Source organism: Methylocystis sp. MJC1, assembly GCF_026427715.1.
In the GTDB taxonomy this organism is placed as follows: Bacteria; Pseudomonadota; Alphaproteobacteria; order Rhizobiales; family Beijerinckiaceae; genus Methylocystis.
Map to the genome: position 1 here is coordinate 2,885,687 of NZ_CP107558.1, position 54,314 is coordinate 2,940,000.

54 protein-coding genes, 4 tRNA genes, 2 rRNA genes and 1 pseudogene (2 of these 61 running past the window's edge) are annotated in these 54,314 nt (G+C 63.8%); 24 read left to right on the plus strand and 37 right to left on the minus strand.

Annotation, left to right across the window (positions count from 1 at the left end):
• The 3 genes in view from OGR47_RS13895 to OGR47_RS13905 are tightly spaced (at most 17 nt apart) and all read left to right on the plus strand, a layout consistent with a single transcriptional unit that may run on beyond the window.
• Positions 1-734, plus strand: the 3' portion of a protein-coding gene (locus OGR47_RS13895) for an ABC transporter substrate-binding protein (protein WP_165053454.1). Its footprint begins 604 nt before the window's first position; 734 of the gene's 1,338 nt are visible here — the last part of the coding sequence; the start codon falls outside the window, past its left edge; the stop codon is at positions 732-734.
• Positions 731-2,032 (plus strand): di-heme oxidoredictase family protein, encoded by a 1,302-nt coding sequence (locus OGR47_RS13900; protein ID WP_165053451.1) that lies wholly within the window; start codon positions 731-733, stop codon positions 2,030-2,032. The genes OGR47_RS13895 and OGR47_RS13900 overlap by 4 nt, the downstream gene beginning before the upstream one ends.
• A gap of 17 nt (positions 2,033-2,049) precedes the next feature.
• A complete protein-coding gene (locus OGR47_RS13905; RefSeq protein ID WP_165053448.1) occupies positions 2,050-4,263 on the plus strand; it encodes a TonB-dependent receptor plug domain-containing protein in 2,214 nt (737 codons plus the stop codon).
• Positions 4,264-4,468: 205 nt separating this feature from the next.
• Here OGR47_RS13905 and hypE read toward each other — a convergent pair whose 3' ends face one another.
• From hypE to OGR47_RS13990, 17 genes are all read right to left on the minus strand, one after another.
• Positions 4,469-5,548, minus strand: a complete 1,080-nt coding sequence (gene hypE / locus OGR47_RS13910; protein WP_165053445.1) for a hydrogenase expression/formation protein HypE — start codon at positions 5,546-5,548, stop codon at positions 4,469-4,471.
• Positions 5,506-6,630: a hydrogenase formation protein HypD gene (gene hypD, locus OGR47_RS13915; RefSeq protein WP_165053442.1), complete on the minus strand. Its 1,125-nt coding sequence runs from the start codon at positions 6,628-6,630 to the stop codon at positions 5,506-5,508. The genes hypE and hypD overlap by 43 nt, the downstream gene beginning before the upstream one ends.
• Positions 6,627-6,851: a HypC/HybG/HupF family hydrogenase formation chaperone gene (locus OGR47_RS13920; RefSeq protein WP_165053439.1), complete on the minus strand. Its 225-nt coding sequence runs from the start codon at positions 6,849-6,851 to the stop codon at positions 6,627-6,629. The genes hypD and OGR47_RS13920 overlap by 4 nt, the downstream gene beginning before the upstream one ends.
• On the minus strand, positions 6,842-9,133 hold the full coding sequence (hypF, locus tag OGR47_RS13925; RefSeq protein ID WP_165053436.1) for a carbamoyltransferase HypF: 2,292 nt from the start codon (positions 9,131-9,133) through the stop codon (positions 6,842-6,844). The genes OGR47_RS13920 and hypF overlap by 10 nt, the downstream gene beginning before the upstream one ends.
• A 5-nt stretch (positions 9,134-9,138) precedes the next feature.
• The gene (gene hypB / locus OGR47_RS13930; protein WP_165053433.1) at positions 9,139-10,071 is read right to left on the minus strand and encodes a hydrogenase nickel incorporation protein HypB; all 933 of its coding nucleotides are present in this window, start codon (positions 10,069-10,071) and stop codon (positions 9,139-9,141) included.
• Positions 10,071-10,412: a hydrogenase maturation nickel metallochaperone HypA gene (hypA, locus tag OGR47_RS13935; RefSeq protein ID WP_165053430.1), complete on the minus strand. Its 342-nt coding sequence runs from the start codon at positions 10,410-10,412 to the stop codon at positions 10,071-10,073. The genes hypB and hypA overlap by 1 nt, the downstream gene beginning before the upstream one ends.
• Entirely contained in the window at positions 10,405-11,532 is a 1,128-nt protein-coding gene (locus OGR47_RS13940) for a nickel-dependent hydrogenase large subunit (protein WP_165053426.1), read from the minus strand. The genes hypA and OGR47_RS13940 overlap by 8 nt, the downstream gene beginning before the upstream one ends.
• Complete coding sequence (hybE, locus tag OGR47_RS13945; protein ID WP_165053422.1) at positions 11,529-12,011, minus strand: [NiFe]-hydrogenase assembly chaperone HybE; 483 nt, start codon at positions 12,009-12,011, stop codon at positions 11,529-11,531. Before hybE ends, OGR47_RS13940 begins: the two co-directional genes overlap by 4 nt.
• A 101-nt stretch (positions 12,012-12,112) precedes the next feature.
• Entirely contained in the window at positions 12,113-12,316 is a 204-nt protein-coding gene (locus OGR47_RS13950; protein WP_165053419.1) for a rubredoxin, read from the minus strand.
• Entirely contained in the window at positions 12,313-13,164 is an 852-nt protein-coding gene (locus tag OGR47_RS13955; protein ID WP_165053416.1) for a hydrogenase expression/formation protein, read from the minus strand. Before OGR47_RS13955 ends, OGR47_RS13950 begins: the two co-directional genes overlap by 4 nt.
• Positions 13,161-13,598 (minus strand): hydrogenase accessory protein, encoded by a 438-nt coding sequence (locus OGR47_RS13960; protein WP_165053413.1) that lies wholly within the window; start codon positions 13,596-13,598, stop codon positions 13,161-13,163. Before OGR47_RS13960 ends, OGR47_RS13955 begins: the two co-directional genes overlap by 4 nt.
• A 9-nt stretch (positions 13,599-13,607) precedes the next feature.
• On the minus strand, positions 13,608-13,907 hold the full coding sequence (hypC, locus tag OGR47_RS13965; RefSeq protein ID WP_165053410.1) for a HypC/HybG/HupF family hydrogenase formation chaperone: 300 nt from the start codon (positions 13,905-13,907) through the stop codon (positions 13,608-13,610).
• Between the two features lie 8 nt (positions 13,908-13,915).
• A complete protein-coding gene (locus OGR47_RS13970; RefSeq protein WP_165053407.1) occupies positions 13,916-14,146 on the minus strand; it encodes a hypothetical protein in 231 nt (76 codons plus the stop codon).
• Positions 14,147-14,179: 33 nt separating this feature from the next.
• Complete coding sequence (locus OGR47_RS13975) at positions 14,180-14,743, minus strand: HyaD/HybD family hydrogenase maturation endopeptidase (RefSeq protein WP_165053404.1); 564 nt, start codon at positions 14,741-14,743, stop codon at positions 14,180-14,182.
• Positions 14,743-15,471: a Ni/Fe-hydrogenase, b-type cytochrome subunit gene (gene cybH, locus OGR47_RS13980; RefSeq protein ID WP_165053401.1), complete on the minus strand. Its 729-nt coding sequence runs from the start codon at positions 15,469-15,471 to the stop codon at positions 14,743-14,745. Before cybH ends, OGR47_RS13975 begins: the two co-directional genes overlap by 1 nt.
• Before the next feature lie 11 nt (positions 15,472-15,482).
• On the minus strand, positions 15,483-17,273 hold the full coding sequence (locus OGR47_RS13985) for a nickel-dependent hydrogenase large subunit (protein ID WP_165053398.1): 1,791 nt from the start codon (positions 17,271-17,273) through the stop codon (positions 15,483-15,485).
• 57 nt (positions 17,274-17,330) lie between these two features.
• On the minus strand, positions 17,331-18,413 hold the full coding sequence (locus tag OGR47_RS13990) for a hydrogenase small subunit (protein ID WP_165053395.1): 1,083 nt from the start codon (positions 18,411-18,413) through the stop codon (positions 17,331-17,333).
• A 397-nt stretch (positions 18,414-18,810) separates the two neighbouring features.
• On the opposite strand from OGR47_RS13990, the gene OGR47_RS13995 reads away from it, so the two are divergent.
• Together OGR47_RS13995 and OGR47_RS14000 are read left to right on the plus strand one after the other, a co-directional pair.
• The gene (locus OGR47_RS13995; RefSeq protein ID WP_165053391.1) at positions 18,811-19,341 is read left to right on the plus strand and encodes a flavin reductase family protein; all 531 of its coding nucleotides are present in this window, start codon (positions 18,811-18,813) and stop codon (positions 19,339-19,341) included.
• Between the two features lie 39 nt (positions 19,342-19,380).
• Positions 19,381-20,433: an alkene reductase gene (locus OGR47_RS14000; RefSeq protein ID WP_165053388.1), complete on the plus strand. Its 1,053-nt coding sequence runs from the start codon at positions 19,381-19,383 to the stop codon at positions 20,431-20,433.
• 104 nt (positions 20,434-20,537) lie between these two features.
• Here the strand turns inward: OGR47_RS14000 and OGR47_RS14005 are convergent, their stop codons facing one another.
• Together OGR47_RS14005 and OGR47_RS14010 are read right to left on the minus strand one after the other, a co-directional pair.
• A complete protein-coding gene (locus OGR47_RS14005; RefSeq protein ID WP_165053385.1) occupies positions 20,538-21,110 on the minus strand; it encodes a flavodoxin family protein in 573 nt (190 codons plus the stop codon).
• Between the two features lie 14 nt (positions 21,111-21,124).
• Positions 21,125-21,553, minus strand: coding sequence for a DoxX family protein (locus OGR47_RS14010; protein ID WP_165053382.1), 429 nt, complete (start codon positions 21,551-21,553; stop codon positions 21,125-21,127).
• A gap of 118 nt (positions 21,554-21,671) precedes the next feature.
• Between OGR47_RS14010 and OGR47_RS14015 the strand changes: the two genes are divergently transcribed.
• Positions 21,672-22,589, plus strand: coding sequence for a LysR family transcriptional regulator (locus OGR47_RS14015; RefSeq protein WP_165053379.1), 918 nt, complete (start codon positions 21,672-21,674; stop codon positions 22,587-22,589).
• 99 nt (positions 22,590-22,688) lie between these two features.
• Here the strand turns inward: OGR47_RS14015 and OGR47_RS14020 are convergent, their stop codons facing one another.
• The 3 genes from OGR47_RS14020 to OGR47_RS14030 form a co-directional block, all read right to left on the minus strand.
• Positions 22,689-23,468, minus strand: a complete 780-nt coding sequence (locus OGR47_RS14020; protein WP_165053376.1) for an SDR family NAD(P)-dependent oxidoreductase — start codon at positions 23,466-23,468, stop codon at positions 22,689-22,691.
• 263 nt (positions 23,469-23,731) lie between these two features.
• Positions 23,732-24,166 carry a hypothetical protein gene (locus tag OGR47_RS14025; RefSeq protein ID WP_165053373.1) on the minus strand — a complete coding sequence of 145 codons (435 nt, stop codon included), beginning with the start codon at positions 24,164-24,166 and terminating at the stop codon, positions 23,732-23,734.
• 489 nt (positions 24,167-24,655) lie between these two features.
• Positions 24,656-24,732 (minus strand) — tRNA-Arg (locus OGR47_RS14030).
• A 161-nt stretch (positions 24,733-24,893) separates the two neighbouring features.
• On the opposite strand from OGR47_RS14030, the gene OGR47_RS14035 reads away from it, so the two are divergent.
• The 3 genes from OGR47_RS14035 (at position 24,894) to OGR47_RS14045 (ending at position 27,332) form a co-directional block, all read left to right on the plus strand.
• A complete protein-coding gene (locus tag OGR47_RS14035) occupies positions 24,894-25,661 on the plus strand; it encodes an alpha/beta fold hydrolase (protein WP_165053370.1) in 768 nt (255 codons plus the stop codon).
• Between the two features lie 227 nt (positions 25,662-25,888).
• A complete protein-coding gene (gene cysE / locus OGR47_RS14040) occupies positions 25,889-26,737 on the plus strand; it encodes a serine O-acetyltransferase (protein ID WP_165053367.1) in 849 nt (282 codons plus the stop codon).
• A gap of 1 nt (position 26,738) precedes the next feature.
• The gene (locus tag OGR47_RS14045) at positions 26,739-27,332 is read left to right on the plus strand and encodes a hypothetical protein (RefSeq protein WP_246729725.1); all 594 of its coding nucleotides are present in this window, start codon (positions 26,739-26,741) and stop codon (positions 27,330-27,332) included.
• A 101-nt stretch (positions 27,333-27,433) separates the two neighbouring features.
• Here OGR47_RS14045 and OGR47_RS21920 read toward each other — a convergent pair.
• A pseudogene (locus OGR47_RS21920) lies at positions 27,434-27,642 on the minus strand (hypothetical protein); the annotation flags it as partial.
• Between the two features lie 150 nt (positions 27,643-27,792).
• Here OGR47_RS21920 and OGR47_RS14055 point away from each other — a divergent pair.
• On the plus strand, positions 27,793-28,293 hold the full coding sequence (locus tag OGR47_RS14055; protein WP_165053361.1) for a hypothetical protein: 501 nt from the start codon (positions 27,793-27,795) through the stop codon (positions 28,291-28,293).
• Entirely contained in the window at positions 28,293-30,923 is a 2,631-nt protein-coding gene (locus OGR47_RS14060; protein ID WP_165053358.1) for a CHAT domain-containing protein, read from the plus strand. Before OGR47_RS14055 ends, OGR47_RS14060 begins: the two co-directional genes overlap by 1 nt.
• 159 nt (positions 30,924-31,082) lie before the next feature.
• On the opposite strand, the gene parC is transcribed toward OGR47_RS14060, so the two are convergent.
• The gene (gene parC, locus OGR47_RS14065) at positions 31,083-33,344 is read right to left on the minus strand and encodes a DNA topoisomerase IV subunit A (protein ID WP_165053646.1); all 2,262 of its coding nucleotides are present in this window, start codon (positions 33,342-33,344) and stop codon (positions 31,083-31,085) included.
• A gap of 270 nt (positions 33,345-33,614) precedes the next feature.
• On the opposite strand from parC, the gene OGR47_RS14070 reads away from it, so the two are divergent.
• A complete protein-coding gene (locus tag OGR47_RS14070; protein WP_165053310.1) occupies positions 33,615-33,833 on the plus strand; it encodes a hypothetical protein in 219 nt (72 codons plus the stop codon).
• A 4-nt stretch (positions 33,834-33,837) separates the two neighbouring features.
• Here OGR47_RS14070 and recO read toward each other — a convergent pair whose 3' ends face one another.
• From recO to lepB, 5 genes are all read right to left on the minus strand, one after another.
• Positions 33,838-34,551, minus strand: coding sequence for a DNA repair protein RecO (gene recO, locus OGR47_RS14075; protein ID WP_165053355.1), 714 nt, complete (start codon positions 34,549-34,551; stop codon positions 33,838-33,840).
• A 176-nt stretch (positions 34,552-34,727) separates the two neighbouring features.
• Complete coding sequence (locus tag OGR47_RS14080; RefSeq protein WP_371824428.1) at positions 34,728-34,982, minus strand: DUF1737 domain-containing protein; 255 nt, start codon at positions 34,980-34,982, stop codon at positions 34,728-34,730.
• A 1-nt stretch (position 34,983) separates the two neighbouring features.
• Positions 34,984-35,925 (minus strand): GTPase Era, encoded by a 942-nt coding sequence (gene era / locus OGR47_RS14085; RefSeq protein WP_165053352.1) that lies wholly within the window; start codon positions 35,923-35,925, stop codon positions 34,984-34,986.
• 190 nt (positions 35,926-36,115) lie between these two features.
• The gene (gene rnc / locus OGR47_RS14090; protein ID WP_165053349.1) at positions 36,116-36,805 is read right to left on the minus strand and encodes a ribonuclease III; all 690 of its coding nucleotides are present in this window, start codon (positions 36,803-36,805) and stop codon (positions 36,116-36,118) included.
• A gap of 10 nt (positions 36,806-36,815) precedes the next feature.
• Positions 36,816-37,586, minus strand: a complete 771-nt coding sequence (lepB, locus tag OGR47_RS14095) for a signal peptidase I (protein ID WP_165053346.1) — start codon at positions 37,584-37,586, stop codon at positions 36,816-36,818.
• A 242-nt stretch (positions 37,587-37,828) separates the two neighbouring features.
• Here lepB and OGR47_RS14100 point away from each other — a divergent pair, with 242 nt between their 5' ends.
• From OGR47_RS14100 to fba, 4 genes are all read left to right on the plus strand, one after another.
• Positions 37,829-38,704, plus strand: a complete 876-nt coding sequence (locus tag OGR47_RS14100; RefSeq protein ID WP_165053343.1) for a phosphoribulokinase — start codon at positions 37,829-37,831, stop codon at positions 38,702-38,704.
• 11 nt (positions 38,705-38,715) lie between these two features.
• Entirely contained in the window at positions 38,716-40,707 is a 1,992-nt protein-coding gene (gene tkt, locus OGR47_RS14105) for a transketolase (protein WP_165053340.1), read from the plus strand.
• 103 nt (positions 40,708-40,810) lie between these two features.
• A complete protein-coding gene (locus OGR47_RS14110) occupies positions 40,811-41,119 on the plus strand; it encodes a hypothetical protein (protein ID WP_165053337.1) in 309 nt (102 codons plus the stop codon).
• Positions 41,120-41,394: 275 nt separating this feature from the next.
• Entirely contained in the window at positions 41,395-42,477 is a 1,083-nt protein-coding gene (gene fba, locus OGR47_RS14115) for a class II fructose-bisphosphate aldolase (protein WP_165053334.1), read from the plus strand.
• 108 nt (positions 42,478-42,585) lie between these two features.
• Here the strand turns inward: fba and OGR47_RS14120 are convergent, their stop codons facing one another.
• Both OGR47_RS14120 and OGR47_RS14125 read right to left on the minus strand, forming a co-directional pair.
• Positions 42,586-42,834, minus strand: coding sequence for a DUF2442 domain-containing protein (locus tag OGR47_RS14120; RefSeq protein WP_165053332.1), 249 nt, complete (start codon positions 42,832-42,834; stop codon positions 42,586-42,588).
• Positions 42,818-43,057 (minus strand): DUF4160 domain-containing protein, encoded by a 240-nt coding sequence (locus OGR47_RS14125; protein WP_165053330.1) that lies wholly within the window; start codon positions 43,055-43,057, stop codon positions 42,818-42,820. The genes OGR47_RS14120 and OGR47_RS14125 overlap by 17 nt, the downstream gene beginning before the upstream one ends.
• Positions 43,058-43,123: 66 nt before the next feature.
• On the opposite strand from OGR47_RS14125, the gene rpe reads away from it, so the two are divergent.
• From rpe to OGR47_RS14150, 5 genes are all read left to right on the plus strand, one after another.
• On the plus strand, positions 43,124-43,804 hold the full coding sequence (gene rpe, locus OGR47_RS14130; RefSeq protein ID WP_165053328.1) for a ribulose-phosphate 3-epimerase: 681 nt from the start codon (positions 43,124-43,126) through the stop codon (positions 43,802-43,804).
• A gap of 167 nt (positions 43,805-43,971) precedes the next feature.
• The gene (locus tag OGR47_RS14135) at positions 43,972-45,567 is read left to right on the plus strand and encodes a cation:proton antiporter (protein ID WP_165053326.1); all 1,596 of its coding nucleotides are present in this window, start codon (positions 43,972-43,974) and stop codon (positions 45,565-45,567) included.
• A gap of 245 nt (positions 45,568-45,812) precedes the next feature.
• Positions 45,813-47,249: a pyruvate kinase gene (locus tag OGR47_RS14140; RefSeq protein WP_165053324.1), complete on the plus strand. Its 1,437-nt coding sequence runs from the start codon at positions 45,813-45,815 to the stop codon at positions 47,247-47,249.
• 61 nt (positions 47,250-47,310) lie between these two features.
• A tRNA-Gln gene (locus OGR47_RS14145) sits at positions 47,311-47,385 on the plus strand.
• A gap of 207 nt (positions 47,386-47,592) precedes the next feature.
• Positions 47,593-47,760 carry a hypothetical protein gene (locus OGR47_RS14150; protein WP_165053322.1) on the plus strand — a complete coding sequence of 56 codons (168 nt, stop codon included), beginning with the start codon at positions 47,593-47,595 and terminating at the stop codon, positions 47,758-47,760.
• A 243-nt stretch (positions 47,761-48,003) separates the two neighbouring features.
• On the opposite strand, the gene OGR47_RS14155 is transcribed toward OGR47_RS14150, so the two are convergent.
• Positions 48,004-48,456, minus strand: coding sequence for a winged helix-turn-helix transcriptional regulator (locus tag OGR47_RS14155; RefSeq protein WP_165053320.1), 453 nt, complete (start codon positions 48,454-48,456; stop codon positions 48,004-48,006).
• Between the two features lie 107 nt (positions 48,457-48,563).
• On the opposite strand from OGR47_RS14155, the gene OGR47_RS14160 reads away from it, so the two are divergent.
• Positions 48,564-49,781, plus strand: a complete 1,218-nt coding sequence (locus OGR47_RS14160; RefSeq protein WP_165053318.1) for an MFS transporter — start codon at positions 48,564-48,566, stop codon at positions 49,779-49,781.
• 57 nt (positions 49,782-49,838) lie between these two features.
• On the opposite strand, the gene OGR47_RS14165 is transcribed toward OGR47_RS14160, so the two are convergent.
• Positions 49,839-50,741: a LysR family transcriptional regulator gene (locus OGR47_RS14165; protein ID WP_165053316.1), complete on the minus strand. Its 903-nt coding sequence runs from the start codon at positions 50,739-50,741 to the stop codon at positions 49,839-49,841.
• Positions 50,742-50,842: 101 nt separating this feature from the next.
• On the opposite strand from OGR47_RS14165, the gene gstA reads away from it, so the two are divergent.
• Positions 50,843-51,460 (plus strand): glutathione transferase GstA, encoded by a 618-nt coding sequence (gene gstA, locus OGR47_RS14170; protein ID WP_165053314.1) that lies wholly within the window; start codon positions 50,843-50,845, stop codon positions 51,458-51,460.
• Positions 51,461-51,586: 126 nt separating this feature from the next.
• On the opposite strand, the gene OGR47_RS14175 is transcribed toward gstA, so the two are convergent.
• A tRNA-Met gene (locus OGR47_RS14175) sits at positions 51,587-51,663 on the minus strand.
• A gap of 126 nt (positions 51,664-51,789) precedes the next feature.
• On the opposite strand from OGR47_RS14175, the gene OGR47_RS14180 reads away from it, so the two are divergent.
• The gene (locus tag OGR47_RS14180) at positions 51,790-52,131 is read left to right on the plus strand and encodes a zinc ribbon domain-containing protein YjdM (RefSeq protein WP_165053312.1); all 342 of its coding nucleotides are present in this window, start codon (positions 51,790-51,792) and stop codon (positions 52,129-52,131) included.
• Positions 52,132-52,383: 252 nt separating this feature from the next.
• Here OGR47_RS14180 and OGR47_RS14185 read toward each other — a convergent pair.
• The 3 genes from OGR47_RS14185 to OGR47_RS14195 form a co-directional block, all read right to left on the minus strand.
• Positions 52,384-52,460 (minus strand) — tRNA-Met (locus OGR47_RS14185).
• Between the two features lie 79 nt (positions 52,461-52,539).
• Positions 52,540-52,655, minus strand: a 5S ribosomal RNA gene (rrf, locus tag OGR47_RS14190).
• 138 nt (positions 52,656-52,793) lie between these two features.
• Positions 52,794-54,314 (minus strand): 23S ribosomal RNA (locus tag OGR47_RS14195) (it continues 1,420 nt past the right edge of the window).

A 54,314-nucleotide genomic window follows, 5' to 3' on the forward strand; every position in this document is an offset into this window, starting at 1 on the left:
GGGAAAACGGCTGGGCGCAGTTGAGCGAGATGGCGGGAGAAGCAGCGCTCCTCGCCCAGGGCGCCCTGCCCACCGCACAAGTGCGCGACGGCGCGGCGGTTTTCGCCCTGACGATCGATTTCTTCGCGGTGAGCGCCAAGGCCAATGGCGCGCCGGTGGAGATGATCTATCCCGAGCGCAGCGCCTTCCTGCCCGCGCATATCGCCGTCACGGCCGCGACGAAACATTCGGCGGAAGCAAAATCCTTCGTCGATTTCGCCCTGTCCGCGGATGGCCAGAAGCTGATGATCGAGCGCGACAGCATGCGCCATCCGGCAAGGCCCGACGCCTATAACGGCGCGCCGGCGGCGCTCGTCGATCCTTTCAAACTGCCGGCCGACTCGATCCTCGATTACGATATGGACAAAGGGCGGCGGCGGCCGCCGTTGATCACGCTGCTCTTCGACCTCGCGATCGTCGAAGGCCACGACGAGCGCGCGGCGCTGTGGCGCGCCATCCACGAGGCTGAGCGCAAGGACAGCGGGGCGAAAGCCAAAGAGACGCTGAGCGAGGCGCGCCGGCTCTTGAGCTCCGTGCCGGTCTCGGAGCGTGAGGCGAAAGACCCCGCCTTCCTCGACGCCTTCAGCAATCGCGACGCCGTCGATCCCCAACGCATCGCCAAATGGCGCGAGGAGCTTGCGACGGCGCGCCGGCAGGCGAAAGAAAAGCTCGCGAGCCTCGGTACGACGCCGTGAAGCGTGCCGGCCTTTTTCTCTGCGCGCTGCTGCTCATGGGCGCGGCGCGCTATGAGACCTCCGCGCCGTCGACCGAGGCTTTCACCCAGCCGATCGACGGCCTGACGGCCGCGCAGACGCCGACTTTCCGGCGCGGCTCGGGGCTGTTTCGGCAGGCCTGGCTGATCGGCCCCTCCGACGATCATCCCGATCTGATCGGGCTCGGCCCGCTGTATAATCGTCTTTCCTGTATCGCCTGCCATGTCAAAAACGGACGCGGCGCCGCTCCTGATCCCGAGAACGGCGTGACGCGACATATGGTGGCGAGGCTGAGCGTCGAGGGAATGGATGCGCATGGCGGACCGCGCGCCCATCCCATTTACGGCGCTCAGCTCAATCCCGAGGGCGTTCCGGGAGTCCCGGGAGAAGGTCAGGCGACCGCCGCCTTCGACGAGACAACCGTCGCTCTCGCCGACGGCGAACGCGTGGCTCTGCGCCGCCCCAAGCTCGCTTTCCGCCGTCTTGCCTATGGCGAACTGGGGAAGGACACGAAGATCTCGCTGCGCAACGCGCCGCCGATCTTTGGCCTGGGATTGCTGGAGGCCGTGCCGGAGGCGGAAATTCTTGCCGGCAAAGGCAGGCCCAATTTCGTCTGGAGCATCGAGGCCAACGCCAGGACGCTCGGCCGTTTCGGATTGAAGGCCAATCAACCGAATCTGCGCCAGCAGATCGCCAACGCCTTCGCCGAAGACATTGGCGTCACCTCCTCTATGTTTCCAACCGAGACTTGCACGCCCGCACAGGAAGCCTGCCGCGCCGCCGGCTCGCTAAAGCCCGATCTGACGAACGCCCAGCTCGACGCGGTCACGGATTACATCCGCTGGCTTGCGGTTCCCGCGCGCCGCGCGGCCGACGAGCCGCAGGTTGCCGCCGGCGAAAAGCAGTTCCACACGCTCGGCTGCGCGAGCTGTCATCGCGAGACGCTGCGGCTCGGGGCGTTTCCTGCGCTCCCCGCGCTGAGCGGCGCCGAGATTCACCCCTACACGGACCTGCTGCTGCACGATATGGGCGAGGCCCTCGCCGACGAGCGCCCGGATTATGACGCCGGCCCGCGCGACTGGCGCACGCCGCCGCTCTGGGGCCTCGGCCTCGCCGGCAGGGGCGGCGACGGCGCGAACTATCTGCACGACGCACGCGCACGCACGCTCTCGGAAGCGATCCTTTGGCATGGCGGCGACGCCCAATCCGCCGCCGACGCCTTTCGCCAACTTCAAAAGCGGGAGCGCGACGCCCTGCTCGCTTTTCTCAACTCTCTCTAGCGGCCGGGGGGACGCACGTGACCAAATATCTTACTTCCACTTCGCTTTCGGGCAGCTTGTTGCTGTCGCTCTGCGCGCCGGCGCTGGCGCAGACCGCCCTGCCGCCGATTGAAATTCGCACGCCAAAGGCTTTCGAGCTCGGCCAGATCAAGGTCGGCGAACGAAGACTGGCGACGCCGACCGGCCCCACGAGCCAAGGCAATGGCGCTGGCGCCGGCGGCGCCTCGTCGTCTCCTGCGCCCGCCAATGCGGATAACGCGCCGACGCCCAAACAGCATACCGACGCTTTCGGCGGCTACACGATCACCAACCGACAGATCGAAACCTTCGCGCGCGACACGCTCGACCGCGCCGTCAATATTGCCCCGGGCGTCAACGCCAACACCACGGGCGGGCCGCGCAACGAGCAAAACATTTACGTGCGCGGCTTCGATCGCTGGCAGGTTCCGCTCACCGTCGACGGCGTGCGCGTCATGCTCCCTGTCGATAACAGGCTCGATTTCGCCCGCTTCATGACCCCCGACATCGCCGAGGCGCAAATCGCCAAGGGCTATGCCTCGGTGCTCGACGGGCCCGGCGGCATGGGCGGGCAGATCAATCTGGTTTCGCGCAAACCCTCGCGCGAGATCGAAAGCGAATTCAGAAGCCGCGTCGAGTTCGGGCGCGACGGGACCTATCAGGGCGTCCAAAACTACGGTTTCGTCGGCACGAAAAAGGATCTCTATTACGCGCAGCTCAGCGGCGCCTGGCAAAAATTCGATGGCTGGTTGCTGCCTGCGAGCTTTGTCTCGACGCCCATTCAAGGCTGGGGCTTCCGCAACCAATCCTACACGCAGGATTACAGCGTCAACGCCAAGGTCGGCGTGACGCCCAACGCCACGGATGAATATTCGCTGACCTTTTCGCGGCAAGACGGCGACAAGGGCGCGCCGTTTCATGTCTCTCAGCCGATCAACACGCAAAACAACTGGAAATGGCCGTACTGGCGCGTCCAGAACCTCTACTTCCTCTCGAAGACGAAGCTTGGCGACGCGTCCTATGTCAAAACGCGCGGCTATTGGAGCAAATATGAGAACTCCATCCTCGCCTTTGACAATTTCGGCTTGTTCAACCAGGCGACGCCCAAATCCTTCGACAGCCACTACTCCGATTATGCCCTCGGTGGCGAAGTCGAGGCCGGAACGCAGTTCGAAGACATCGACACGCTCAAGGGCTTGTTCTACTACCGGTTAGACACCCACACCGAGTGGCAGAACAACTACGGCACGAATTATCAGGGCAAGCCCAAAGGCTGCGTGGCGAATGTGCCTTGCTCCTTCCAGCCGGTGATTGCGAGCCTGGAAGATACTTATTCCGTCGCGGTCGAGAACACATTCCATCCGCGCAAAGACATCGATGTCGTCGGCGGCTTCAGCTACGATTGGCGTCACCTGCGTCAGGCGCAAGGTTTTGCTTTGCCTCAAGGCACGATCACCTATACGCCAAAAGACATGAGCGCGCCGAACTACCAGGGCGCGGTCATCTGGCGCTATAACGGAACCGACGCCGACCGCGTCTATTTCAATGTCTCCGACCGCGTGCGCTACCCCACGCTGTTCGAGCGCTTCAGCACGCGTTTTGGCGGCGCGACATCCAACCCCACGCTTCAGCCTGAGCGCGCGGTCAATTATGATCTCGGCTGGTCGACGGAATTTGTGCCCAATGCGCGCCTCACGGTCGACCTTTTCCATAGCTGGGTTCAAAATCTGATTCAGAACGTCCCGATGCCCATCTATGGGCCGAACGTCACCCAGTCTCAGAATGTCGGCGCTGGGCGCTTCACCGGCGCCGAGGTCTCGGTAGATTATCAGCCGCGGGAAGATTTCTCGCTCGGCGGCAATCTTACGGTCATGCGCCGGCGCGTCTACGCGCCTTATATTCCGACGTTCCAGCCGACCGGTGTGCCCGACATCAAACTCTTCCTTTATGCCGGCTACCGACCCATTCCGGAGATCACGCTCACGCCGAATATCGAAATCGCGAGCAGCCGCTGGACGGCTTATCAGACTACGCAGTCCTACTACCGCACGGGGGCCTATTTCCTGACCAACTTCAACGCGGATTATCAGGTGACCAACAATCTCAAAGTCACCGCTGGCGTGCGTAATCTCTTCGACCAGCTTTACGTCCTGACTGACGGCTTCCCAGAGCCGGGGCGCAGCATGTATCTGGCGGTGAAGGCGACGTTCTGACATCGGATTCCGACGCAGTTGGTTCGATGACATTCCCGACGCTCGCGAAGCGAGCGATCGGGAATCCAGAGCAAAACAAGCGCTCTTGCGGTCTGGATTCCCGGTCGGGCTTTCAGCCCGCCGGGAATGACAAATCCCAATGCGAGCTATTCAAGCGGAAACAGTATGAGGCGCCCAACACTTGAGCTGGTCACTCTTGTCAAGCTCAGCAAATGCGCGGCAACTGCTCGCCTGCAAGCCAATCCACAATGCGTGCGCCGCCGAAGGACGACGTCATCTGCACGAAGCGCCGCTCGTCCTCGACCGCGGCGCCGATGATCGCAGCGTCGCAACCGAGCGGATGGGCGCGCATCGCCTCCAGCAGCGCCGGCGCCGCCTCCGGCGCGACGACGGCGATCAGCTTGCCCTCATTGGCGACGTTGAGCGGATCGAGGCCCAGCAGCTCGCAGGCGGCGGCGACTTCCGGCTTCACCGGAATGGCGGCTTCCTCGATACGGAAACCAACCCGCGACTGCTGCGCGATCTCGTTCAACGTCGCGGCGAGGCCGCCGCGCGTCGGATCGCGCATCAGCCGCAGCGCGGCGCCGGCCGCCGCGACCATGTCGGCGACGAGCCCATGCAGCGCAGCGGAGTCCGAAAGGATCTCGCAGTCGAACTCCAGATTTTCGCGCTTCGACATGACGGCGACGCCGTGATCGCCGATCGAGCCGGAGACTAGCAGAACGTCCCCCGGCCGCGCCTTGTCGCCGGAGAGATCGAGCCCTTCGGGAACGACGCCGACGCCCGTCGTGGTGATGAACACGCCATCCGCCTTGCCGCGCTCGACGACCTTGGTGTCGCCGGTAATCACCGGCACACCGGCCGCGCGCGACGCCGCGCCCATGCTCTCGGCGATGCGCGCGAGATCGGCGAGCGGAAAACCTTCCTCGATGATGAAGCTCGCCGAGAGATAAAGCGGCCGCGAGCCCGACATTGCGATGTCGTTCACCGCGCCATGCACCGCGAGCGAGCCGATGTCGCCGCCGGGGAAAAACAGCGGCGAAACGACAAAGGCGTCGGTCGTCATCGCCATACGGCCCTTGGGCGCCTCGAAGACGGATTGGTCATTGCCCTGCCGCAGCCAGTCATTGTCGAGCGCGACGTGGAAAATATCGGCGATGAGCTGCGCCATCGCGCGCCCGCCGGCCCCATGCGAAAGATCGACCCGCCCGCTCATATCGAGCTTGCGACGATAAGTCTTGGTCACGACGCAACCCTCTGCGTGTCGAAGCGGCGATAGGTCCATTGCGCGGCGCAGGCGCCCTCGGACGAGACCATGCAGGAGCCCATCGGCGTTTCCGGCGTGCAAACGGTGCCGAACAGCTTGCAATCATGCGGCCGCTTGGCACCGCGCAGGATCGCGCCGCATTCGCAGGCGGGATTGTCCTTGGCGCAAGGCGTCGTGACGCCGAAGCGGCGCTCCGCGTCATAATCCGCATAAGCCTCGCGCAGGCGCAAGGCGCTCGCGGGAACTTCGCCAAGTCCGCGCCACTCGAAGGAGTCGCGAAGCTCGAAAATATCGGCGACTTCGGCCTGCGCTTTGACATTGCCTTCCGTCGTGACGGCCCGGCCATATTGGTTCTCGACCTCGCAGCGCCCCTCGTTCAATTGGCGCACCAGCATCAGAATGGACTGCATCACGTCGAGCGGCTCGAAACCGGCGATCACGATCGGCTTGTTGAAGTGCTCTGCGGCGAATTGATAGGGCCGCACGCCGATCACCGCGGAAACATGCGAGGGCCCCACAAAGCCGTCGATTTCCACGCCCTCGCCTTCGCCGGCGAGGATCGCGCGCATGGCGGCGGGCGTCAGCACATGGTTGCAAAAGACGCTGAAGTTCGAAAGCTGCTTCTGCGCGGCAAGCCTGATGGCCAGCGCGGTCGGCGGCGTGGTGGTCTCGAAGCCGATGGCGAAGAAGACGACTTCGCGAGACGGCTCCGCCTCGGCGATGCGAATGGCGTCGAGGGTGGAATAGACCATGCGGATGTCGGCGCCCGCCGCCTTCGCCTTGATGAGGCTCATGCCGCCCGAAGCCGGCACACGCATGAGATCGGCATAGGTGCAGAGCGTGACTTTCGGGTGGCGCGCAAGCGCGATCGCTGCGTCAATGCGTCCGACGGGAAGCACGCAGACGGGACATCCGGGCCCATGGATCATGCGTATATTGGGCGGCAGCAGATCTTCGAGCCCGTAACGCGAAATAGCGTGCGTATGGCCGCCGCAAAATTCCATGAAGCGGTACTCACGGTCGTCACGCGCCAAAGTCGCGAGGCTGCGCGCGAGGCCGCGCGCCAAGTGGCCGTCGCGAAACTCGTCCACATATTTCATTCGTTCATTCCGGCGAAGTCGCGGATCATGGCGAGCGTGCGTTCGGCTTCCTCGGCGTCGACCTTGGAGAGCGCGAAGCCGACATGCAGGATCACATAATCGCCGACAGAAACATCGTCGACCAGCGCGATCGATATGCTCTTGGAGACGCCGTCGAGCGACACTTTGGCCATCTGATCGGGCAGCAGCTCGGTAACGCGCACGGGAACGGCTAGGCACATGCCGCGCTCTCTTTCTCTCTCTCGCCGGCCGCGAAAGCGGCGCGCGCCATCGCGGCCTGTCCCAGCGACAGGCCGCCGTCATTGCATGGAACGGCCCGCGCCAGCAAAGGAAAAAGCCCGCGCGCGCGCAAGGCCTCGGCGAGGCCCTCGGCCAGAATCCGGTTCATCATGCAGCCACCCCCGAGCGTGACGCGCGAATGCCCCTGCGCTTGCGCCGCAGCGGCAATCCATTCGGCGCAACCTTCGATCAGCGCGCCGTGGAAAAATTCGGCGGCCTCGCGCGGGCTCGGGCGCTCTGTTGCCATGAAGGAGAGGATTGGCGAGAAATCGAGAATGCCGTGGCGAAGCGCGAAAGCGCCCGGCAATGTGCGCGGCGCTTCGACAAGCGCTTCGAATTCCATCGCCGCCTGTCCCTCGTAACGCTGTTCCAGACAGACGCCAGCGAGCGCCGCCGCCGCGTCGAAGAGACGCCCCATGCTGGTGGTTTTCACGGCCATGCCGCGACGCAGGCTCTCGGCAATCTTGGCCGAAAGAGGCGCGTCGGGAAACAACCGCTCGGCCAAATCCAGGCGCCCGATGGCGGCGAGCGCCGCCATCCCCATGCGCCAGGGCTCGCGCGCGGCGCGGTCGCCGCCCGGCAGCGCAAGCGGCGCGAGATGGCCGAGGCGCGTCCATGCCGACCCGTAGACGCGCATCAATTCGCCGCCCCAGGCGCCATGATCGTCGCCCATGCCATAGCCGTCGAGCGCCACGCCGAGCGCGGGCCCCGAAACCCCATGCTCCGCCGCAATCGCCGCGACATGCGCCGCATGATGCTGGGCGCGCAGAAGCGGCAGAGTCATCTCCTCCGCGACGCGCGTGGAATAGAAATCGGGATGAAGATCGCAGGCGACGACGTCCGGCGTGACGTCGAGAATGGAGAGGAGATGGCGCAGCGTTTCGTCGTAGAACCGCACGCTTTCGGCGTCATCCAGATCGCCGATATGTTGAGAGACGAAAGCCTCGCGCCCGCGCGTCACCGTCACTGCGGTCTTGAGATGCGCGCCCAAGGCGACGACGCATGGCCCGTTGGCGCCGAGATCGATCGGGTCGGGCGTATAGCCGCGCGCGCGTCGCAGAAAGGCGGCCGCGCCATCGACGACCGCTGCAACGGAATCATCGGCGCGCACCACAATGGCGCGGTCATGGCCGACAATCAGGTCGGCGATGGCGGACAGCCTGCGGCGCGCGTCTTCGTCATCGACCACGAGCGGCTCGCCGCCCGGATTGGCGCTCGTCGCCACGATGACAAAGTCATTCGCCGCCTCGCGCCAGGTGCTCCCGGAAGGAAAACCCGTCGCCGCGTGAAACAGCAAATGATGCAAAGGCGCATAAGGCAGCATGACGCCGATGCGCGTGAGACGCCGCGCAATTGCGGGGGCGAGCGTTCCTTTCGATTTGACCACGACGATCGGCCGCGCGCGATGCTGGATCAGATCGAGTTCCGCCCCAGTCGGCTCGGCGAAAAGCGCAAGTGACGCGACATTGGCCGCCATGACGGCGAAGGGCTTGGCGTCGCGTTCCTTGCGGCGGCGCAACTCGGCGACAGCCGCCTCGTTGCGCGCGTCGCACATCAGATGATAGCCGCCAATGCCCTTTACCGCGACGATGGCGCCCGCGCGTATCCTCTCGACGATAACGCCCGGCTCGACGTCGAGGCGCGGGCCGCATCTCGGGCAAGCGATCGTCTCGGCGTGGAAGCGCCGGCTGCGTGGATCGGCATAGTCGCGCGCGCAATCCGCGCACATAGCGAAGGGCGCCATAGAGGTCTGCGGGCGGTCGTATGGCAGCGAAGACGAAATGGTGAAGCGCGGCCCGCAATGCGTGCAGGTGATGAAGGGGTAGAGGTGAAAGCGGCTCGTCGCGTCGAAAAGTTCGTCGAGGCAAGCTTCACAAGTCGCCGCATCCGCGACAATGCGGGTAAGGCTTCGCCCGCCCGCGCTTTCACGAATCGAGAAATCGCTGTCGCCACATAAATCGATGCGCTCGACATCGATCGAGTCGATCGTCGCAAGCGGCGGCTTCTCCTTGCGCAGCGCCGACAAAAAATCCTCGTGCCGCGCGCCTTCGATTTCGAGCAGCAGGCCTTCGCCATCGTTCAGCGCGAAGCCGCTCAAGCCGTAACGCGCGGCGAGGCCATAAGCGAAAGGCCGGAAGCCCACGCCCTGCACCGCCCCACGCAGCCGGATACGCAGCCGCGCCCTCGGCTCGCGCGAAGCGTCCGTGGCGGCGACTATGCTCATGCCCCTCAGCCCGCTGTTACTGCGCCGGCGGCGGCGTGCGCGGCGCGGGCCTCGATCCAGGCGTAGAGCGCCGCCATTCCCTCGCCGGTCTGCGCGGAGACGACAAGCGTCTGCAGATGCGGATTGACCTTCAGCGCATTGGCGAGACATTTGCCGACATCGAAGGTGAGATGCGGCAGCAGATCGGACTTGTTCAGCAGCATGAGATCGGCGGCCGCGAACATATCCGGATATTTGAGCGGCTTGTCCTCGCCTTCCGTCACCGACAGCACGACGACCTTATGCGCCTCGCCGAGATCGAAAGCCGCCGGGCAAACGAGATTGCCGACATTCTCGATGAACAGAACGCCGCCCTTTTTCAGTTCGAGGCTCTCGAGCGCATGGCCGACCATATGCGCGTCGAGATGGCAGCCCTTGCCAGTGTTGATCTGGATGGCGGGCGCACCGGTGGCGCGAATGCGCTCGGCGTCATTCGACGTCTGCTGATCGCCCTCGATGACGGCGACGGCGGCTTTCTCCTTCAAATCGTTGATCGCGCGCACCAGCAGCGTCGTCTTGCCGGAGCCGGGGCTCGACACGAGATTGAGCGCCAGCACGCCCTTCTGCGCGAAGACCGTGCGATTGTCGCGCGCATAAGCGTCGTTCTTGGAGAGAATGTCGCGCTCGATGCGGACGATTCGCTCCTGGCTCAGGCCCGGGACATGCACGCCCGCGGCGCCGGCGCCGAAATCGATGGCCTCGCCATGCGCATGATCGTGATGGTGGTCATGCGCGTCGTCGTGATGATGATGGTCGTGATCATGGCCGTGGTGGTGATGACGCCCGTGGTCATGATCATGCGCATGGTCGTGATGATGGTGATGGTCGGCCGCGTGCTTCTCCGCGCCCGCCTTCTCGCCCTCGATCGTCGCCGTTCCGCAGCCGCACACTGTGCACATCAGTCGACCTCCAACTCCTCGATGCGCAACTCGTCGCCCGAGGTCATCTGCACATGCCGCCTGCCGCATTCGGGGCAGGCGCCGAAGCGCTCGTCGAGCGGCACCGTCTTGCCGCAGTCGAGACACCAACCTTCGCCCGGCGCGTGGATGATGTCCAGAGTCGCGCCGTCGGCCACCGTGCCGCGCGAAATGGCGTCGAAACAGAAGCGCAACGCCTCGGGCTCGACATGCGCCATGGCGCCGACCTTGAGCCGCACGACGCGCACTTTGCCGAAGCCCTGCTTGCGCGCCTCCTCGCAGACGATGTCGACGATGCTCTCTGTCAGCGCCATCTCATGCATGGAGCGGCTCGCGCAGCTCGACCTGAAAGGCGACGCAAGGGTCGAAGACGGCGGCAAGCCGCCGGATGCGCAGCCGCGCCTCAGGGCCAAAGCCAATAGGAGCGCCGAGCAGCGCCGCCGCGAAGGGGCCCGCCGGGTGGAAATTCCACTCGGTCGGCGCGAGCAGCGCATAGTCGCGCACGCGCATGACGTCGTCGAGGTGCACCCAGTGATAGAGGCGCCCGCGCGCGGTCTCGACGGCGGCGAAGCCTTCCTCCGCGCCAAGCGGGCAAAGGAAGGCGGCGCCGCTCATGTCGGCCCCGCCCCGCGACAGCGCGCGACGCAGAATGTCCAACGCCTCTCGAATCGCGATCAACCGCGCCGCGAGGCGCGCGGCGACGGCCGAGCCGCCGCTCTCGGTCTCCCGCCAATGCCGGGCGAAAGCCCCCGTCTCCACGATGCGATGCGGCAAGGTTGGAGAGGCGGCGAAATGATCGCGGCCCTTTCGCAAGGACTCGATGACAATGGCGTCGTCCGCCGCCTCCAAGGCGTCGGGGGCGTGCGGGCGCAGGAAGGCGTCGACCTGGGCTTGCGCCATGACCGCCGCCAGGAAACTCTCGCGCTCGGGCGCGTCCGGCTCGTCGCAACGCAGGCCCAAGGACCGCGCGGCGTCCTCGATGGCCTTTATCGGCGCGCCAAGCTCTGCGCGCTGCGTCCAGGCCTCCCCGCGCGCCGCAATGGCCATGACGAGACGCGCCGCGCTCATGGCCTCGCGCAGCGGTGCGGCGGCGGGCGCCATATCCATCGACTCGCCCGCCTGCGGCCAGCCGAGGGCCATGGAGCGAAGCGATTCCACGGCCTGTTCGGCGGCGAGGCCGACAACGACGGAAAACTGCGCGGCGTCGCACAACGCTTCGCCCCGTGCGGCGGCAATGGCGAGCTGCGCCGCCGCTCCATGCGAAAAACCACATAGGCTGAAGAGCTGGGCGGCGAGCTGGGGAACCTCTTGCGGGCCGCGCCCGCGAAAGATACGCGCGATTCCCGCCGGCCGGCTCGAATTCACGAACACCGAGACGACGCGCCCGTCCGTATCGACGTCCGCGCCGATGCGTATGGCGCCGGGGCCGGCGAGCGCGCTCATGACGCCGCCTCTTCGGCGGAGAGCCTCCCGCGCAGCAAGGCGCGGCGATCCAGCCCCGCCGGTTTTTGCGCCGGCTTTTCTTCGAGCAGACCAGGATCGAAAAGCGCCTTCATCGCCTCTCCCGCAGCTTCTCGCGCCGACGACATATCGGAAAACTCGAACATGGGCGAGAACAGCGAGCAGGCAAGGATCGCGCCGAAGCCGTCGAGCTGGGCGGGGACGCAGTCGACGTCGCCGGCCGGCAAGGCGACGCGGACCGAGGCGCCAGTGGCGATGGGCGGTTCTGGCACGACGATCAAATTCATGAACCAGGGCGTCACCACGACGCCGATAGCGCTCTCTCCGAAGGCACGAAAGCCGATCGCCGCCACGTCGAGCGCGTCGTTGCAGATCGGCACGTCGCGCATCGGCCCGGCGCGCACGCCTGCGTAGATCCCGGCGAGCGTCTCCCCGATCGTCCTGGCCGCGTCATCGTCCATCACGGTGTCTCACACCATTTCCGTTTGAACGGCTCGCACTGGGGCTTGTCGTTTCTGGCGGGCCGAAACCTCGACCGGGAATGACGCCGAACGGCCAAATCTCACTTGCCGAGCCGCATGAAACGCGCACGCGGCGCGTCGCAATTCGGACAACGCCAGTCCTCCGGCAGGGCGGAGAACGGCGTGCCCGGCGGTATCTGCCAGACGGGATCGCCCTCGGCCGGATCATAGACGCTCCAGCAGACCCCGCATTCCATGCGGTCGTCGTCGGACGTTTCCGTCTGGCCGAAATTCTCGAAGCTCATTTGAAATAAGCCTCGTCGATTTCGCGCAGCCGCTCGGCCGAGTCGCGGAAATCTTCATCGGCCGCACAGGCGGCGGCGGGAACGTCGCCGATCTCGAGCGTATCCAGGATAATCGTATCCATGGCGTTGAAGAATTGCACGGACCAGACATTGCGGGCGCCGGTGGCGAGCACCCGACAGGTTCCGTAGCCGCGCGAGACCAGCCGCACCGGCCCGTCGCCGAGCGTCTCCTGCAAAAAGCCCATATCCGCATCGTTCATTGGCAGAAGCGAGAAGTTGACGATGTGGCTGGTTGCGCCCGGCGTGTGCGCCGCCATCCGCTCGCGAATTTCCGCCAACACCGGCATGACGTTCATCGCGCCCTGGGGCGGCGCGCCGAAGCTGATGTCGGCGGCGGCGAGCTCTGCGGCCTTGCGCACCGCCTGCGGAATGGCGCCGATCTCGAGATAATCCGCGACCAGCGCGCCGCTCGCGTCAGTGAAGCGCACCCGCCACAGGCCCGCCATGACGGATTCCTGAATTTGCGCGACGACGCCATCGGTTAACACCGCAACCCCGGCGACCTCGCCCTCGCCAACCACTTGGGCCAAAAGCTCGCGGTCTTCCGCCGGCAAATCGGTGATGTCGAACAGTTTGTTTGGCTCTTGCGCAGCTTGCGCGGCGAGCGCGTCGGCAAGCTGCGGCAGCAGCTCGGCGACGGCGGGGCAGCGCGCGATGAGCTCCGCCGCAGACCGCGTCGCAAGAAAGTTCACTTCGCGGCGCGTATCCAGCGCCTCCTCGCCGCCGATCGGCAGCAGCGTTATGGCGTCGTCGGCGCCTTCGGGCGCCACCCAAAAGCCGGCCTTCACGCGGTGGCTCCTTTTTGCGAGAAAGTGATTTCGACGCGAGGGCCCGCCTTGGCGAGCGGCGCCGCGTCGGGGGCGAGGAAAGCCTCGATCTTTTCGAGATACTCGGACCAATCGCGGATGCGCGGAATGACGCCGATGGTCTTGCCGCCGCGAATCACGGCGAGGCTCGGCAGCACGTCTACCTGAAATCTTTGGCCGAGGCTCTTCTCCGCATTCGCGGCGACGAGCGCGCCAGAGAGACGGCCCTCAAACGCCTCCAGCAGTTCCGGAAAAATCACCGCGAGATCCGTGGCTTCCGGCCGCTGCGCGGGGTCCCCCGCAAAAAGCAGGAGGAAACGTCCGTCTTCGCCTTGCGCGCTCAAAAGGGCGTCCGCATTCGCTTCATCGATGAGCGAGGCGCCGATGCGGTCGATGATGGCCTGCGGCAGGGGCATGCCTACTCCTTACTTCTGATCCCGCAGGAAATCCGGCAATTGCGGCTCGCGGTCAATCAGATCGGCAAAATATTGCTCGAAGTCGCCGCCATTCAAGGCGGCCTCGAGCCCATCCAGCGCGTCGTCGATCGATCGCGCCTCTTCCTCGTCGAGAACGCGCATGGCGGTTCCGAGATGTACCAGCACTTTCGTTCCCGCGGTCTGCGCCCCGACGAGCAGCATCGAGACGGATTGCGTTTCGCCCTTGCGCTCGCAAAGCGCCCGCGCGTCATCGCCGGACAGCACCGTCATCGGGAAGCCGAGACACATCGGCGGCGCTAATTCGCCAGGGCGGCTAGGGGACGACGACGCGCCGCCGCGTAAGCTTCCGTCGCCCAGACGAGAGCCGCCCAGCACGCCACGACGAGGGCGAGCCCCAGCGCCGGGTGAACGTCGACCAATGGGGCATCGGCCAAATGCGGATGGATATGCAACCCGGGATTGGCTTGCGCCGCCCCGGCCGCGACCATGAGGGGGAGAGCGAAGGCGACTTTGGCGAAGGACTTCATGGCCAGCTCCTTGTGAACCTCCGACGCGCCGGATCAGACGCGCCTTTCATAGCTCTGATGATCGATGTCGTTTGCGAGCAGCGCAATCGCCGTATTGTCGTCACGGGGGGACAAGGCCACGCCCCACTCGGCGAGGAGCTGTGCGCCCGCCTCGACCGCGACGTCGATCGCCTCTTGAACCGGCGCCGTCAGCGCGCCGCCCCAATTTTCGAGATCGAGCGGCTGGCAGCCGATGAGCGCAAGCTTTTGCGGATAGCGGCCGAGCAAATCCGCGGCGCTCAGCACTTCCTGAAAGCCGGTCTGATGCAGGCTCATTTTCTTGGAGCCGGTGAATTTCGGCACCTCTTGGTCGCGGACGATCTTCAAGGCGCCGGGCTCGAGCCCGTAATCAATGGCGTCGAAGACGAGGAGATAATCCGCCTCTTCGACGAAATGCACGAGATAAAGCCCCTGCGTGCCGCCATCGAGCACTGTCACGGCCTCAGGCGTCTCGAAGCGCCGATGAAAGGCCTCGACCGCGCGAACGCCGAAACCCTCGTCGCCCCAGAGGATATTCCCTATGCCCAGGACCAGGATTTTCGGCGCGCCTTCGCTCATCACTCCGCCGCCTCGTCCTTGAAGATGCGCTCGCCGGAGATCATCGAGGAGATGATGCTTTGGCGGCTCACAATGTCCTCGCGGACCGCAGCGTAGATGTGAATGATCGTGAAGGTGACGAGCACCCACATGCCGAGGTGATGCAGCGTATGCACCTCCTGGCTGTTCGGCCAGATCAGGAACACCCAGCCGAAAGCCTTATACTGCCAGGAGTCGATCCCCTCGCCTTCCGAATAAAGCGCGAAGCCCGTCACGATCATGAAGATCAGCGGCACGGTGAACATGGAGAACATGATCAACTGCGCCAGCGGATTGTGCCCGACATATTTCTTCGGCGCCTTGGCGAGGAAGAGATACCAGGCGGCTTCATGCGCCACGCCCGCCCAATATTCGGCGCTCCAGAACGGCACGTAGAAGATCTGCCGGCCATGCGCATTGCCGGCGAAAATCCAGTAAATACGCAGCAGATAGAAGGCGGCCAGAACCTGCCCCGCCGCAAAATGGGCGAAGCGAATATAGCCCATCAGGAAGCTGCTGCTCGCGTCGCCGGTCACGCTCGGAAAGGGGCTGGCGATGAAATAGCCCGTGACGAACAGGACCGTGATGCAGAGCGCGTTCACCCAATGCCAGACGCGAACGGGCGCCTCATAGACATAAACGGTCTGACGCTCGACGGCGCGCGCGCCATGCGCGTCGCCGACGCCAGCAACTTGGATGCCGTCGACCATGGACGCCTCCTTTAGCGGACCTTCACCGACGCCATCTCCTGCCCGTCCGGACTCATGACGTGAGTCGAGCAGGCCAGACACGGATCGAAGGAGTGAATGGTGCGCAGGATTTCCAGCGGCTTCTCGGGATCGGCCATGGGCGTGTCCATGAGCGACGCCTCGAATGCGCCGATATTGCCCTTCGGGTCGCGCGGGCTGCCGTTCCAGGTTGTTGGCACGATGCACTGGTAATTGTCGATCTTGCCGTTCTTGATCTTGATCCAGTGTCCGAGCGCGCCGCGCGGCGCCTCGGTGAAGCCAAAACCCTTTGCTTCGGTCGGCCAGCTCTTGGGCTCCCACTTATCGACATTTGCGGTCGCCGTGTCGCCATTCTTGATATTGGCGACGAGCTTGTCCTGGAAGTGGCGCATCTTGCGCGCCGCCCACTGGCATTCGAGACCGCGCGCGGCGGTGCGGCCAAGCGTGGAGAACAGCGCCGTGACGGGAACGCCGAGCGTCTTGAGGAGACGATCCGCCGGCTCCTTGAACTCGGGATTGCCCTGCGCATAGCCGATGATGTAGCGCGCGAGCGGGCCGACCTCGACCGCATTGCCGCGCCAGCGCGGCGATTTGATCCAGGAATATTTGCCGCCTTCGTCGAGCGACTCGATATTGGTCGGCGTGCCCTTGGCGTTGGGGCCGAGCTTGTAGTTCGGCTCGGTGACGCCGTCGAAAGGATGCAGCCCCTTGGTCTCGTCCGGATATTTGTACCAGGAGTGCGTGACGAACTCCTGTATCTGCTCCGGATCGGCGTTGTCGATCGGCAGGACCTCCTTGAGATTGCCGTTCAAGATCACGCCGCGCGGCAACAGAAGATTGCCCGCCGAATAGTCGTTGGCGTGCTCGGGAATGTCGCCATAGCTCATGACGCTCTTGCCCGAAAGGCCGCCGCCATAGAGCCAATCCTTGTAGAAGCCGGCGATAGCCACAAGGTCCGGAATATAGACCTGTTCGACGAATTCTATGGAGCGGTCGATGATCTGCGAGACGAGATTGAGCCGCTCCATATTGATCGCGCCGACCGCTCCCGTTCCGTCGACATTGATCGCGCAGGGCGCGCCGCCGACGAGCCAGTTCGGATGCGGATTCTTGCCGCCATAGACCGTATGGATCTTGACGATATCCTTCTGGAAGTCGAGCGCTTCCAGATAATGCGCCACCGCCATCAGATTGGCTTCGGGCGGCAGCTTATAGGCCGGATGCCCCCAATAGCCGTTCTTGAACGGCCCGAGCTGGCCGGACTCGACGAATTTCTTCAGCCGCGTCTGCAGATCCTTGAAGTAGCCCGGCGAGGACAAAGGCCAGGGCGAGATCGACTGCGCCAGCGCCGAGGTCGCCTTCGGATCGGCCGAGAGCGCCGAGACGACGTCGACCCAATCCAGCGCATGCAGATGGTAGAAATGCACGAGATGATCGTGCACTTGCAGGCAGAGCTGCATGATGTTGCGGATCGAATTGGCGTTCTCGGGAATGTTGATGTTCAGCGCATTCTCGACCGCGCGCACGGAGGTGAGCGCATGGGTGCCGGTGCAGACGCCGCAAATCCGCTCGGTGAAGGCCCAGGCGTCGCGCGGGTCGCGATTCTTGAGGATGACCTCGATGCCGCGCCACATCGTGCCGGTGGAGACGGCGTTGCGAATGACGTTTTTGGAATCGACATTCACCTCGATGCGCAAATGGCCTTCGATGCGCGTGACCGGATCGACGACGACGCGCCTGCCGGAATTGTCGAGTTTGAAGCCGTTGGGAGTCTGGATGCCCATGACTTGAATTCCTGTAGCGGCGAGGCGCTCGCGCGCGCTCGCATCAGAATGGGATGATCAGAGCTTCTCGGTTTCGCGCTTGGTCACGACGCGCTTGACCGCCGTAACGGCCGCATGGGTCGCCACTGCCGCGCCGACAACGCCGACCGCCGCCAGGCCGATCTCGTCGGCGTTCTTCTCGATGCCGAATTGCCGGATGTTCGAGAGGCGCTCGTAGAACGGCCCCTTGTCCCAGAAGCCCTCTTCCGAGCAGCCGATGCAGCCGTGGCCGGATTGGATCGGGAAGGAGACGCCGCCGTTCCAGCGCACCGTCGAGCAGGCGTTGTAGGTCGTCGGCCCCTTGCAGCCCATCTTGTAGAGGCAATGCCCTTTGCGCGCGGCCTCGTCGTCCCATTCCTCGACGAATTGGCCGGCGTCGAAGTGCCCGCGGCGATAGCATTTGTCGTGGATGCGCTGGGAGTAGAACATCTTCGGCCGCCCCTGGCGGTCGAGCTCCGGCAGGCGGCCGAAGGTCGTGATATATGTGACGACGCCGGTCATCACTTCCGCGATCGGCGGGCAGCCGGGGACCTTGATGATCGGCTTGTCTTTGATGACCTTGTCGATCGGCGTCGCCTGCGTCGGATTGGGCGCCGCCGCCTGCACGCAGCCCCAGGAGGCGCAAGCGCCCCAGGCGATGATGGCAAAAGCGTCCTCGGCCATCCATTTCAGCTTTTCGACGAAAGGCTTGCCGCCGTCGATGCAGAACATGCCGCCTTCGTTGAGCGGCGGATTGCCCTCGACGGCGAGGATATATTTTCCCTTATATTTTTGCTTGGTCTCTTCGAGGATCGCCTCTGCCTGATGGCCGGCGGCCGCCATGATCGTGTCGTCATAGTCGAGCGAGATCATGGAGAGGACGACGTCCTTCACCAGAGGATGCGCCGAGCGGATGAAGCTCTCGGAACAGCAGGTGCATTCGAGGCCATGCATCCAGATGACCGGCACGCGCGGATTGGTCTCCAGCGCTTGCGCCATCTTGGAGGCGGCGATGGGCCCGAGCCCCAGACTCGCGGCGGTCAGAGAGCAAAATTTCGTGAAGCTGCGGCGCGTGATCCCCTGACGTCGGATCACATCGTAAAACGTCTCGATGGCGGGCATTCCTCTCCCCCACTGCGTTTCCTAAAAAGCGGCGGCTTCTCGCGTCGAGGACGGGAGCCGCTCTTCTTTCACAGAGATCGCAGCAAGGAACGAGCCAATCGCGATCTTGCGACGTGGTTTTCAAACCTGCAGAAAAACAAGCACTTCAGAACGGTCAGCGGCTGCTTCGCGCCCGGAAATACTGACAATTTCGTTTCTAACACGACAAGCTTGTCATGGTTTGCACAAAACTGTCTAGTTTGCGCGACGTAGAGTCGCAGGGCGTGAACCCGCCGAGAAAAATGCGGGTCCGCTATCCGCCGGAAGCCTTTGAAAGCGGCGGCGACAGAGGCCATCTCCACGATGACATCTAGAAACCGGAAGATCGACCACGAACGCCTATGGCGGAGGTCCGGCGATGAAAGATTTGCCTTTGCGCGACGTCTACCGACTCATCGAGCCCGGCCCGGTGGTTCTGCTGACGACCTCCCATAAAGGCCCGGCTAATGTCATGACGATGTCCTGGCACATGATGGTGGACTTCGAGCCGCCCCTCATCGCTTGCGTGGTCAGCGACCGGGATCATAGCTTTACGGCCTTGCGCGCGACGAAGGAATGCGTCGTCGCCATCCCGCCGGCGGAGATGGCGGAGACGGTTGTGGCGATCGGCAATTGCTCAGGGCGAGACGTCGATAAATTCGAAGCCTTCCACCTGACCAAGGGGGAAGCGGAGAAGGTGTCGGCGCCGCTTGTCGTCGACTGCTTCGCAAATATCGAGTGCAAGGTCGTCGATACGCGCCTCGTGAACCAGTATTGTCTCTTTGTGCTGCAGGGCGTGAAAGCCTGGATCGATCCCGCCCGGAGAGGGTCGAAGACCATCCACCACAAAGGGATGGGAAGTTTCATCGTCGATGGGGAGACAATCGAGCTCGATTCAAAAATGCCTTAAACCGAAACCAACATGTCTCGCCCACTGACCGGAGCTTCTATGCCTAATCTCTTCGATCCTTTGCGTGTTGGCGATCTGCAACTCCCGAACCGGATCGTCATGGCGCCGCTCACGCGCTGCCGCGCAAGCGAGGGCCGCACGCCGAATGCGCTCATGCGGGATCATTATGTCCAGCGCGCCTCGGCGGGGATGGTCCTCACTGAGGCCACCTCCGTCACGCCCATGGGCGTCGGCTATCCAGACACGCCAGGCATCTGGTCGGAACCGCAAGTCGAGGGATGGCGCGAGGTCACGCGCGCGGTCCATGAAGCGGGCGGCCGCATCCTGCTGCAATTGTGGCATGTCGGGCGCATCTCCCACCCGATCTATCTCGACGGCGCGCAGCCCGTCGCGCCCAGCGCCATCGCCGCACAAGGGCATGTCAGCCTGCTGCGGCCAAAGCAGCCCTATCCCGTCCCGCGCGCGCTGGAGATCGACGAGATTCCCGGTGTTGTCACGGCCTATCGGCAAGGCGCCGAGAACGCCAAGCGCGCCGGCTTCGACGGCGTGGAGATCCATGGCGCGAATGGCTATCTGCTCGATCAGTTCCTGCAAGACAGCGCGAATAAAAGAACCGATCGCTATGGCGGCTCCATCGAGAACCGCGCGCGCCTGATGCTGGAGGTTACCGACGCGGCCATCGACGTCTGGGGAGCGGGGCGCGTCGGCGTGCATCTCGCGCCGCGCGGCGACGCTCAATCCATGGGCGACTCGGACCCAAAAGCGACCTTCGGCTATGTCGCGCGCGAGCTGGGCCGGCGCAAAATCGCTTTCATCTGCGCGCGCGAGCATCAGGGCCCGGATGCGCTGGGGCCCTATTTGAAGAAAGAATTCGGCGGCGCCTATATCGCCAATGAAGCCTACACGCGCGAAACCGCCGAAGTGGCGATTGCCGCGGGCGAGGCCGACGCCGTCGCTTTCGGCAAGCTCTACATCGCCAATCCCGACCTCGTCGAACGCTTACGCCTGGGCGCAGCCCTCAACGAGCCGAAACTCGAGACCTTTTATTCGAAAGGCCCGGAAGGCTACGTGGATTATCCGACGCTCGCCTAGCGCGCTTTCCGCTCGCATGGAATCATGCGAGCGATGAGAAAGCCCGCAGCTCAAAAAGCTGGAGCGCATTCCGCAAAAGTCTATCAACTTTTGCGGAATGCGCTCTAAAGGCGAGCGCCCCAACGTTGAGCCGCCTCGGCGACTCGATAGCCCAGATGCTCGGCGGTTTTGAGATCAGCCGGCGTCGGGCCATGCTCGGGGCCTTGATCGGCGTTGGATTGCGCCATGGCTCCGAGGAAGCTTCCAAGCCGGTTGAGATCGTCGATGCGGCCAGCGCTGCTGTTGTTTCCTGGCATCAAGCCAAGGCCGACCCAGATCATGCCGTGCTGCGCGGCGAAGACCGCGAGCTGCTGCAAGGTCGCGAGCTTGTCGCCGCTTTGGCTCGCGGAGTTGGTGAAGCCGGCGGCGAGCTTGTCCTTCCAGCCCTGCCCGAACCAGACCTTCGAGCTCGCGTCCATGAAGGCTTTGAACGGCGCCGAGGCGCTGCCCATGTAGGTCGGCGATCCGAAGATGATCGCGTCCGCCTTTTCGAGGGCGTTCCAATGATCCTCAATATCTTCGACCTTAATCAGCTGCGATGTAACGCCGGAGACGGAAAGCGCACCGCGGGCGACGGCCTCGGCTTGCCGCGCAGTGTGCCCGTAGCCGCTGTGATAGACGATGGCGATGAGGGACATGCGATCAACTCCGTTCAGATGGACACAGGATTGGCGGAACTGGAGAGGGCGCGGGGGAGTCGAAGCGCAAAAGCGCCCGGACCGAGCAGCGCCTGAGCAAACAGCAGGACAATCCAGAGAGCCGGAAATTCCCAGCCGCCATTGGCCGCTGAGAACCTCCAGCCATTGGGCAGATGAACGAGCAAGGCCCCGATGAGAAGGGGCGCGAGCGCGAGGGAAACGACGCGGGTGAACAGCCCGGCCAAGAGCATCAGGCCGCCGACGATTTCGAGGCCGACGACGACATAGGCGAGCGCCGGCGGATAGCCGAGCGTTCCAAAGAACGCGGCCGTCCCGGGAAGCGTGAAGACGAGGACTTTGAGCAGGCCGTGGGCGAGGAACAAAACGCCCAGACTCAGGCGCAACAACATGGCGCCATAGGGCGCTGTGCGAGAAAACGACATTTCGAAGAACCTTTCGTCCATTCGGCCGACCGCGGTCGCCGTCCGAAAGAGCTATTCGATTTTCCGGACGAGATAATTATCGCTGTTGTAGATTGATTATCTTATATAACGAGACAATATGGACAAGCTATCCTCTATGAAGGCCTTCGTCGCCGTTGCGGAGACCGGCCACTTCGCCCTCGCTTCCGAGCGCCTTGGTCTCTCGAGGGCGATGGCGAGCAGGCAGATCATGGACCTCGAAGCCCATCTCGGCCTGCGCCTGCTCAATCGAACCACGCGCAAAGTGAGCCTGACGGAGCAAGGCGCGAGCTATCTCGAACGCTGCCGCGAGATTCTGGCTGCAATCGACGAGGCGGATCGCGAAGCCACGTCACAGGGGGCCGAGCCGGTCGGGCGCTTGCGCGTCACGGCGCCTGTGCGGCTTGGCGTGTCCAAGATCGCGCCGCAGGTTTCCGTTTTCGTGAGCCGCCATCCCCGCGTGGAGGTGGAGCTTGTCCTGAATGACCGCGTGGTCGACCTCGTGGACGAGGGATTTGATCTCGCCATACGCGTAGGGCGGCTCGCCGAAAGCTCCCTCATCGCTCGGAAAATCGGATCCACAAACTTCGTCGTCTGCGCCTCCCCGTCCTATCTCGCCGAGCACGGCCGCCCCACGACGCCGGCGGATCTCTCTCGCCACCAATGCCTGATCTTTTCTTACGCCAGCACGGGCGCCGTCTGGACCTTCACGGGACCGCTCGGCGAGGAAATAGTGCGCGTCGGCGGGCGAATACTATGCAACAACGGCGAGGCGCTCAGTCGGATGGCTGCGGATGGCTGCGGCATCGTCCTGCAACCCGACTTTATGGCGGAGCCCTATCTTAAATCCGGAGAGCTGGTGCAGGTGCTCGCGGACTATCGCAAAGAACCCGCGGGGATCTTCGCGATCCATACGAGCCGCCGCCATGCGCCGCCTAAGCTGCGCGCTTTCATCGATATGCTTGCGTCGGCGTTCAAAGCCGATGCGGCCGCTGTCGCGGGCGCCGAGCGGGTGTAAGGAAACAGGCAAGGCGCGGCGCATATGCGGCCGATTGATCGAGCGCAGCGTCGCGCGGACGCTCAATCCGGCCGGCATGCGCCGGGGCCAACGATCCTCTCAGCCAGGGGATGCGGCGGACCCGGCCAGCAAGCCGCCGTCGATATGTACCTCTGTCCCCGTCACATAGCTTGCTTCGTCCGAAGCCAGAGTGACGGCGATTGCCGCGACTTCCTCGGGCATTCCAAAACGCTTCAACGGCGTGTCGGCAACCAACGCTTGCATCCTGGCCTCCCGATCGGGCCCGGGTCCCAGCATCGGCTCCCACATCCGCGTCAGGATCGCCGCCGGATGGATCGAGTTGCAGCGGATTTTCCATCCCTTCTGTGCGCAGTAGAGCGCAACTGTCTTACTGTGGTTGCGGATCGCCGCCTTTGATGAGGCATAAGCAGCCGCAAGCGGGACACCCACCAAGCCGGAACGAGACGAGATGTTGATGATTGAGCCGCTGCCTTGCTCCTTCATCGCCTCGATGGCGTAGCGACACCCAAGGAATGTCCCGTCGAGATTGACTCGATGGACTTCCCGCCAATCTGCAAGGCTCGCGTGTTCGGGATCATGGGCCGCCACGCCCTGCTCAAACCCCGTTACGCCAGCGTTGTTGATCACCACGTCGGCTGTTGGGACGCGTTCGGCCAAGCGCCGCCACTCGGATTCCTCCCGCACGTCGAGCTTCTCGAACCGACAGCCGATTTCTGCGGCGGCCGCCGCGCCAGCCGCCTCGTCTATGTCTGTGAGAATGACGACCGCGCCTTCGTCACGAAAGCGGTGAGCAATCGCGCGACCAATGCCGCGCGCCGCGCCCGTAATGACGCATGTCTTCTTGTGAAGTCTTTTCATGATGATCTCGAAAAAGAGTCCAGCCAGCGGATCGCTCCGCTGTCGAGTGCCTTGCCGCCTAGCGGTGACTCTGGATCATTTCGAAATCTCCCAGGACAAATTTATTTACATGCGTTTCACGCCGCTAGGCAACGCCCGGCTGTGAGAATGTCTGGAGACGCATCGCAACCCGCTGCGCAGCTCAAAAGAACGCTAGCCCGACGCATCGGGTTCTGCAGTCGGCTCCTGCCGCTCGCGTGGTTTTCCATGCAGCTGAAGGCACGCTAGTCTTGCGGTTTATGCAACGTTACAACGCCAGAGCTTATTTGATAGGACGCTACAACCGTATTGGCTGAGCGCGCCACCCATTCCTCGACGACAAGGGACGCGGCGCGCAGCCTATTCAAGTCCAGCAGCTCAACCCGCATGAATCGGGCGTCGGCTTTTATCTGGCGCACAATATTCGACGAAGGCTGATTGGGATTTCTGCCTTCCTCGGCATCCTTCCGAAGCGACGATTTCAATTCACCTGCTATATTGCCGGGAAGCCGTTCGATTACTGCGGACATAAAGCAGTCCATGATATCGGCGTGCGCAGCGAGATATGTCGAGATGGTCAACTGCAGAGTCTGCATTTCATTATGGCTGGACATTTTACAATACCAAGTGATAGCAGGCCGCTCACTCATGGAGGCGCAGCGACGATTGCGCTGACGCATGCAAAACGCTTCGCGTGCGGCGCAGCAAATGATGAAAGCGCTTAACGTCCGCTTTTACAGAGAGTTAATTTGAGGAGCGCACATAAACTATACATACTTTTGTCTTAATCTGTTTGACCATGATGAATCACGAAAATTACCTCCACAAAAATCTTTTTGTCTGTGAATATGCGAGAGAAGAGGAGAAGCCTGCGCGTCGTCTGATGCGAGGCGTCTTCCCGGATCGAGCGCCCGACCGCGCGCGAATACGTTAAAATTCAACGGAAGCTTTGCTTCTGGCGGCGGGCGCCAGCGGAGACCAGGGAAATTCTAAAGCGCATGGCTTTCAGCGACGCCACCGGATGGCCCACACCGCGGAGACGCCGAAGCGTTCCGACGCCTGCCCGCAAGACACGCCGCAAAATATCCGGGATTACCCTTCCAACCAGCCAGACAAGAGCGCTCCTTGGGAGCCAACCACGGGACGGAGTTCGCAGGTGTTTTTTATGATGGCGCGCCCGAAAGGATTCGAACCTCTGACCCCCAGATTCGTAGTCTGGTGCTCTATCCAGCTGAGCTACGGGCGCCTGTCGACTGGCGGTCTCGACCCCGCTTCGGGGGGTCAGCGCCGCGACAAGCGACCGTTTAGCGACAACCGGAGCGCTTGGCAAGGGCTGTTATTTTTGCCGGCCCGCGCTTGCGCCGCCAATCTGATTCTTTAAGTAGGAATCGTCACACAGGATTTGCCATGGAAACTTTCGTCTCGAACGGCGTCGAGATTGCCTATTCGGATTTCGAGCCCCTTGGCGACGACCGACGCGAGCCGATCGTCCTCATTCATGGCTTCGCCTCCACCCATGCCGTGAACTGGATGTTCACCCAATGGGTCAAAACGCTGACGGAAGACGGACGCCGCGTCGTCGTCTTGGACAATCGGGGCCATGGCCGGTCGCAGAAGCTTTACGACCCCGCCGAATATGCGCTGGACCTGATGGCGGCGGACGTGGCCCATCTCCTCGACCATTTGTCGATCGCCCGCGCCGACGTCATGGGCTACTCGCTCGGCGCCCGAATCGGCACCGTGCTGACGCTCGCCCATCCGGACCGCGTCCGGTCGCTGATTCTCGGCGGCATCGGCCAATATCTCATTCAGGACGCGGGCCTGCCCTCGGGCCTCGCCGAAGCCATGGAGGCCGAGCGGATCGAGGACATCGATAATTCGATGCTCAAGATTTTCCGCGGCTTCGCCGAATCGACCCGCAGCGATCTCAAGGCGCTCGCCGCCTGCGTCCGCGGCGCTCGCAAGGCGCTGGACCCGGCGGTCCTCTCGAAGGTCGAATGCCCCGTGCTGATCTGCGTGGGCACGCGCGACGACGTCGCCGGCGACCCCTCGCCGCTGCAGCCGCTGTTCCGCAACGCCCGCGTTGTCGACATCCCTGGCCGCGACCACAACCGCGCCGTGGGCGACCGCATCTACAAGCAGGCCGTGGTCGAATTCCTGGCGCAACGCCCCTGATGCGCACCCGCGCCCGAGGCGCTATATAGCCGCGTGGCGCGCTTTCCGTTCCGGAAGCGCGCTTTCCGGGAACGGCTCGCTGTCATTCCCGACGCTTGCGACGCGAGCGATCGGGAATCCAGCGCCAAATCAAAGCCATCGCGGCTCTGGAGTCCCGGTCGGGCCGACGGCCCGCCGGGAGCCGAACGCGAGCTGTTCGAGCGGAAACGGATAAGAGGAAGCGTCCCATGGCCGCCGAAACGCGGGAAAAAGCCGCGTCCGTCATAGATTTTGATCCGCTCCTCGCCCGCCTGCGGCTCGAGGCGGAGGATGTGCTGCGCCGCGAGCCGGAGCTCGGCGGCTTCATCTACCCCGCCATCATGGCGCAGGAGAGCGTCGCTGGCGTCGTGATCCACCGCGTGGCGCAGCGCCTCGACCGGCCGGAAGCGCCCTATGCGGCGATTCGCCACGCCTTCGACTCCTACCTCGCCCACGACGGCGCCATTGCTGAGGCCTTCCGGGCCGATCTCCTGGCCGTGGTCGAGCGCGACCCCGCCTGCACACGGCTTCTGGAGCCGGCGCTCTACTTCAAAGGCTTCCATGCCCTGCAGACCTATCGGCTGGCGCATTGGCTGTGGAAAAATGGCCGCAGCGATTTTGCGCTGACGCTGCAGAGCCTGTCCTCGCAGATTTTCCAGACCGACATCCACCCGGCCGCCGTCATCGGCAAGGGCGTCTTCATCGACCACGCCACCGGCGTCGTCATCGGCGCGACGAGCGTCATCGAGGACGACGTCTCCATGCTCCATGGCGTGACGCTGGGCGGCACTGGCAAGGCGCGCGGCGACCGCCATCCGAAGGTGCGGCGCGGCGTGCTGATCGGCGCCGGGGCCAAGGTGCTCGGCAATATCGAGATCGGCCGCTGCGCGATGATCGCAGCCGGGTCTGTGGTGCTCGATTCGGTGCCGGCGAATAAGACGGTGGCGGGCGTGCCAGCGCGAATCGTGGGCGATTCAAAATGCGCCGAGCCGGCGCTGGCCATGGACCAGATGCTAGCGGTTCTAGATGCGGGAATGGACAAGAGGGCGGGGTTATAAGGTGAAGAAGCTGTTTCTTGGCGCGGCGCTTTCCATTCTGGCGTCCGCGGGTCTCTCGTCGCATGCGCTTGCCGCCGGCTGGCATTATTACGACCCGGACTGCCCCATTTCGCTGGGGCCGAAGTCGATGAAATTTGTGGCCATGCAGCCCAAGAAAAGCGTCGACCGCGAATGCGGCGCGCTACCGGAGACCGGCGCATCCGTCATCGTGCTGGACGCCAGCGACAATGAGTTGCGTGACATGAACTGGGACGTCCGCGTGCTGCGCGCCAAAGGGCCCGACAGCGAGCCGGACCCGGAGGTCGACGCCATCAGCCGCCAGCCGATCCAGAAGTTCCGCAACGGCATGGTGAATTTCGACCAGAACTTCAAGCAGGCGGGCAATTACCAGCTCTATGTGAAGCTCACGAGCGACGACGGCGCCAGGAGCTACGAGGGCCGCCACCCCTTCTCGGTGGGGCTCATCACCGACGAGGAATTCTATCTCTACATCGGCTTCGGGGTTTTTGCGCTCGCGGCGGGAGGCGTGGCTTTCGTCTTGTGGCGGAAGGGGAAGCTGTTTTTCAAGATTCCGGATTTTGCGAAACCAAGCTGATCGACGCCGTCATTGCGAGCGAAGCGAAGCAATCCGGGGCCGCCGTAGCTAACTTGGATTGCTTCGTCGCTTACGCTCCTCGCAATGACGAGGGCGGCCCCTCACCCAAACCTATTATTCTTCGGCCCCCCTCGCGGCAGCCTTCCCGCCTCCGCGCGATGCCCATCCACTCCATCATCTCCGCCGCCGCTACGTTAAACGCGCGGCCCGCCGTATCCGTCCAGCTCAGCCCTTCGGCGAGTGAGAATACCTTCGCGTCGGTCACGCCGCCGTCCTTGTAGCGCTGAGTGCGCACGCCCTTGCCGCGCGCGCGGCTACGCCTCGAAGCCCCGCCGCTTGCCGGGCACGCGTTTCCTCTACATAATCGAACAAGATTTCATCGAACCATTGTTTAGCGAGAGCAAGCGACGCTGATTGTAATCCGACCGGGCGGTCGCTCGCCGGCTCAGGAGGCAAAATCATGGATCAACGGATAGCGGCGTTGTCGCCGGGGCAGGCGCAACAGGCGGTGAAGGAATTATTCGATCTGTTGCCGGTCAATCTGTTCGACGGGGGCAAGCCCACCATCGCCGATCTTGATGATTTGGCCAAAGAGGCTCGCGACGGCGCGCCTCCCGACGTCGCGCCTTTCCTCGACGCAATGCTCGCGGAAAGGGAAACCGAGGCGCGCGGCGAGGTGGCCCGCCTCGTTCTCGACCAAGCGGCGCAGACCCCTGGCCTTCGCGATTATCTCGATGAGGCGCTACGGCGTGCGGCGCAGCCTCATATGGACCTGACGCTTCTGGCCGGCGTGGTCATTCTTGCGATGATCGCCGTGCCGAAGAAGATCAAGTTCAAGGACGGCAAGCTAGAAACGATCGAATGGGGCCAACTCCAGGACGGCGCCAAGCTTGCGCACGAAGTGACTGGCTTCGTCAAAGCCTTGCCTACCACGGTGAAGTCCTCCTTTTTCGGCGCCTGATGAGCGAGGCGGGCGAAACGCGCTTCCGGGCCTTGGCGGCGCGCCTCGTCGCTCTCGAACGTCAGGGGCAAAGCCTCCATTCATTGGTTGCGACGCAGCCCAAAGAGGTCCTCGGCCCACTGAGAGAGCTTGCCGGGGAGTCGGAGAGCATCGCCGACGAGATCAGAGCATGGGCGGCGGAGCCCGGTCCGCTCACGAGCGCATGGGGCCACACCCTGGCGGAGCGCGCCCGCCAAGCGGGTATTTTCCTGTGGCTCGGGGTTGCCGGCGCCCTCACCATGACCTGGGATTCCGCGGGCGCTCGAGTGGCGTGTCGGCGCGGTCTTGACTTGGCAGCCGTCGACGACCCCGAACGCGCTCTTCTTCTTGAGACCCTCGGCAAGATCGAGTTCGAGGCGGGCCACCTCGAAGCGGCGCAAGCGGCGATGACCGAAGCGATCGAGATCGCCGATTCTTTTTCCGATCCCGGGCGCTGGGCGGACCGGATCGGCGCCAGCGTCGAATTCGCGCCGATGCGGGCAATTCAGGCGCAGCGCTCAAGCGAGGGTGTATCACGAAGCCTTGGCCTGCTTGCGCACATCGCCCTCGCTCGCGGCGACCGCGAGAAATACGCGCGGACGCTTGATCTCGCCTACGAGGCCGCGATCAAGAGCCGCCAACCGGTGCTCATTCGCAGCATCTGGCGCCAGCGGTACGAATATGCCTTGCGCTGGGACGCCTCGGGCGCGGTGCTTGACGCAATGAATGCCGAACTCGATCGCGGCGGAGCGCCACAACTCGCCGGCGACGAGGCCTATAAGATCGACATGCAGCTCTTGCGTGGGCAGGCGCTCATCGAGCGGGAAGGCTATGCGAGCGCCGATCGCCGGCTGAAGGCTGCGCTCATGGCCGCGAGGAGCCCGCGCGAGCGCTGGACGACGCGCATGACCTATGGCCGGTTTTGCGAGGGCCGCCCTGGCCGTCGCCAGGAGGCGATCGAGCTGTTCGATGAGGCGCTGGCGATCGGCAACGAGACCGGCATCGCCGGCTTCATCGACGGCGCGCGGCGCGATTTGATCCGCCTGTTGATCTCGGGCTGCGCCGCGGCGGAGCGAACGCGCGCCATTACCGAGCTCGATGTCGTGTTGCGCGCCTGCCGCGACGCGCAGGACGGCGAGGGTTTCGCCCAGGCGTTGTTGCAGCGCGCGATGGCCCGCTTTCTCGATCGCGATTACGCCGGCGCGTTGAAGGACATCGACGGCGCGTTGAACTTCTCCGCCAACGCCCAGACCCGCGGCGAGGCGTTGACCGCCCGCAGCGCCGCGCTGCAGCGCCTCGGGCGTGATGAGGAGGCGCTCGCCGACGCCATCGAAGCCGTTGGCCTGTTTCCAGAGCGACGGCGTGATCCGCTCGGCGACGGGCCGGGCGCGGGCGGGGACGAATTGCAACACATTGAGGCCGCCTACGCGGCGGCCGCGCGCATCTGCGCCCGGCTCGGCCGCGCCGCCGAAGGGTTCGAGTGGGCCGAACGCGGTCGCGGTCGGCTGCTGCGCGCGCATCGTCAACTGCTCTCGCCCGCTGGCGCAGCATCCTCACGCGAAATCCTGCCGCTTCTCATCGACGCTCTTGCACGACACCCAGATGGACCCGCAGCGCTGGCCCTGTTCTCTGTCGGCCCGCTCGATACGGTCGTCTTCATCGTCGCTCCGGGCCGCCCCGTGCGCGAAGTCTCCGCCGAGTTCGGCGAGGCTCAACTGCAGAAGTTGCTACCGACCGCCGATGATGGGCCGCAGCAATGGAACGCGGGTCTCGCCGAGGCGCTGCCTGGCATTTCCGAAGCGCTACAACGCCCCCTGGCGGAGCTTCTTGAAACGGTCGAAGCCTGCAAGACCCTCTACATCGTCCCCGACTCGCACCTCCATTCGATCCCATTCGCGGCCTTGACCGGAAAGGACGGCACTTCACTAGTCGAACGCTGCGCGACGGTCATCGCGCCGTCGGTGGCGAGCTTACTCGAATGCCTCGGGCGGCGCCCGCAGGAGACGAAATCCTGCCTGACGCTCGGCGCCGGCGGCGTCGGCGTCGGAGAGATCAGCTTCGCCGCCCACGCGAAGGCGGTCGCCGGACTTTTCGACGACAAGTCCGAATGGAGGAAGCAAAGCCTGTATTTGTCGGAGCCGGAGGCCACTCCCGAACGATTTCTCGCAGAAGCAACGCGCTTTCGAGTGATCCATTTGGCCTGCCACGGCAACGTGCTCGCCGGCGTCATGGACACGCTCAGCGCCTCGGCCTTGCAGTTAACTGGCGGCCATCTGACAGCCCGCGCCCTGATCAAGGCCGAGGGGCCGTGGCTCCAAGCCGACCTCGTGTTTCTCAATGCTTGCCGCTCGGGCGGCTTCAGGGCCCGGCTTGCTAGCGAGGTGGGGGGATTCCGCCAAGCCTTTCTCGAAGCCGGCGCGCCGTCTCTCGTCGCGACCCTGTTCTATGTCGATCCGGATCACGCGCAGAAATTGGCCCAGGAATTCTATCGGCATTGGCTCGACGGCCAGACGAAGGCGGAAGCGCTGCGCCGCGCGCAGTGCTCGCTGCGCGATCGCGGCCTTCGCGTTGGAGACTGGGCCGCCCACACGTTGATCGGCCGCGCCTTCTGAGGTCCGAAGGACCTTCAGACTCCGAACTTTGCGAAGCCGAGCTGACACGCCGTCATTGCGAGCGAAGCGAAGCAATCCAGGGCCCCGTAGCTAACTTGGATTGCGTCGTCGCTTACGCTCCTCGCAATGACGGAGAGCTGGGGCTGCAGACCGACGCCCTCACCCGAACCGATTGTTCTTCGGGAACCCTCTCGGCGGCAGCCTTCCCGCTTCCGCGCGATGCCCCATCCATTCCGTCAGCTCCGCCGCTGCGACCTTGAACACACGGTCCGCCGTATCCGTCCAAGTCAGCCCATCCGCGAGTGAGAACACTTTCGCGTCGGCCACGCCGCCGTCCTTGTAGCGCTGCATGCGCACGCCCTTGCCGCGCGCCATGCGCGGCGCCTCTTCCAGCGGGAAGACGAGGAGCTTCCTGTTTTCGCCGATAATGGCGACGTGATCGCCCGCGGCTTCCGTCGCGACTTTCAGCTTCGCGGGCGGCTCGACGGAGAGAACGGCGCGCCCCTTTTTGGTGGATGACAGCAGATCGTCCTGCGCGACGATGAAGCCGCGCCCATCATCCGCAATCAGCAGTAACGACGTCCCCGCCGTATGCGGCAGCACGCGCGCAATATCCGCTCCTTCGTCGATGTCGGCATAAAGACGGATCGGCTCGCCATGGCCGCGCCCGCCCGGCAGTTTCGAGGCGTCGAGGGTGAAGGCCTTGCCATTGGTCGCGAGCACCAGAATCTTCGTCGTCGTCTGCGCGAAGAAACTCGTGTCCAGCGCGTCGTCGCCCTTGAATTGCAACGTCGACAAATCCTGCACATGACCTTTCAGCGCGCGAATCCAGCCCTTCATCGACACGACCACCGTGATCGGCTCGCGCTCGATCATCGCCTCTGCGAGATCGAGATCGACGGCTGCCGGCGCGTCCTCGAAAGTGGTGCGGCGCTTGCCGACCGGCGTCTGCGGGCCATAGAGCTTTTTGAGGTCGCGCACCTGCCCGGCGATCGTCTTCCACTGCTTGCCTTCGTCCTCGAGCAGGCTTTCGAGCTCGGCGCGTTCCTTGGTGAGATCGTCCAGCTCGCGGCGCAGCTCCATCTCTTCCAGCTTGCGCAGGGAGCGCAGCCGCGTGTCGAGGATATAATCGACCTGCAGATCGGTGAGCTTGAAGACTCTCTTCAACTCGACCTTCGCGTCATCTTCCTCGCGGATGATGCGGATCACCTCATCGAGGTTGAGGAAGACGATGATCATGCCTTCCAATTGCTCGATGCGGCGCAGGATCGCCGCGAGACGATGACGCGAGCGGCGTTGCAGCACCGTGCGGCGATGATCGAGCCATTGCCGCAGCGCCTCATCCAGCGAGACGACGCGCGGCGTCACGCCGTCGACCAGCACATTCATATTCATGCTGAAGCGCGTCTCCAGCTCAGAGAGCTTGAAGAGCGTCTCCATCATCAGCGCCGGATCGACGTTGCGCGCGCGCGGCTCGAAGACGATGCGCACATCCTCCGCCGATTCGTCGCGTACGTCGGCGACGAGCGGCAGCTTACGCTCGGAAATCAGCTCGGCGAGCTTTTCGATCAGCCGCGACTTCTGCACGCCATAGGGAATTTCGGTGACGACCGTCACCCAGCCGCCGCGCGGCAGCTCTTCCTTCACCCAACGCGAGCGCACGCGGAAGGAGCCGCGCCCGGTGCGATAGGCTTCGATAATCTCTTCACGCTTGTCGACGATGATGCCGCCCGTTGGGAAATCCGGCCCCCGCACGAAGGTGAGCAATTGCTCGCTCGTCGCGGCGCGATGCGAGATGAGATAGAGCGCAGCGTCGCACAGCTCGGCGAGATTATGCGGCGGAATGGACGTCGCCATGCCCACCGCAATGCCCTGCGCGCCATTGGCGAGCATATTGGGCAGCGCCGAGGGGAGCACGACAGGCTCCTTCTCCTCGCCCGAGTAATTGGGTTTGAAGTCGATCGCGTCCTCGTCGATGCCCTCGAGCAAAGAGCGGGCGACGGCGGTCATGCGCGCTTCGGTGTAGCGATAGGCGGCGGCCGAATCGCCGTCGATATTGCCAAAGTTCCCCTGCCCGTCGACGAGCGGGTAACGAGAGGAGAAATCCTGCGCGAGGCGCACCAGCGCGTCATAGATCGCCTGATCGCCATGCGGATGATAGGAGCCCATCACGTCGCCGACGATCTTCGCGCATTTCTTGAAGGGCGAGCCGGGATCGAGCCGCAGCACATGCATGCCGTAGAGAATGCGCCGATGCACGGGCTTCAAGCCGTCGCGCGCGTCGGGCAAGGCGCGATCGGTGATCGTCGAGAGGGCGTAACGGAGGTAGCGTTCTTCCAGCGCCTCGCGCAGATCGACTGGCGTCACCACGCTCTCGCCGCCGCCGTCCTTACCCTTTCCCGCGCCGCCCTTCTGCGCCATGCGATCCATTCGCCTCCGTTGGATTTTCGCCCGTACTAGGCGCAGGGGCCCGCCGGCGCAAGCGGCAAGCGCGCGGCGCGGCGGCAAATCGAGCCATCAACTTGATTTCCACCTTTTATCCCGCACTGTTGCAAATTAGCGCTTGCGAGGCGCCGTCACGCTTTCTAGAAAGACAGCACCGCCGGCTCAGCTTCTCCCGGGCCAAGTTTCCTCATAAATTTCTGTGGCTTCCGAATGACCTCGATCCTCAGAGCATTAGCGATTCTTGGCATGGCGTATGTTATGGGCTCGGCGCTCGCTCTCGAGACGCCACACGTCGCCGCTAGTGATTCGGCGCGCGCGACGCGCCACCATCAGCCGGCCGGCAAGGAAGAAGCCCGCAACGATAATGGCATGCAGGCGCTCTGCCGCGAGGTTCTGGTCGACACCGACGAGGGCTATGGCGTGACGAATCGCGAGTCGCGAGTCGTCTGCGAAGACGCGCGCTGATCTTTCACCTCAGCGCGGCGATATAAAGCGCCCGCGACGCCGGCAGAGTCGCGCCGCGTGGCGTCAATACATCGCGGGTCAGGAAATAGCCCGTCAGACGAAAGGCGTCGGCGATCTCCTCGGTCGGCGCGCTTTCGGTTTCCTCCCGCAGGAAGTGCGGATAGGGCAGCAGCCGATCGCGCCATGGCGCGGCGGCCTCCCGGTTCACCGCGCGGCCGGTTTTCGGCGACACATAGGCAAGGTCGTCGCGGGTTCCGGTGACCGCGCAGCGTTGCAGATCGAGACCGAATCCCAAGGCGCCGAGAAGCGCGAGCTCGAATTGCGCCATCAGCGGCGCAGCGGCATTGGGCGAATCAAGTCGCACTGCGATGGCTTCGGCCATGTCGAACAAGCCCTCATGCGGATCGCGCTCCGGCAGAAGGCGCAGCAGCGCCGCAAGCGTCGTTACGCCATGCAAGGCCGCGGCGCGATCGAGAAAGCGCGCGGCGCGCAAGGCGAGCGGCTCCACGGCATAGGCGCCCATATGGTCTTCGAGCCGCGCCCGCCATGTCGCCGCGACCAGATTCCCAGGCTGCAAAACAGGCCGCATCGCCTTGGAGCGCCCGCCGCGCACGACGCCGAGATGGCGGCCATGGGCGCGCGTCATCAGCTCCAAGATGACCGAGGTCTCGCCATGTTTTCTGGCGCCGATGACGAGGCCTTCGTCCTGCCATTCCATGACTGGGTTTCTCGGGTGTTCCCGGCTATCTCAGCGATGACAATCTAATCTCCCTCCCCCTTGCGGGGAGGGGTTAGGGGTGGGGGTCGACAATCTAGATTGTTATCGCGGCTACCCCCACCCATCCCTCCCCGCGAGGGGGAGGGATGGGATCACGACTACGGAGCCTTACTCTCTCACTGCTCCGAGAGCTTCATCTCAGGGCTGTATTCCACCCCTTCGACTTCCTTGATCACCGCCTGCCCGCAGATCACGCGGTTTTGCGCCGTATCGAAGGTCAACGTCGGCCCGCCATGGAGCTTCCAGCCTTTGCTCAGCGCTTCCGTCACGCGGTGGCAGAAGGCCGCGTCGTCGGGGCCGGTGAGGTAACGGTAGATAGTCAGCGTTTTCGATTTCTTGGCCATGGCGTCCTCACGAATCAGGTCGCCCATACTATTCGCCTTTCGGGAATTCCAGTCGCATCTCGCGATAGCGTTCCGGATCCTCGGCCCAGTTCTCGCGCACCTTTACGAAGAGGAAAAGATGCACCGGCTGCTCGGCGGCTTCGGCGATCTCGCGTCGCGCCGCGGCCCCGATCGCCTTGATCGTCTTACCGCCCTCGCCGATGACGATTTTCTTCTGGCTGTCGCGCGCGACATAGATCGTCTGCTCGATGCGCGCCGAGCCGTCCTTCTGGTTCGTCCACATGTCGGTCTCGACCGTGGACTGGTAAGGCAATTCGTCGTGCAGCCGCTCGTAAAGCTGCTCGCGCGTGATTTCCGCGGCGAGGAGCCGCAACGGCGCGTCGGAAAGCTGATCTTCCGGATAAAGCCAGGGTCCCGGCTTCATGCGCTCGGCCAAGGCGTGCAGCAGATCCTGGACGCCATCGCCAGTCAGCGCCGAGACCATGAAGGTCTCCTCGAATTTCTCGCGCGCGTTGAGCTTCGCGGTCAGCGCCAGCAGCTTCTCGCGCGCGACGACGTCGACCTTGTTCAGCACGAGAATCTTGGGCGCCTTCGCCTCGGCGAGCTGCGCCAGGATCGCTTCGACCTCCTCGTCGAGCCCCTTGCGGGCGTCGACGAGCAGCGCGATCACATCGGCGTCGGCCGCGCCGGAAAGCGCGCTCGCGACCATGGCGCGATCAAGCTTGCGCTTGGGTTTGAAAATGCCGGGCGTGTCGACGAGCACGATCTGCGCCAGCCCGTCGATGGCGATGCCGCGCACCAGCGCCCGCGTCGTCTGCGCTTTGCGCGAGACGATGGAGACTTTGGCGCCGACGAGCTGATTGAGCAGCGTCGACTTGCCGGCGTTGGGCGCGCCGACCAGCGCCGCAAAGCCGCAGCGCGTTTCCTGTTCCTGTTCCGTGGCGTTGGTGTCGGTCAATTCGTGTTCCATCTTCCCATCGGTCGCGATGTATCGGCGCCGGCGCCGCGTCCCCCTTCCCCTTGCGGGAGGGTGGCAGGGGTCGACAATCAAGGTCGTTATCGCGGCTTCCCCCACCCTAACCCTCCCCGCAAGAAGGAGGGAAGAGGATCACGCCGCGGACTCGTGAAATTGGGGCATATGCTGCGGCCGGGAAGAAAGCCTACTCCTGCACGCCCTCGCGCGCCATAAAGGCCGCCGCGGCCGCCTGCTCGGCGGCGCGCTTGGAGCTTCCCGCTCCCAGCGCGGATTCGAACCCCTCGATGTCCACCGCCAGCTCGAAAGACGGCGCGTGATCCGGTCCGCTGCGCGCCACCACCCGATAACGCGGCGTCGCGAGCCGGCGCGCCTGGGCCCATTCCTGCAACGCCGTCTTGGCGTCGCGCAGACAGCGCCCGGCTTCGTGCATTTTAGGGCCGAAAGCAGCGCGCACCACGGCTTCCGCGGCCAGCGCCCCGCCATCGAGAAAGACCGCCCCGATGATCGCCTCGCAGACGTCGCCGAGGATCGCACGCTTCTTGCGCCCGCCGGTCTGCGCCTCGCCCTCGCCGAGCCGAATATAGGGGCCGACGCCCCAGCTTTCCGAGACTTCCGCGCAGGTCTCCTTGCGCACCAGCGCGGCAAGGCGGCGAGAGAGCTCGCCCTCGCTGTCGCCGGGGAAGCCCTCGTAAATCATATGCGCAACGGCGAGGCCCAGGACGCGATCGCCCAGAAACTCCAGCCGCTCGTAGGAATCGGGGCGCTGCGTCGCGGCGCTGACATGCGTCAACGCCCAGCGCAGCAGGGCCTTATCCTTGAAGGCGTGCCCGATGCGCTCCTCCAGCGCCGAGAGATCGGGCTTGCTCCGCGCCATCTAAGTCCGCTCAATGCGCCGGCTTGAAAAGCCGATCCCAGCGCACCGACCAGGGCCAGCGCCAGAAGTAGAGAGCGGGTTCGTCCTTCTTCACGGAGAAGAAGATAACTTCCGCGCGCCCGACGAGATTGACGAAGGGCACATAGCCCACGCCGCCAAGCTCCGGCGCAATGCGCGAATCCGTGGAATTGTCTCGGTTGTCGCCCATCATGAAGTAATGGTCCGGCGGCACGACGAAAAGCTCGGTGTTGTCGTTGATGCCGTGGTCGCCCTCGATCTCGATGATCGTGTGCTCGATCCCGGGATGCTCGCTGTCGCCCGGCAGCGTCTCCCGATAAGTCGCGACCGGAACCTCCTGCCCTTCGCGATTTTCGGTCCGCGCCTTCTCGATCTTGTCGCGCTGCACGACGACGCCGTTGATGTAGAGGCGGCCCTCGATCATCTGGATACGGTCGCCGGGCAGGCCGATCACGCGCTTGATATAGTCCGTCTCATTGTCGCGCGGCAGCTTGAAGACCACGACGTCGCCGCGCTTGGGCGGCGAGGCGAGAATGCGACCTGAGAACACATTCGGCCCGAAAGGCATGGAATAGTTCGAATAGCCATAGGCGTATTTGGAGACGAAGACGTAATCGCCGATGAGCAGCGTCGGGATCATCGATCCCGAGGGGATGTTGAACGGCTGGAACAGCAGCGTGCGAATGACAAGCGCAATGGCCAGAGCCTGGATGATGACCTTGACGGTCTCCAGAAGCCCGCCCTCTTCCTGTTTCTGGGCCATCGGGACGTTCCTGCTCAAGCCGTGCTCCTTGATGTCATGGGCGCCAAAGCCCGCCCTGCGCCCCTTAGCACGCCAACGCCAGGATGAGAACCTGCGCCGTTCCGGAGGCGCGCGCCTCTTTGCTTCGGGCCCAATCCTCGAAAGCCTTTTCTTTACCGGACAAGCATGCGACAAGCCCAGCGTGGCCGGCTTTGCAGCGGATCGCCGCAAGCTCGAAAAGGAACTCACTGGGTCGCGCGCCGATGTCGGTCAAACACCCTATCATCTCGATCACCGGCTCGTCCGGGGCGGGGACGAGTTCGGTCAAGGCGACCTTCGAACAGATTTTCCGCCGTGAACGCATCGAGGTCGCCTATGTCGAAGGTGACAGCTTCCATCGCTACGACCGCGAGGCGATGAAAGCCAAGATGGCCGAGGCTCAGACCACGGGCAACCAGAATTTCAGCCATTTCGGGTCGAGCGCCAACCTCCTCTCCGAGCTGGAAAACCTCTTCCGCGAATATGGCGAGACGGGCTCGGGCCGCTACCGCCACTACGCCCACGACGAAAATGAAGCAGCGCAGCTTCACGTGCCGCCGGGACAATTCACCGACTGGCAGGAGCTGCCCCCCAATACGGACATCCTCTTTTATGAGGGGCTGCATGGCGCGGTGGTGACGGACGAGGTCAATGTCGCCCGCTACGCCGATCTCAAGATCGGCGTCGTGCCGGTCATCAATCTCGAATGGACGCAGAAGCTCCACCGCGACCGCAACTCGCGCGGCTACACCACCGAGGCCGTGACCGAGACCATTCTGCGCCGCATGCACGACTATGTGCATTACATCTGCCCGCAGTTCTCGGAGACGGACATCAACTTCCAGCGGGCGCCAACCGTCGATACGTCCAACCCCTTCGTCGCGCGCTCGATTCCAACGCCCGATGAATCCATCGTCGTCATCCGCTTCCGCGAGCCGCGCGGGGTGGACTTTCCCTATCTCGTGACGATGATCGCCGGGAGCTGGATGTCGCGCGCCAATTCCATCGTCATTCCGGGCAATAAGCTCGATCTTGCGATGCAACTCATCCTCACGCCGAGGATCCTCGAACTCGTAAGGCGCCGAAAGAGCGCGACCTGAAAGAACGGAATATGTCCAGAGCACACGAAGTCGACGGGCGCAGCTGCGCCAACGCCATCCGCGCCCTTGCTATGGACGCGGTGGAAAAGGCCAAATCCGGCCATCCGGGCATGCCCATGGGCATGGCCGACGTCGCGACCGTGCTGTTCCAGCGCTTCATGAAGTTCGACGCGAGCCGCCCGGATTGGCCCGACCGCGACCGCTTCGTGCTCTCGGCCGGCCACGGCTCCATGCTGCTTTACGCCCTGCACTATCTGCTGGGCTATCCGGGCATGACCAAAGCCGACCTCGAAAACTTCCGCCAGTTCGGCGCGCCGACAGCGGGGCATCCGGAATATGGCCATGCGCCGGGCGTCGAGACGACGACGGGCCCGCTCGGTCAGGGCCTCGCCACGGCTGTCGGCATGGCGATCGCCGAGCGCCTGACCGCCGCGCGCTTCGGCGACGATCTCGTCGACCACAATACTTATGTGATCGCGGGCGACGGCTGTCTGATGGAAGGCCTGAGCCACGAGGCGATCGACCTCGCGGGGCATTTGAAGCTCTCCCGCATGATCGTGTTCTGGGACGATAATTCGATTTCCATCGACGGCCCGACTGATCTCTCGACCTCGACGGACCAATGCGCCCGCTTCGCCGCCGCCGGCTGGCACACGCAGCGCGTCGACGGCCACGATATGGAGGCTGTGGCGAAGGCGATCGAGATCGCCAAGGCCGCCCCCCGCCCCTCGATGATCGCCTGCCGCACGGTGATCGGCTATGGCGCGCCGGGCAAACAGGGCAAGGAGTCGGTCCATGGCGCGCCGCTGGGCGCGACGGAGGTTGCCGCCGCCCGCGAGACGCTGCTTTGGCCGCATACGCCTTTCGAGGTGCCCGAGCCGATCCTCTCCGCCTGGCGCGCCGCCGGCCAACGCGGCGCGGACGCACGCGCCGCGTGGGCGAAGCGCCTCGCCGCTTCGCCGAAGGGCCGCGCCTTCGAGACCTTCCTGAACAATAATGTCGCGGCGGAGATCGCCGGCCCGCTCGCCGCCTTCCGCGCCACGCTGGCGGCCGAGAAGCCCAAGGTGGCGACGCGCAAATCCTCGGAAATGACGCTTGGCGTCATCAATGAGTCGACGGCGGCGACGATCGGCGGTTCGGCCGACCTCACCCACTCGAACTTCACGCTCACCAAGGGCATGGGCTCGGTGCGGCCGGGCGATTTCTCCGGCCGCTATCTCCACTATGGCGTGCGCGAATTCGGCATGTCGGCGGCCATGAACGGCATCGCCCTGCATGGCGGCTTCGTGCCCTATGGCGGCACCTTCCTGGTCTTCTCGGATTACGCGCGCGGCGGCATCCGCCTCTCGGCGCTCATGGGCCTGCGCGTGATTTACGTGCTGACCCACGACTCGATCGGTCTGGGCGAGGACGGCCCGACCCATCAGCCCATCGAGCATCTGGCGTCACTGCGTGCCATGCCCAACCTGCTGGTCTTCCGCCCGGCCGACGCCATCGAGACGGCGGAATGTTGGGAGCTCGCCATCGCACAGAAGGCGACCCCTTCCCTGCTCAGCCTCTCGCGCCAAAACTTGCCGACGCTGGATCGCCCCGTCTCCGAAAACCTTTCGGCCAAGGGCGCCTATGTCGTGCGCGAGCCGGGGGGCGGCCGCGATGTGACGATCCTCGCCACGGGCTCCGAAGTCGAGATCGCGCTCGCCGGCGCCGACGCGCTGGCGACGAAGGGCGTCAAGGCGGCGGTCGTCTCCATGCCCTGCTGGGAGCTCTTCGAGGCGCAATCCGCCGACTATCGCGCGCAGGTGCTGGGCAAGGGCCCGCGCATCGGCGTCGAGGCGGCGGCGCGGCTCGGCTGGGACCGCTGGCTCGGCGAGCATAGCGTCTTCATCGGCATGACGGGCTTCGGCGCCAGTGCGCCGGCTCCGGAGCTTTACAAGCATTTCGGCATCACGGCCGAGGCCGTTGCCGAGGCGGGTGTCGCGCTGGTCGGAGCTGCCCGCGCCTGAGGGGGCCTGAGGCCTGGCGGTGCGTGCTGATCGGCAAGAAGATGTGCTATTATGCCTCGGCCGTCCGAATGGCCGAGGCATTTTGCATTAGCGGATCCCCACTTTGACCGACGAGCCCGAAAACCTAACATTGGCGCTGCTGCGCAAGATCGATAAGAAAGTGGACGCCGTCGACGCGAAAGTCGACGCCATGGGCGCCGAGCTTCGCTCGGAAATGCACTCGCTCCGCGCAGATGTCGCGTCCGACATGCTGACCCTCGAAAAGCGCCTTTCCGACCAGATCGTGGGGCTGCGCCGCGCGGTGGTGGAATATCACTCTTCGGCGGTTGGACACGGCGTCCTGCTGAGCGAGTTCGAGGAGCGCCTGCTCCGCCTCGAGCGCCACGTTGGCCTGCCGCCCGAGAGGCATTGAAGGTCTCGCACAGGCAGGTTGCCTCCTCCTCTAGGGGCCATCGTCATGCCCGGCCCTGTGCCGGGCAGCCACGCCGCGCCGCTATGACAAACAGTCAGAGACGTGCCAGTGAGTCTCGGCCTGGATGGCCGGGACCGAGCCCGGCCATGACAGGCGGGAGCGATTGTCAATATCCTCCGCCGCAACTGGCCCTCATTGCCTGTACGATGTAGATAACCGCGCAAGTTCCCGCCGTTTCGAACGGCATCTGCCTCTAAAAAGGGAGAAACTTCCCAATGGCCCTCGTCACCCTGCGACAGCTTCTCGATCACGCCGCCGAGCACGACTATGGCGTGCCTGCCTTCAACATCAACAATATGGAGCAGGGCCTCGCGGTGCTGGAGGCGGCCTCCGCCGTCGATGCGCCGGTCATCATCCAGGCCTCGCGCGGCGCGCGCAATTACGCCAACGACATCATGCTCGCCAAGATGATCGAGGCGCTGATCGCCATGTATCCCGACATCCCGATCGTGATGCACCAGGACCACGGCAATAGCGAAGCCACCTGCGCCAGCGCCATCCGCTTTGGCTTCTCCTCGGTCATGATGGACGGCTCGCTCAAGGCCGACGGCAAGACCCCCGCCGACTATCAATACAATGCCGACGTCACCCGCCGCGTCGTCGATCTGGCCCACTGGGTCGGCGCCTCGGTCGAGGGCGAGCTCGGCGTGCTCGGCTCGCTCGAAACCGGCGAAGGCGAGAAGGAAGACGGCCATGGCGCCGAGGGCAAGCTCAGCCACGACCAGTTGCTCACCGACCCGGCCCAGGCCGAGGATTTCGTCGCCCGCACCAAGGTCGACGCGCTCGCGATCGCCATGGGCACCTCGCACGGCGCCTATAAATTCACGCGTAAGCCAGACGGCGCGATCCTCGCGATGAAGGTCGTCGAGGAAATTCACCGCCGCCTGCCGAACACCCATCTCGTGATGCACGGCTCGTCCTCCGTGCCGCAGGAGCTGCAGGACGCCTTCAACGCGGCCGGCGGCGAAATGCCCCAGACCTGGGGCGTGCCGGTCGAGGAAATCCAGCGCGGCATCAAATTCGGCGTGCGCAAGATCAACATCGACACCGACTGCCGCATCGCCATGACGGCGGCGATCCGCGCGACGCTGAACAAGAACAAGGGCGAGTTCGACCCGCGCAAATATCTGAAGCCCGCGCAGGAAGCCATGGTGAAGGTCTGCAAGCAGCGCTACGAGGAATTCGGCACGGCCGGCCAGGCGAGCAAGATCAAGCCGGTGCCGATGGCGGAGATGGCCAAGCGCTACGCCAGCGGCGCGCTCGATCCGCAGTTTGCGGCTAAGAAGGCGGCGGAGTGAGACTTACGGACGCGCCCCGGCCGGAGATACTCCGGTTGGGGCGGGCTTCATGCCGCCGATCAACAACAACTTTTTGAAGCAAGAAGAACTACTCGCAGGACCTACTACTCAAGCCGCCGCCTCGCGCCCCTGCGTCTGATCGCCTTTCCCCGCCAGAAGCCCGGCAATCGAAATATCCTCATCCAACTCATCCCAGTGCAGTCCACCGCGGCTAATCTCGAAGGCGAGGCGTTGCCGGGGCGTCGCATGGAGAAGGCGCGGGAACCAGGCGAGCGGCACGCCGAGGACGCGACCATCGGACAACTCGACCCACATGCTGTCGTCGTCGAAGCGCAGCGACTTAGCCGAAATAGTCATGCCATGCCCTTTCGATCAGCCCGGACCGCTCTTCGATGAGGCGCGCCAGCAGGCGCAAGGTCTTCGCATCGAAGCCGTCGCTCTCGGCGAGACTCACGGGCGCCAGCCAGAATTTGGCCACCGCCTCCCCTTTGCGCACATGAATATGAACGGGTTCGCGCGGGTCGCCCTCGTTCGAGTAGAAAAAGAACTTATAACCCTCGTGTCGAAATACCACAGGCATTTTCGTCCTGCCCTGCCTTCGCCGCCATGCTAGTGATCGGCTGACGCAAATCAACCACGCGATACCATGACCGACACCATCATCGCCCCCTCCATCCTCTCCGCCGACTTCGCCAAGCTCGGCGAGGAGACCCGCGCCATGGAGGCCGCCGGCGCCGATTGGATACACCTCGACGTGATGGACGGGCATTTCGTGCCCAACATCACTTTCGGCCCTGCCGTTGTCGCCGCGCTGCGGCCGCATACCAAGCTGCCGCTCGACGTGCATCTGATGATCTCGCCCATCGACCCCTATATCGGCGCCTTCGCCGATGCGGGCGCGGACATCATCACGGTCCATGCGGAAGGCGGTCCGCATCTGCATCGCTCGCTGCAGGCCATTCGCGCGCGCGGCAAGAAGGCGGGCGTCTCGCTCAATCCGGCGACGCATGAGAGCGCCCTGCAATATGTGCTCGACGACGTCGACCTCATCCTCGTCATGAGCGTCAACCCCGGCTTCGGCGGCCAGAGCTTCATTCCCGCCCAGCTCGCCAAAATCCGAGCCATCAGCGAGATGATCGGCCCCCGCCCCATCCGCCTCGAAGTCGACGGCGGCGTGACGCCCGAGACCGCCCCCGCCATTGTCGAAGCCGGCGCCGACGCGCTGGTTGCGGGCTCGGCGGCCTTCCGCGGCGGACCCTCCCAATATGCCGGCAATATCGGCGCGCTGCGCGCCGCGGCGGCGAGCGCGGGAGCCGTATCGGTCTAACAACCATTTTCCGCGTGGGAATCGGGAGCTGCAAGAGCGTTGGCGTGGCTCTGGGTTCCCGATCGCTCGCGTCGCGAGCGTCGGGAACGACAACGAGCCAATCGAGCCGATTTCCCCTAACGCCCGCCTTTCATTCTGCGCCGCTCATGCTCTAGGCTGGGGGCGATATGACCCACGCCCCTTTCACGATCCTTCTCGCGCTGCTCACCGCCGCGCTGCTTTTGTCGATTGTCGCCAATAAGCTGAGGATGCCGCCCGCGGCCGCCTATGTCATCGGCGGCATGGCGCTAGCGCTGACCCCCGCCAAGCCGCCCTTCACGATCGACCCGGAATTCATCCTGACGCTCTTTCTGCCGCCGCTGCTGCAATCGAGCGCCTATTTCACCGTCTGGCGCGACTTCAAAGCCAATCTGCGGCCGATCCTCATGCTCGCCATCGGCGCGGTGACGTTCACCACGCTCGTCGTCGGCCTTGTCGTGCACGCCCTGCTGCCCGAGCTGCCGCTCGCCGCCGGCTTTTGCCTGGGCGCCATCGTCTCCCCGCCCGACGCCGTGGCCGCCAAGGCGGTGCTGCAGCGCCTCCCGGTCCCGCCGCGGCTCGTGACGATTCTCGAAGGCGAGAGTCTCGTCAATGACGCCTCGGGGCTGATGCTCTACCGCCTGGCGGCGGCGGCTGCATTGACTGGCGTCTTCAACTGGTCGGACGCCGCGATCATGTTCGGCCGCCTGTCGGCCGGGGGCATTGCCGTCGGCCTCGTCGCGGGCCTGCTCGCCAACGGCGCCATGTCGCGCCTGCGCGACACGCAACTCATCATTCTCGCGAGCTTCCTCATCTCCTGGGCGACCTATGTCGGCGCCGAGGCGCTGCATGTCTCCGGCGTTTTAGCCGTGGTGACGACCGGACTGCTGATGGGCTGGGCGCAGCACGCCATTCTCGATGCGCAAAGCCGCATCGAGGCGCAGGCGGTGTGGCGCGCCGCCGTCTTCGTCATGGAGGCGATGGTTTTCATCCTGATCGGCCTGGCGCTGCGCAAAATCGTCGAAGGACTCGGCGGTTTCAATGCGGCTGCCGCGTCGACCCTTCTCAACGCGTTGATCGTCACCGCCGCCGTCATCGCCGCGCGCTTTCTCTGGGTGTTCCCTGCCACCTATTTGCCGCGCCTCCTGCCCGCCGTGCGCAACTATGACCCCTGCCCGCCTGTCTCCGTTCCGATCGTCGTCGGCTGGGCGGGCATGCGCGGCGTCGTGAGTCTGGCGGCCGCTCTCGCTTTGCCTGCCGAATTTCCCGGCCGAGATTTCATCGAGCTGACGACCTTCGTCGTCATCGCAGTCACCGTGCTCCTGCAGGGCGCAACGCTCGGCCAGCTCGTCGATTGGCTGAAGCCGACCGCCTCTCCCCCCGGCGGGGCCGCGCATCTCGACGACCATGAGGCGCGCGAGAAGATTTACCAGGCGGCGTTTCTCATCATCGCGGCCGAAGTCGACGAGGATGGCAAGGAGCGCCATCCCATGCTGCTCGAGGATTACCGGCGCCGCGTGACGGTCCATCAACGCGCCCAGCGCGAGGGCGATGCGCTGATCGAAACGAAGCGCGCCCATTTCACGATGGCGCTCGCCGCCGTCGCCGGCGCGCGTGCGGAGCTGTTGCGCCTGCATCGCGCTGGAGACATACACGACGCAACGCTTCACGCCATCGAGGCGGAGTTGGATCTCGAAGAATCGCGGTTGTTACACCTCTCCGGCGAAGCCGCGCCCGCACATTGATGCGCCTCCCCGAGACCCCGTCATTGCGAGCGAAGCGAAGCAACCCAGGGCCGCGATAGCTGCCCTGGGTTGCTTCGTCGCTTCGCTCCTCGCAATGACGCGGGCGGTTGCTGCGAGGCCCAGGCAACGCTTCCTGCTCGCCGGGAAGCACAAGCCCCAAGCGAACCGTTCAAGCGGAAATGACGCCATGTAACAGTTTCGTCGCTTCGGTCATGCTTAGATAACCGGAAGGAGCCGCCGAGCCGATGGACATGAACGAGCGCGATCTACAAACGCTGCGCGACGACGTCGCGGCTCTGCGTGAGGCTGTCCGTCAGGAAGGCGACGCGCGCCTCGCCGATTGGGGGACCGAAGCAGCGTCGACGCCCGGCGCCCGCAACCTCGCTTATTACCTCGCCCTGCGCGGGCGCGATCTGATCGAGCTGCAATTGCGCCTCGCCTCCTATGGCCTGTCGTCTCTCGGGCGCAGCGAGGCGGATGTGCTCGGCGCCCTTGATGCGCTTCTCGCGACGCTGCGCCGCCTCTGCGGGGAGAGCGCGGCTTATCCGGCGCGCCGCGGCGAGGAAGCGCTCGTCGCCGCCTGCAACCGGATATTCGGCGACGGCGAGACTCGCACGCGGATCATGGCGACCCTGCCAAGCGAAGCCGCCGACGATCCCACCCTCGTCGCCGCACTGATCGACGCCGGCATGGACTGCGCGCGAATCAATTGCGCTCATGATGACGCCGCCGCCTGGGCGCGCATGGCGGGTCATGTCCGCACGTCGGCCGAACGCCTCGGGCGTCCCTGTCGGGTGCTGATGGACGTCGCGGGACCCAAGCTGCGCATAGAACTGGTGCGCGGACCGGAGAAATGCCGCGTTTTCGTCGGCGACCGACTGCGCCTGCTCTCTGAGCTCGACGCGCGCGGCAAGGGGATCGCCGCCGCGTTGAATTTCCCGCAGGTCGTCGGCCAGCTACAGCCGGGGACAGAAATTTCCTTCGACGACGGCAAGGCCCTGGGCCGCGTCTGCTCCTGTGGCGACGACGGCGTCGAGGTCGAGATCACCGCGGCGCGGACCAAGGGACTGCGGCTCAAGCCCGGCAAGGGCGTGAATCTCCCCTCCGTCGATCTCGATCTCTCTCCGCTGACCCCCAAGGATCTCGCCGATCTTGACGTCGTCGCAAAGCTCGCGGACCTCGTCGGCTTCTCCTTCGTCCAGCGGGTCGAGGACATCGCTTTGCTCGATCGGGAGCTTGCCGCTCGGCGCCTCGATGCGCCCCGGCAGGGCCTGGTGCTCAAGATCGAGACGCCGCTCGCGATCCGCAACCTGCCGAGGCTGATCGTGGCGGCGGCGGCGCGCGGTCCGGCGGCCGTGATGATCGCGCGCGGCGATCTCGCCGTGGAAGTCGGCTTTGTGCGTCTCTCCGAGATGCAGGAAGAGATTCTCTGGCTTTGCGAGGCCGCCCATGTGCCGGTCATTTGGGCGACCCAGGTGCTCGATCAATTCGTCCATGAAGGCATCGCGAGCCGGCCCGAGACAACCGACGCCGCCATGGCGCAGCGCGCCGATTGCGTCATGCTCAACAAGGGCGCCTATCTGCCGCAAGGCGTGCGCTTTTTGCGCGAGGTGCTGGGGCGCATGGAGCGCCACCAATCCAAGAAATTCACGAGACTAGCGCGTCTCAAGGCGTGGTCTTGAGCGAAACGCATACTCCCGGGTTGCAGAGCGGCGCCTGCCGCATTATTGAGAGCGGGCGCTTTGGGGCGTCGCCAAGTGGTAAGGCAGCGGATTTTGATTCCGCCATACGGAGGTTCGAATCCTCCCGCCCCAGCCACAGCAAACAACACGCTGTATCGAAGAAAGCGCGTCTGAGCCCGGGCAAATTTTTGGACATCCCGTAAGCTCGCAGGGCCTACCGCCCCATTCATGCCTGCTTGATAGATACTATCCAGCTCATGATGCGGAATCTGTCGCAAAGGCGACCGTCACAACTCAGATTGAACAAGGCTAAAGTAAAATGAGTGCGCGGAGTTCGACCCCCTTGGCAGTCGCCATCCTCGGCTTGTTGCTGGCGATCGTGAGCTACGGAATCAAAGACCCGAAACTTGCGACCCTTGTCTATGGATCAGGGCTGATGTCCGCCGGCTTCGCCGTGCTGCATTGGTTCATGATTCCCGTCCAAAGACGCAAAGTTCCTCCGAGCCTTTGACGGCCCTTTTCGTCGTCGCGACCCAACAGGCGCAGCGTCCCCGCGCCTCACCATCCCGCGACGAAAATCTCGACGAAGGCGGCGAAGTAAAGCAAAGCCACGACACCGACGACCACTTTGTCTTCCGCCATCGTCGCGCCCTCCACGCGCAGCGCCCCCAGGGCCAAACCTAAAGCCCGCGGCCCTGGAGAAAAGGGTGCCAGCGGGATTTTTGCGGAACGGCGCCGCTGCGCGCCCCTGGCCTCAGTTGCCGTTGATTTTTTGCACGCGCGTATCGCGCCAACCCAAGGGGCGACCGTCCTGCGCCCGTAGTTCCAGCCGGGCGACGGGGGTGCCGGATTCATTGTCGATCAGCGAGGATCGCGGCTCATCGGCGCCATAGAGATGGTCTTCGCCCCATTGGCGTAGCGCGACGATAACGAGATAGAGACCGCGCCCTTTTTCGGTCAGGACATATTCCTTGTAGGCGCTGCCGTCCGAAGCTGGCGCCGTCTCCAGAATGCCGCGTTCGGTCAGATCGCGCAGCCGTGTGGCCAGCATTCCCTTGGCAATCCCGAGACCGTTTTGAAACTCACTGAACCGGCGCACGCCGTCAAAGGCGTCGCGGATGATCAGCAGCGACCACCACTCGCCGATGACATCGAGCGCGCGCGCCACCGGGCAACCCGCATCCCAAAGGCTGACCCGTTTGACCATAAACACCACTCTCCTCGCGCAATTCTAGTTCTAAAATAGAACTAGAATTCCATTCGCACAAGTGGTCTCGATATGGAACCAGATCGGGCTTTCACGAACGGGATCCCATGCAGGATGCAAGCGGAACAACGGCGCAGAACCCGCCAAATGATGGATTGTCGAAGATCGCCACCCTGATTTTCTCCGCCGCCGCCGGTCTCAGCGTTGCAAACGTCTATTATGCGCAGCCTTTGCTCGACGCGATGGCGAGCGATTTCGGGATTTCCCCCGCCTCTATCGGTCTCGTCATAACATCGACGCAGGTCGGCTACGGGCTGGGGCTGATCTTCATTGTGCCGCTGGGCGATCTCGTCGACCGCCGCCGGCTCATCATCGGCCAGGGCATCCTCTCGGTGATCGCATTGGTCGCCGTGTCCGCAGCCAGAAGTGAAGCGGTTCTGTTCCCGAGCATGGCCGCGATGGGCCTGTTTGCCGTGGTGGTGCAGGTGCTGGTCGCCTTCGCCGCGACGCTGGCGGCGCCTGCCGACCGAGGCAGGGCGGTCGGCATGGTCACGAGCGGCGTCGTCATCGGCATTCTCACCGCCCGCTTCGTTGCGGGACTATTGGCCGATTTCAGCGGCTGGCGAGCGGTCTATCTGACCTCAGCCATTTTGACGGCGGCAATGGTCGGGCTGCTCATGCGCGTGCTGCCACGCAACCTGCCGCCGGACAGCGCCGACAGCTACGCCGCGGCGCTGCGCTCCATTCCCGTCCTGTTCCTGCGCGACCGGGTTTTGCTGATTCGCGGCCTTCTGGCGTCGCTGATCTTTGCGACGTTCAGCACCTTCTGGACGACCTTGGTCCTGCCGCTCAGCGCCGCGCCATTCAGCTACTCGCACACTCAGATCGGGCTATTTGGCCTCGTTGGCCTGGCGGGCGCGATCGCCGCGACGGTGGCGGGACGGCTCGCCGACCACGGCCTCGGCGAATGGACGACCGGATTGTCCCTCGCGCTTCTGTTAGCGTCATGGGCGCTGATTGCAGCCCTGCCGTGGTCGATCCCGCTTCTGCTTGTCGGCGTGATACTGCTCGACCTTGCCGTACAGGCCGTCCATGTCGCCAATCAGAGCATCATCTTCGATCGCCACCCCGAGGCGCGCAGCCGTCTCGTCGGCGGCTATATGGTTTTCTATTCCGTCGGCAGCGCCATTGGGGCGATCGCCGCGACCATGACCTATGCCCATGCCGGTTGGCGCGGCGTCTCGATGCTGGGAGCGACGTTCAGCGCAACCGGTTTGCTGGTCTGGGCCGTCACGCGCCACGTGCCGATCAGCAGGGGGCGATGACATGCGGCGGATCTACGTAAGCTGACGGCGTTTCCTGAACTGCCCCGCGGCCGCATTTCAATGATCGACCTGATCCGGACGCTGTTCGTTGCTGAATATCTGATAATGACGCGCAAGCTCCATCAATAGTCCGGCGGCGCGGGACGGTTTTCGTCCCGACGTCGCGATCAGGCCGAAGCGCCGGCACAGCGGCGGATCGAGCCGCGCCACGCGCAAGCCCTTCCGCTTCTCGGGCAGGGTCGATTCGGGGATGAGGCTCACGCCAACGCCCTCGCGGACGAGCGCAACGGCGCTCGCCCAATCGCGCACCTCCATCCGCACATCGGCGAGCGACAGGCCGGCGGCCTCCGCAAGGGCGCCTGCATGGAGATGGCATCCGCCTGTCGCCAGCACGAAGGGCTCCGCGATCAGCTCGGCAAGCGAGAGCGTCGCGCGGCGGCCCAGCCGATGGCCGGCCGGCAACACACCCACCCAGGCGTCCTGCCCGATACAAATGGCGCCGCTGTCCGGCGCGGGGTTGAGCACGACGCCGAGATCGACGGACCCCGCTTCCAACCATGCCTCGACCTCACGGTCATCCGTTTCCAAAGCCACCACCTCGACGCCAGGATGGCGGGCCCGAAAGCGTCGGAGAAGCGGCGGCAGCACCGTCGCGAAAACGCTGGGAAAGGCGGCGAGGCGGATAGAACCTTTTTCCTCGCCCGCCGCTTGCGCCGCTTCCTGTCGGATCGCCTCCAGATGGGCCAAGGCGGCGCGGGCATGATCCAGCGCCCTTTCGCCAAAAGCCGTCAGCTCGACGCCATGGCGCCGGCGCACCAGCAGCTTGACGCCAAGCGCTTCTTCTAGCGCCGCCAGCGCCTGGCTCATGCCGGATTGCGTCACGCCGACGGCCTCGGCGGCGGCAGTGAAGCTGCCAGCTTCGGCGACGGCGATCAGGGTGCGGAGCTGCGTCAGGTTCATAGTAATAAAAATTATATCACACTTCTTCAGCAGTAATTTCACTTCATTCATCAGGCCGATCAATATCCGCCGCGACGCCACTTGGCAGAGGAGATTTCCCGATGAAGCTTTATTTTGCGCCCGACACCTGCTCCCTCTCGCCGCATATCGTGTTGCAGGAGTTGGGGGTGACCTATGATCTCGTCCGCGTAAACAACCGAACGAAACGCACCTCCGAGGGCGGAGATTTCCGCACCATCAATCCAAAAGGCTATGTGGCCGCACTCTTACTCGACAGCGGCGAGGTGCTAACCGAAGGGTCGGCGCTGATCCAGTACCTTGCCGATCTGAAGCCCGAGACAGGCCTTGCCCCCGCGAACGGCACGCTGGCGCGCGTGCGGCTTCAGGAATGGCTAAACTTCATCACCAGCGAAATCCACGCGGGATCGAGCCCGCTGTTCAACAAGGAGCTGCCAGAGCCGGTTCGGCAGATTTTCTCGGCGCGCCTGTTCAAACGCTTCGAGATGATCGACGCCACCTTGGCGAAGCACGCCTATCTGATGGGCGCGAGCTTCTCGGTAGCGGACGCCTATCTCTTCACCGTGCTGAGCTGGATGCCAGCATTGGGAATCGACCTGGGCCGCTGGAGGAGCATTATTGGCTATATGAAGCGCATCGAGGTCCGTCCCTCCGTGGTCCGTGCGCGCGAGAGAGAAGCAGAAAACCCGCCGGTCGAGTGAGCGCGGGCTATTTTCGGGCGGATGCGGGCTTTAGGCGCAGGTTGTTACGACCAGCCTCGACCGCCGACTCGATGGCGAAGCAGCAGTCGGCCTTTGCCGACTGCATGATCTGGAGGCGGGGGATCTTGGACGCGGGGGCAGGATTTGAACCTGCGATCTTCAGGTTATGAGCCTGACGAGCTACCGGGCTGCTCCACCCCGCGCCAAAGCAGAAGCAGGGATCTTGGACGGCGCAGGATTCGAACCTGCGGCCTGCAGCCGGTTCCGTTTCAGCCGCAGATAGAGTAGGAGAGCACTAGCTCCCTCTAAGACATAGGAAATGGACAAACATGAAGTGCCCAAAATGCGGTTCGGAATATGCTTATCAGGACGGCACTTTGTGGACTTGTCCCGAATGCGCGCACGAGTGGAGCGAAGCGGAGGCTGCGTCTGCAAGTCCGGCGCAAGACGAGGGCGTGCGCGACGCCAATGGCAATCCGCTGGCGACAGGCGATACAGTAACTTTAATCAAGGACTTGAAGGTCAAAGGATCATCGTCCACGGTTAAGAGCGGCACCAAGGTCAAAAACATCCGCTTGGTCGACGAGGCTGTCGATGGCCACAATATCTCGTGCAAGATCGACGGTATTGGCGCGATGTATCTTAAATCGGAGTTTGTCAGGAAGGCTTGATTGCTTGGCGCCGCCGCACGGCCGTAAGGCTGCTGTCGGCCCAGGTTAACGACGTAATCCTGCATTGCGAGAACGCGGCCGACCGTAGAGGGATGGCCCTAGCGTGCTCGGACGCGTGCTTGGAGTCAGTCGCCATTGCTTCATATTGCTCTCAGCTCAGCTCTTGGGCGAGCTAGAGGGCCGGGAACGCGTCGTCACCAATAAAAAACCCATTAAATCAGAGATAAATCTCTGATTTAATGGGTCTAATTTTGGATGCGGGGGCAGGATTTGAACCTGCGACCTTCAGGTTATGAGCCTGACGAGCTACCGGGCTGCTCCACCCCGCGACAAGCGAGAAGCGCCGCTTTTTTGGAGCGGCGCTTTTGTTTGGGATCGGAAGAGGAGTGGGTGCGATGTGTTTGGCAGGCCTGGCGACGACCTACTCTCCCAGGTCTTGAGACATAGTACCATTGGCGCGGAAGCGTTTGACGGCCGAGTTCGGGATGGGATCGGGTCTGATCGCTTCGCCGAAGGCCACCAGGCCGGCGAAACACATCGAAGCAAATGAGCGCGGAGCGCTTTGTCTTTCCATCATCCATCTTTTGCGCATGTCCTGATCCGAAAACCGCTGCGCACTTTTCGGGGACAAGCGTTTTTGGGATGGGCGTTGATAAATGAGAGCGATCAAGCCAATCGAGCGATTAGTACCGGTAAGCTACGCAGGTCGCCCTGCTTCCACACCCGGCCTATCAACGTGGTCGTCTTCCACGGCTCTCGAGGGAGAAATGGTTTTGAGGTGGGTTTCCCGCTTAGATGCATTCAGCGGTTATCCCGTCCATACATAGCTACCCTGCACTGCGGCTGGCGCCACAACAGGTCCACCAGAGGTATGTTCATCCCGGTCCTCTCGTACTAGGGACAAATCCCCTCAATTCTCCTACACCCACGGCAGATAGGGACCGAACTGTCTCACGACGTTCTGAACCCAGCTCACGTACCACTTTAATCGGCGAACAGCCGAACCCTTGGGACCTTCTCCAGCCCCAGGATGTGATGAGCCGACATCGAGGTGCCAAACAACCCCGTCGATATGGACTCTTGGGGGTTATCAGCCTGTTATCCCCGGCGTACCTTTTATCCGTTGAGCGATGGCCCACCCACTCGGGACCACCGGATCACTATGACCGACTTTCGTCTCTGCTCGACTTGTCTGTCTCGCAGTCAGGCAGGCTTATGCCATTGCACTCGACGACCGATTTCCGACCGGTCTGAGCCCACCATCGCGCGCCTCCGTTACTCTTTGGGAGGCGACCGCCCCAGTCAAACTGCCTACCATGCATTGTCCCGGACCCGGATGACGGATCGCGGTTAGACATCCATGACGATAAGGGTGGTATTTCAAGGGTGGCTCCACACGAGCTGGCGCCCATGCTTCATAGCCTACCACCTATCCTACACATGCCGACACGAATGCCAATGCAAAGTTACAGTAAAGGTGCACGGGGTCTTTCCGTCTGACCGCAGGAACCCCGCATCTTCACGGGGAATTCAATTTCACTGAGCTGACGTTGGAGACAGCGGGGAAGTCATTACGCCATTCGTGCAGGTCGGAACTTACCCGACAAGGAATTTCGCTACCTTAGGACCGTTATATTTACGGCCGCCGTTTACCGGGGCTTCAATTCAAGGCGTGAACCTCTCCTCTTAACCTTCCGGCACCGGGCAGGCGTCAGACCCTATACGTCATCTTGCGATTTCGCAGAGCCCTGTGTTTTTGTTAAACAGTTGCCACCCCCTGGTCTGTGCCCCTCCGATCTGGTTGCCCAAACCGAAGGCCTCCTTATCCCGAAGTTACGGAGGTAAATTGCCGAGTTCCTTCAACGTCATTCTCTCAAGCGCCTTGGTATACTCTACCAGTCCACCTGTGTCGGTTTCGGGTACGGTCTGATGCAGGGGCTATTTCCTGGCGCGAGTTCACTGCCCGGACAATCCAGTAAGTCCAGACAATATACCCCACGCGTCACCACCTGCTGGCCCACGAATATTAACGTGGTTCCCATCGACTACGCCTTTCGGCCTCGCCTTAGGGACCGGCTAACCCTGCGAAGATTAACTTTACGCAGGAACCCTTGGACTTTCGGCGACACTGTCTTTCACAGTGTTTCTCGTTACTCATGTCAGCATTCGCACTTCCGATACCT

Coding starts and splice junctions, on each gene's coding strand:
- hypE (WP_165053445.1), bottom strand. CDS start 5,548: ATGGACCTATCGCCGCTTCGACACGCAGAGGGTTGCGTCGTGACCAAG.
- hypD (WP_165053442.1), bottom strand. CDS start 6,630: ATGAAATATGTGGACGAGTTTCGCGACGGCCACTTGGCGCGCGGCCTC.
- OGR47_RS13920 (WP_165053439.1), bottom strand. CDS start 6,851: ATGTGCCTAGCCGTTCCCGTGCGCGTTACCGAGCTGCTGCCCGATCAG.
- hypF (WP_165053436.1), bottom strand. CDS start 9,133: ATGAGCATAGTCGCCGCCACGGACGCTTCGCGCGAGCCGAGGGCGCGG.
- hypB (WP_165053433.1), bottom strand. CDS start 10,071: ATGTGCACAGTGTGCGGCTGCGGAACGGCGACGATCGAGGGCGAGAAG.
- hypA (WP_165053430.1), bottom strand. CDS start 10,412: ATGCATGAGATGGCGCTGACAGAGAGCATCGTCGACATCGTCTGCGAG.
- OGR47_RS13940 (WP_165053426.1), bottom strand. CDS start 11,532: ATGAGCGCGCTCGCCGGCCCCGGCGCCATACGCATCGGCGCGGACGTC.
- hybE (WP_165053422.1), bottom strand. CDS start 12,011: ATGGACGATGACGCGGCCAGGACGATCGGGGAGACGCTCGCCGGGATC.
- OGR47_RS13950 (WP_165053419.1), bottom strand. CDS start 12,316: ATGAGCTTCGAGAATTTCGGCCAGACGGAAACGTCCGACGACGACCGC.
- OGR47_RS13960 (WP_165053413.1), bottom strand. CDS start 13,598: ATGCCCCTGCCGCAGGCCATCATCGACCGCATCGGCGCCTCGCTCATC.
- hypC (WP_165053410.1), bottom strand. CDS start 13,907: ATGTGTCTCGGCTTCCCGATGACGGTGCTGTCCGGCGATGACGCGCGG.
- OGR47_RS13970 (WP_165053407.1), bottom strand. CDS start 14,146: ATGAAGTCCTTCGCCAAAGTCGCCTTCGCTCTCCCCCTCATGGTCGCG.
- OGR47_RS13975 (WP_165053404.1), bottom strand. CDS start 14,743: ATGAGCGAAGGCGCGCCGAAAATCCTGGTCCTGGGCATAGGGAATATC.
- cybH (WP_165053401.1), bottom strand. CDS start 15,471: ATGGTCGACGGCATCCAAGTTGCTGGCGTCGGCGACGCGCATGGCGCG.
- OGR47_RS13985 (WP_165053398.1), bottom strand. CDS start 17,273: ATGGGCATCCAGACTCCCAACGGCTTCAAACTCGACAATTCCGGCAGG.
- OGR47_RS13990 (WP_165053395.1), bottom strand. CDS start 18,413: ATGCCCGCCATCGAGACGTTTTACGATGTGATCCGACGTCAGGGGATC.
- OGR47_RS13995 (WP_165053391.1), top strand. CDS start 18,811: ATGAAAGATTTGCCTTTGCGCGACGTCTACCGACTCATCGAGCCCGGC.
- OGR47_RS14000 (WP_165053388.1), top strand. CDS start 19,381: ATGCCTAATCTCTTCGATCCTTTGCGTGTTGGCGATCTGCAACTCCCG.
- OGR47_RS14005 (WP_165053385.1), bottom strand. CDS start 21,110: ATGTCCCTCATCGCCATCGTCTATCACAGCGGCTACGGGCACACTGCG.
- OGR47_RS14010 (WP_165053382.1), bottom strand. CDS start 21,553: ATGTCGTTTTCTCGCACAGCGCCCTATGGCGCCATGTTGTTGCGCCTG.
- OGR47_RS14015 (WP_165053379.1), top strand. CDS start 21,672: ATGGACAAGCTATCCTCTATGAAGGCCTTCGTCGCCGTTGCGGAGACC.
- OGR47_RS14020 (WP_165053376.1), bottom strand. CDS start 23,468: ATGAAAAGACTTCACAAGAAGACATGCGTCATTACGGGCGCGGCGCGC.
- OGR47_RS14025 (WP_165053373.1), bottom strand. CDS start 24,166: ATGCGTCAGCGCAATCGTCGCTGCGCCTCCATGAGTGAGCGGCCTGCT.
- OGR47_RS14035 (WP_165053370.1), top strand. CDS start 24,894: ATGGAAACTTTCGTCTCGAACGGCGTCGAGATTGCCTATTCGGATTTC.
- cysE (WP_165053367.1), top strand. CDS start 25,889: ATGGCCGCCGAAACGCGGGAAAAAGCCGCGTCCGTCATAGATTTTGAT.
- OGR47_RS14055 (WP_165053361.1), top strand. CDS start 27,793: ATGGATCAACGGATAGCGGCGTTGTCGCCGGGGCAGGCGCAACAGGCG.
- OGR47_RS14060 (WP_165053358.1), top strand. CDS start 28,293: ATGAGCGAGGCGGGCGAAACGCGCTTCCGGGCCTTGGCGGCGCGCCTC.
- parC (WP_165053646.1), bottom strand. CDS start 33,344: ATGGCGCAGAAGGGCGGCGCGGGAAAGGGTAAGGACGGCGGCGGCGAG.
- OGR47_RS14070 (WP_165053310.1), top strand. CDS start 33,615: ATGGCGTATGTTATGGGCTCGGCGCTCGCTCTCGAGACGCCACACGTC.
- recO (WP_165053355.1), bottom strand. CDS start 34,551: ATGGAATGGCAGGACGAAGGCCTCGTCATCGGCGCCAGAAAACATGGC.
- OGR47_RS14080 (WP_371824428.1), bottom strand. CDS start 34,982: ATGGGCGACCTGATTCGTGAGGACGCCATGGCCAAGAAATCGAAAACG.
- era (WP_165053352.1), bottom strand. CDS start 35,925: ATGGAACACGAATTGACCGACACCAACGCCACGGAACAGGAACAGGAA.
- rnc (WP_165053349.1), bottom strand. CDS start 36,805: ATGGCGCGGAGCAAGCCCGATCTCTCGGCGCTGGAGGAGCGCATCGGG.
- lepB (WP_165053346.1), bottom strand. CDS start 37,586: ATGGCCCAGAAACAGGAAGAGGGCGGGCTTCTGGAGACCGTCAAGGTC.
- OGR47_RS14100 (WP_165053343.1), top strand. CDS start 37,829: ATGTCGGTCAAACACCCTATCATCTCGATCACCGGCTCGTCCGGGGCG.
- tkt (WP_165053340.1), top strand. CDS start 38,716: ATGTCCAGAGCACACGAAGTCGACGGGCGCAGCTGCGCCAACGCCATC.
- fba (WP_165053334.1), top strand. CDS start 41,395: ATGGCCCTCGTCACCCTGCGACAGCTTCTCGATCACGCCGCCGAGCAC.
- OGR47_RS14120 (WP_165053332.1), bottom strand. CDS start 42,834: ATGACTATTTCGGCTAAGTCGCTGCGCTTCGACGACGACAGCATGTGG.
- OGR47_RS14125 (WP_165053330.1), bottom strand. CDS start 43,057: ATGCCTGTGGTATTTCGACACGAGGGTTATAAGTTCTTTTTCTACTCG.
- rpe (WP_165053328.1), top strand. CDS start 43,124: ATGACCGACACCATCATCGCCCCCTCCATCCTCTCCGCCGACTTCGCC.
- OGR47_RS14135 (WP_165053326.1), top strand. CDS start 43,972: ATGACCCACGCCCCTTTCACGATCCTTCTCGCGCTGCTCACCGCCGCG.
- OGR47_RS14140 (WP_165053324.1), top strand. CDS start 45,813: ATGGACATGAACGAGCGCGATCTACAAACGCTGCGCGACGACGTCGCG.
- OGR47_RS14155 (WP_165053320.1), bottom strand. CDS start 48,456: ATGGTCAAACGGGTCAGCCTTTGGGATGCGGGTTGCCCGGTGGCGCGC.
- OGR47_RS14160 (WP_165053318.1), top strand. CDS start 48,564: ATGCAGGATGCAAGCGGAACAACGGCGCAGAACCCGCCAAATGATGGA.
- OGR47_RS14165 (WP_165053316.1), bottom strand. CDS start 50,741: ATGAACCTGACGCAGCTCCGCACCCTGATCGCCGTCGCCGAAGCTGGC.
- gstA (WP_165053314.1), top strand. CDS start 50,843: ATGAAGCTTTATTTTGCGCCCGACACCTGCTCCCTCTCGCCGCATATC.
- OGR47_RS14180 (WP_165053312.1), top strand. CDS start 51,790: ATGAAGTGCCCAAAATGCGGTTCGGAATATGCTTATCAGGACGGCACT.